Consider the following 57,093-nt stretch of genomic DNA (forward strand, 5'->3'; position numbering starts at 1 on the left):
CGCTCATTATAAGTCGCGCGACACGCGCTCCACGCCCAGTCAGCGAGTGCCGCGGCAATGATGTGATCATTGAAACCTCTGGACGCTCACCTATACTCAACCTTGCTGCGCCGACGGGGCGTGGACTGAAACGACCGGATCCCGCATGGAGTCGACGATGAACAAAGCCACATTTCTCGCCGTGCAACTCAATGTCGACGACGTGGCCGCGTCGCCTGGACTGGCCGAATTGTTGAACACGCATCTGGTTTTTGCCGCCGATGTGGCCGAGGCCGCCGACGCACTCGTGCAACTTGCGAGTATCGCGGGATTGTCGGGCGGCGTGGAGGCGCGCGTCGAAATTCCCGCGCTGGCCATCGAGCGTCTGCGTGAGGCGCTCGACATTCTGAGCGGCTACGACGAATCGTGGCTGCTTGCGCTTGAGCCGAGCCACGCGTTATTCGCGGACATAGGCCGGCATCGCACCCTGCATTAGGACTGCGCACGCGGACGACATCCGCAGGCATGTGCAGCCCCGGCGCAACCGTGGCATCCCCCCACTCGCGCCGCTGAGCCATTGCTTTTCGCTCACCGCCCAATCCGCCAGTTAGCCGGAACGCTTTATTGCCGGCGCCGTCTGGCCCTTCGGGCGAGTCAACTGGAGGAACCGCCGTGAAAAGTCTCCTTAACCGCCGTAGCGTGCTGGCAGGCCCATCGCATGTCGTCAGGGTCGCGCAGGACAATGCCAGCGCGCCCGTCCCGCCCGACGATGCCGACGAGGCGTCGCGGGAGATTGCGTCCGACGCGCCGTCCGCGCTTTCTTCTGCACTTTCGTCCGATGCTCCGTCCGGATTCGCATCCGATCCGTCGCAGGCGGCAGTGGCGCGCGGTGCCGCTCGTCCGGTGTTGACATTGCGGCCCGTCCAGACCGCGCCGTCGCAGGTGAGCGCGCGTGGCGTCCAGATTGCGAACACCGCCGAAGTCGAATGGCTCGCCGAAGAAGAGGCGCTCATGCCGTTTCGCGTGTTTCGCAGCTTCGCGTATTCGGTGAGCCTGCTGTTTCATGCGAAGGAGTTAACGTACTACGTCGCGCTCTATCAGGACGGCGCGCTCTGGCGCGCGTTGAAAGCCGCCGACCTCGAAGCCGCCGAAGCGGCCTTCCATCATTTCGAAGACCAGGCGACGCGGCTCTCGGACTGTGAAACTCGCCGCGCGCAACTGGAGGCGCAGAACGAACAGCTGGCCCGCGAGATCGCTCGCTCTGAAGCGCAAGCCGAACGGCTACGCAGCGATTTGCAGCGGCGTAGCGCACAAGAGCAGGCGGCGACGACCCGGCAGCATCAGGTGCGCAAGGAAGTGTCCCTGCTCGAAGCTCAACGCGTGGCCGCGCAGGCGCATCTGAACAAGGCACATCGGCAGATGCAGCAGCTCAATCTGACGAGCAACGAAGCGATTCCACATTTGCCGACTCGTTGAACCGCCTGGTTCCGTCACGAAGAGCACGAAGAAGGCGCGCGGTGCAGCACGCTTGCCACGCGCCACGCGTCCTCGAAGCGGTAAACAGAAAAACGCCGCCAAGGCAAAAACCTTGACGGCGTTTTTCTATCGGCGGCCACCTGACAGTCAGGCGGCGCCTCCGGTTGGCTTCTACGCGAACGGCTGCCCGATTCGGCGCCGCTCGACCGCCAGATTAGTTGCCGAAATAAACCGAGCTACGATCGGTCGTGACCGCACGGCCGGCTTGCGAGCTGCCTGCGATCGGTGCGCCATAACCGCTGTTGGCCACTTGAGCCGCGGCTTGCGCGGTGCCGTTCTGAGCGTCGACACGTGCTTGAGCAGCTTGCAGGTTTTCGGGGTAGTCAACATGGTCGCCGACCGGGTTGTAGCCAGCCTTCTCGAGTTGGACCAGTTCGGCGCGAACTTGAGCGCGCGTGACCGGCTGGTTCGATTGAGCGAACGAAGCGACAGGAGCGGCCAAAACAGCAGCGGCGACGACTACGGCAGAGATAAGAGTCTTCATGATGTATAACCTCCAGAACTTGTTGTGATTCGCTTCGGGCTTTGTTGTCCCTAGCGCTTAAATAGAAGTTTAGGAGCGAGAACATCTAGGGGAAACCCCTAAAACGACGAAACTCTATTCCGGAAATTGCAATAGTCGGTGTCCGAATCCTGTCAGTGTCGAAATGACCGACGCTCGCAGCAATAATGCCGCCCAGCCATTTCAATACCCTAGAACGGCGCGCCCCGGCCTGCGCCGGGCGCGCGCTGCTAGGGGCTACAGCGCTTCAGCTCCAGTTCGCGTGGAAGCTGCCCGGCTTGTCGATCCGCTCGAACGTATGGGCGCCGAAGAAGTCGCGCTGCGCCTGCACGAGGTTTGCGGGCAACCGCTCCGAGCGGTAAGCGTCGAAATATGCAACCGCCGACGCGAACGCCGGGACCGGCACGCCCGCATTGATTGCGGCGACCACCACTTCGCGCAACGCTGACTGATAGTTGCTCGCAACATCGCGGAAGTACGGGTCCAGCAGCAGGTTCGCGATAGTCTTTTCTTTCGTGTAGGCGTCGGTGATTTTCTGCAGGAAGCGAGCGCGGATGATGCAGCCGGCACGGAAGATCTTGGCAATCGTGCCGAAATCCAGATCCCACTTGTACTCTTCCGAAGCCGCGCGCAACTGCGCGAAACCTTGCGCGTACGAGATCACTTTGCTGAAGTACAGCGCGCGGCGCACCGACTCAATGAACGCTTCGCGCTCAGCTCCGAGCGGCTTCGCACTCGGCCCGTCGAGCACCTTGCTCGCGGCAACACGCTGATCTTTCAGCGACGAAAGCACGCGTGCGAACACGGCCTCTGTAATCAGCGGCAGCGGCGCGCCGAGGTCGAGCGCATTCTGGCTGGTCCACTTACCGGTACCTTTCTGCGCCGCGCGATCCAGGATCACGTCGACCAGATCCTTGCCGGTTTCCTCGTCCTTCTTGCTGAAGATCTTCGAGGTGATTTCGATCAGATAGCTGTCGAGCTCCCCCTGATTCCACTCGGTATAGACCTTGCCGAGTTCCTCGTTCGACAGGCCGACCACCTGCTTCAGGACCGCATAGCTTTCGGCGATGAGTTGCATGTCGCCGTATTCGATGCCGTTATGCACCATCTTCACGAAATGGCCTGCGCCGTCCGGGCCCATGTAGGCGACGCACGGCTCGCCGTCCGGCGCCTTTGCGGCGATCTCGGTCAGAATCGGCGCAACCAGGTCGTATGCGTCGCGTTGCCCGCCCGGCATGATCGACGGACCTTTCAGTGCGCCTTCCTCGCCGCCCGACACGCCGGTGCCGATAAAATGCAGGCCGGCCTTCGCCAGCTCCTGGTTGCGGCGGATCGTGTCGGTGAAATGCGTGTTGCCGCCGTCGATCAGAATGTCGCCCTTTTCCAGCAGCGGCTTGAGCGATGCGATGGTCGCGTCGGTCGGCTCGCCGGCCTTGACCATGAGCAGAATGCGGCGCGGTTTTTCCAACGACTCCACGAACTCTTCGAGCGTGAACGCCGGCACCAGCTTCCTGTCCGGATATTCGGCGATGAGTTCGTCGGTCTTTTCGCGGCTACGGTTGTAGACCGACACCGCGTGGCCGCGGCTTTCGATGTTGAGCGCCAGATTGCGGCCCATGACCGCCAGCCCCACCACGCCGATTGCCTGTTTGCCCATGTGAATTCTCCAGTGTCCAAAAGTGTCGTGACGCCGCGCCGGAAAGAACGTCGGCCGGACGTCGAGGGTGAAAGCATAAAAGAAATGCCGGTTTGCCGCTCGTTAACGGGCACGCAACACGGCTTTGCGCCCTTTCCGCGCGTTCAATGCGCCTGTGGTTCGCGCTTTCGGAACACGAGGCTGAAATTGTTGGCTGGCATCGCGACCGGCTCGTCGCACGTGAATCCCTCCGACGCCGCGAGCGCCACGACCGCTTCCATGTCGCGCACGCCCCACGCCGGATTGCGGCTTTGCAATTGCCGGTCGAAAGCCTCGTTGCTCGGCGCCGTGTGCGCGCCGCCGCGTTTGTAAGGGCCGTACAGATACAGTACACCGCCACGAGCGAGATGGCGGCTTGCGCCCGCGAACAGCGCTTGCGCAGCGCTCCACGGCGCGATGTGAATCATGTTGATGCAGACCACCGCATCGAGCACGCCTACGCCCCAGTCGGCCTGATGCACGTCGAGCGCAAGCGGCGCGCGCACGTTCGGCGGCGCGCCGTGCGCGATCCATGCGGCAATCGACTCGCGCGCTTGCGCGTCGGCGTCGGTCGGTTGCCAGTCCAGTCCGGGCATCGCGCCGGCAAAGTACATTGCGTGCTGACCCGTGCCGCTCGCAATTTCTAGTACGCGGCCCGTGGCCGGCAACGCCGTGCGCAAGACGGCGAGGATCGGTTCGCGATTGCGCTCGGCGGAGGGCGAATGTTGCCGCATCGACGGAACAGGTTCGGTCATGTGGATGTAGTGTGGATCGTTTGCGTTGGCTTGGGTTGCATAGCTTGCATTCGCTTGTATTGGTGCCGAGCCGCAGTTCAATCTACCGCGAGACGGCCGGCCAAAGCGGTCAGCGTATCGGCACATGGCGCCGCAATTTTCAGCGACAACAGCGGATCGGCGCGCGTGCGCCCGAGATTGATCGCGGCGACTGGTTTGCGCTGCTTTTGCGCCCACACGCAGAAGCGATAGCCGGAATAGACCATCAGCGACGAGCCGACCACCAGCACGGCGTCTGCGGCATCGAGCGCATGCGAAGCCGCCTCGACACGCTCGCGCGGCACACTTTCGCCGAAAAACACCACCGCCGGCTTCAGCAAGCCGCCGCAATTCGTGCACGCCGGAACGCGAAACGCTTCGAGCGCGTGCCATTCGAGATGCGCATCGCCGTCGGCGGCAGTTTCGGCGGTCACGCTCAGCAGCGCGGGATTTTCCGCCTCGAGCGTCTGCTGGATCGACGCACGCGAATGCTGCGTGCCGCAATCGAGACAAACGACACCGTCTATGCCGCCGTGCAATTCAATCACGTCGCGGCTACCCGCGCGCTGATGCAATCCGTCGACGTTCTGCGTGACGAGCGCCGGTACATGGCCGGCCGCCTGGAGCCGCGCAAGCGCGATATGCGCAGCGTTGGGCTGCGCCTGTGCAACGACCGGCCAGCCGACCATGCTGCGCGCCCAGTAACGCCGGCGCATTGCGTCGGTACCGAGAAATTCCTGCAGCGTGATGGGCGGCGAGCGCTTCCACTCGCCGTTGTCGTCGCGATAGCCGGGAATACCGGAATCGGTGCTGATGCCCGCGCCCGTCAGCACGAAGAGCCGCGGATAGCGCTGCACGAAGTCGTGCAGATCGTCGAGGGTGTGCGATTCGTTGAAGGGTTCGAGTGGCGCGGAAAAAAGGTCGGTCATGACGGGATCACTGATGACTGCGGCGGCGTAAAAGCGCGCGACGGTGCTTCACCGGCGCTTGCGCACGCCGCGCTTCGCCGCCGGGATTGGGACCGCCGCACGTTGCGCCTGCCGCGCTTCCCATTCGGCCAGCGCGACCCGGTAGCGCTCCAGCGCGTCGTCATAAAGATCGAACACGCACGGACTACAGCCGCTATGACAACAATCCTCGAGGTCGGGCTGTACCGGCGGTGCGGGCTTTGGATCGTCCACGGTGCTGGCTTGGGGCACGGCTGATGACTTCACGTGAACACGCTCGGAACGCACGCAATGCGAGGCAGCGAAGGCGAAGAAGGAAAGCGCTCAGTATATGTTGATCTCCCGCGCCGCGCTTGGCGCGGGTGGCCGTCAGCCGCGCCAAGCGCGGCGCGGGTGGCCGTCAGCCGCGCCCGACGAACGGCATCTTGCTCGCCATGATGGTCATGAACTGGACATTCGCCGACAGTGGCAATTGCGCCATGTGCAGCACGGCGTCCGCGACATGCTGCACGTCCATCAACGGCTCGACCGCGATCTCGCCGTTCGCCTGCGGCACGCCGCGCGCCATGCGCTCGGCCATTTCCGTGGCCGCGTTGCCGATATCGATCTGCCCGCACACGATGTCGTATTTCCGGCCGTCGAGCGACACGGCTTTCGTGAGGCCCGTGACCGCGTGCTTGGTCGCTGTGTAGGCAATGCTGTTCGGCCTCGGCGCGTGCGCCGAAATCGAGCCGTTGTTAATGATGCGCCCGCCGCGCGGATTCTGCGTTTTCATCAGACCGAATGCCGCGCGCGTGCACAGGAACACACCGGTGAGGTTGGTGTCGACCACCGAACGCCATTCGTTTATATCGAGTTCGTCGATGTCGACCGGCGAGCCGCTGCGCCCGGCGTTGTTGAACAGCAAGTCGAGCCGGCCATAACGTTCGCGGACCGTGTTGAACAGCGCGTCGACGCTGTCCGCGTCCGTCACGTCGCAAGGCACCGCGGCCGCTTCTCCGCCCACGGCGCGCGCCTGCTCGGCTACGGCGTCGAGCGCCGCCTGACGACGGCCCGCAAGCACCACGCTATACCCATGCTCCGCGAGACGCACCGCGCATGCACGGCCGATGCCGCTACCCGCACCCGTTACCAATGCCACCTTTCTGATTCCCGTCACCGTCACCGCTCGTCTCCCTGTTTCATGAATGAAGGGCCGCCCCGCACCAACGCTCCTGCACCATTGTTCGGCACCTGTTTCGAACCATACCGCAGCGGACGGTCGATCACAAATGCCGCCTGCGAGAGCTTCCATCATGCAACCGGCGCGCTTTCATTGCGGTTCCTGTCCGCGAGCTTGCCGGTCCGCGCATCAATGGTATCGTTCGACGTTGCGCGCGGTGCCCTGCTTGCCCGCGCAATTACCGGAAGCACGCTTTATGAACCAACTCTCCACGCCCCACGACGCTGGAGCGCCACCGCTGCGCCGGTGGCCTCAGACCGGCTACCCCGCGATGCTCACCGCCACCGCCGCATGGCACGTCTTGGTGCTGGCCGCATGGCTGCTGGTGCCCCGCGCATGGCCGTGGTGGCTCGCCGCGATCTTTGCGAATCACGCTGTATTTACCGTGGCCGGTCTGCTGCCGCGCACCTCGCTGCTGGGTCCGAACTGGACGCGCCTGCCCGCTGGCGCGCGCAACGCGGATGCAATCGCATTGACTATCGACGACGGTCCAGATCCCGTCGTCACGCCGCAAGTACTCGAGCTGCTCGATGCGCTGCACGTGCGCGCTACGTTCTTCTGCATAGGAGAAAAGGCGCGGCGTTATCCGCAACTCGCACGCGAGATCGTCGCGCGAGGTCATGCGCTCGAAAACCATTCGCAGGTTCACGTGCACACATTTTCTGTGACGTTTCCGGGCGCGCTTCTGCGCGAGATAGATGCCGCGCAACGCACACTCGAAGAACTCAGCGGCGAGCGGCCCATGTTCTTTCGCGCGCCGGCAGGCCTGCGCAATATTTTTCTGGAGCCGGTGCTGCGCAAGCTAGATTTGCGGCTAGCGGCATGGACGCGCCGCGGCTACGACACACGCGAACGCGATCCGCAAGTCGTCACCCGCAGGCTACTCGACGGTCTGGCGCCGCGCGACATACTGCTGCTGCACGACGGCAACGCCGCGCTGACCGCCGACGGTAAGCCGCTGATTCTCGCCGTGCTGCCACGTGTCATAGAAGCGGCTCGCAGCAGGAACTTGCGCTTCGTGACGTTGCGCGAGGCGAGGGTCGACGCTTGACAGTGTGGATTTACAGCGTGGATTCACAGCGTTGATTCACATGCGAAAATCCGCCGCCATGTCTTCGTCCGAGCGCGCCTCGATAACACCGCTGCGGCATGCCTTGACGAAGACATCGTAGTCGCGCTCCACCTGATCGGCGTAACTCGCCGCGTAAGCTGCCAGCGCCTCGGCGAATTGATCGCCGCGCCCGATATAAGCGCTCACTTCGACCGCCTGGCCGCCCGCCTTTGCATGGGCACGCGCCATCGCCCAGCCGCATAGCCTCGCGTAACCGTCCAGCAGATCGCTGTCGAACAACTCGATGCTCGCCGACAGCTTCATGTCGCGCAATTGACGGAAGTAGTAATGCCGGCCGAGCGAACTCGTCGCCCAGCCTAAAAAGATGTCGCTCGCGGCCTGCAACATGCGCTGCCCCTGCACCACGCGCTCGCCTTGATGCTTGACCGGTGGCGACTTGTAGTAGCGGGCGATCACCGAAGGCCTCGCTTCCTTGATCTGTACGAAGAGCGGCTTGCCCGTGGGATCGACGAGCAGCACCGCCATGCAGCTCCATGCCGCGGCGCACCGCGCGGCGGCGTTCCGGCGACAGCGCGGTCTCCGCCATGCGGTCGAAGGTAATGCGCTCATACCAGAGTTCCAGCGCGCCGCATTGTGCGTATTGCGCCATGCGATTGCGGTATTCGCTCACGGCGGTCATCACCAGATTCTCGGCTGTGCCGCGACTCAGGCGCATGTGACGCGCGGCCAGCACGAGGCTTGCGGCAAGGCGCTTGAGGTCCCATTCGAATGGGCCCACCGACACTTCGTCGAAATCGTTCAGGTCGAAAACCAGCTGGCGCTCGGGCGTCGCGAAGCCGCCGAAGTTCATCAGATGCCCGTCTCCGCAGATCGGCATGGTTAGGCCGCTGTCGTGAACCTGGCTTAGATCGTGAGCTTGCAGGTTTGCGGTGCCGCGAAAGAACGTGAACGGCGACACGGCCATGCGCCCATAGCGCAACGGCACGAGGTTCTGCACGCGGCCTTCGCTGCTTTGCTTAATAAGGTCGATTGGATCGCGGTCTAATGCGCCCACCGTTTTATGACTCGACCGCTTCGATTTTTCGCGGGCGGCACGGCCGCGGGCCTCGCGCTCCGCAATGGTGCTGGCTTTCATAGTCATCTTCGTTCGTCTTGAGAGTTCACCGTCGAGGAGCCCGGACGCGGGTCGCACTGCATGCTAGCAGAGCAACCGGTAAAAAGGTGCGGGCGCTTTTACCGATGCCGAATGAATGCGCGAGCGAGCCCCGCAATATTTGAATTCCGGTTGCTTCGCGCTCTTCAGCAATCACCCTTTCGAGCCGTTTACCAGTACATGCGGAAATTCAGTGACGCACGCAAATGCCCTTGACCAGGGGCTCATTCTCACAACGTGCGGCGCGCAAGATTATGGAGAATTTATGTTTGTCGCGATTGGCTGGCTGTTGGTGATCGGCTCCGTCCTTGGGAGCTTTCTTGGCGTGGGCGGCCATTTGCCGGCGCTCCTTCAACCGTTCGAATTGCTATGCATTTTCGGCGCGGCAATTGGCGCGTTCGTAGTGAGCAATCCGACTTCGACATTGAAGAAAACCCTCAAGGCGATTCCTAAATGTTTCAAGGGCGGCGGTTACACAAAGGAAAAATATCTGGAGCTGATCGCTCTACTTTATGAGCTGCTTCAGAAGGCACGCAAGGAAGGCATGATGTCGCTCGAAGCCGACGTCTTTGCGCCGGAAGAAAGCGTGATTTTCCAGAAGTATCCGCACGTCCTCGCCGACCATCATCTGCTGGATTTTATCGTCGACTATTTGCGCATGATGTCGGGCGGCAACGTCAACGTGCTCGAAGTACAGGACCTGATGGATGAAGAACTGGCCACGCATCACGCGGAAGCTACGGTGGCGGCCAATGCAATCCAGAAGATGGCCGACGGCCTTCCTGCATTCGGCATCGTTGCCGCCGTGATGGGCGTGGTTCACACCATGGGTTCGGTCGGCGCGCCGCCCGCCGTGCTCGGCGAGATGATCGCGGGTGCACTGGTCGGCACGTTCCTCGGCATTCTTCTCGCATATGGCTTCATCGGTCCGCTCGCCGATCTGCTCAACGCAAAGGGCCGTGCCGAAGCGAAGCCGTTCCAATGCGTGAAGGCGGTGCTGCTTGCCTCGCTGTCGGGCTATGCACCGCCCATCGCTGTGGAGTTTGGCCGCAAGGTGCTGTTCACCGCGGATCGCCCGAGCTTCCAGGAACTCGACGACGCCGTGCGCGCGACCAAATCGCCGAAGCCGGCCACCGAGGGAGCCGCGTCATGACGCAGAGAAGGTCACGCGGCTCCCAGGACGAGGCGCCGCCGCCAATCATCGTGCGCCGCTCGAAAAAGGGCGACGACCACGGTGGGCATCATGGCGGCGCGTGGAAGATCGCGTATGCCGACTTCGTCACTGCGATGATGGCGTTCTTCCTGCTGATGTGGCTGCTCGGCTCGACGTCGAAGTTCGACAAGCAAGGCATCGAGGATTACTTCAACACGCCGTTATCGAGCCTGCTCGGCGGCAACGAAGGCACGGCCGCAGCACGGCCGAGCATCGTGCAAGGCGGCGGCCGCGACATCTCGGACACGCGCCCCGGCGACGGCAAGAAAACCCAGATCGAACCCGCCACTCCTGTGAACGTGGCGCCGACCGTCGCGCCCGCTGACACGGCCCGCTTGCAGCAACTGAAAGAGAAGCTGGTCTCGTTGATCGAACAGAGTCCTGCGTTGAAGGCCTTCAAGGACCAGATCCGCATTTCGATTACGAACGAAGGACTGCGCATCGAGATCGTCGATTCGCAGAACCGCCCGATGTTCGCATCGGGTAGTCCAAAGCTGCAGAGCTACGCGGTTGCGATACTCACGCAGATCGGCGCAGCACTCAACGACGTCGAGAACCGCATCTCGATTGCGGGGCACACCGACGCCGTGGCGTACACGGGCGGACCTGTCGGCTATTCGAACTGGGAGCTTTCTTCCGAGCGCGCGAATGCCGCGCGGCGGGCGCTGGTGGCTGGCGGCATGCACGTCGAAAAGCTGTTGCAGGTACGCGGTCTTGCTGATGTACTGCCGCTCAACAGCAACGTCGTCGACGAACCGACCAATCGGCGCATCAGCATTCTCGTGATGAACAAGGCCGCGGAGCAGGCGTTCTTCCACGACGGCGGACGTACGTCGATCGATGAAAACGTGCCTGCCAGCTCGGCTATCCCGGCTGTCGCGGCGCGCATGCATCCGGCTCCGGGCGCAACGATAGTTCGCTAGCGTTACCCCGCGCATCGATGCGTCACCGCCAGTCGCAAGACGCGTGCTTCAGCTGCGTGTCTTGCGACGCGACGCGCCCATGTCCAACTCGACCCATGTCGGCGCATGGTCGCTCGCATGCGGCTCGCCGCGCACCCATCGGTCCACGCCCGCGTCGCGCAAGCGCGGCGCGAGGTCCGGGCTCAGCAGAATATGGTCGATGCGCAAGCCGGAGTTGGTGTCCCAGTGCCGGCGGAAATAATCCCAGAACGTATAGACCCGCTCCTCGCCGAAATGCGTGCGCAGCGAATCCGTCCATCCCTGTGCGACGAGACGCCGGTAGCGCTCGCGGCTTTCCGGCTGCAACAGCGCGTCTTTCAGCCATGAGCGCGGGTTGTAGATGTCTTCGTCCGTAGGCACGACGTTGAAGTCGCCGGCCAGCACGACCGGATGTCCGCTCTTGAGCAGCTTCGCCGCATGGTCGATCAGATGGTCGAACCACTTGAGCTTGTACTCGAACTTCGGACCGGGCTGCGGATTGCCGTTGGGCAGATAGAGGCAGCACACCAGCACGCCGTCGACGGCCGCTTCCAGATAGCGGCTATGCGTGTCCTCTTCGAAGCCCGGCAAGCCGCGGCGGCTTTCGAGCGGCGGCTCGCCCTTCGACAGAATCGCCACGCCGTTCCACGCGCTCTGGCCGTGCCAGATGGCGTGGTAGCCCGCTTCGCGCAATGCGTCGGCGGGAAACGCGCTATCGGCGGCCTTCAGTTCCTGCAAGCAGACAATGTCAGGCGCTTCGCGCTCCAGCCATTGCAGCAACGCGGCCTGGCGCGAACGGATTCCGTTGATGTTGAATGTCGCAATGCGCAGCCTCGCCACGACGGTTCCTCCTGCAACGCAAGTTATTTCGACGCCGGTCCCGACACGGCGTCGGCGGCCTCATCGCACCATTCGATTGCCCACGACCTTGCGCAGGCGATCGCATCGGCCTCGTTCGAGAAAGCGTCGATGTCGCCGGAATCGTGCGACCGGAAATGCTCGTTTTTCCGCGGTATGCGAGTGATTTTCGCGCGCGCGTAGTAGACGCCTTCTTCGGCGTGGCGTGCGCGGCAATCGATGTGGAAATGCTTGTAGTCGAACTGCATCGGCTGTCCTCTGAACGCGCTTGATTCCGAATACAGGTAGCATCGTTCATACCCGGCCTGGTATTCAACGTAGCGGCCACACGCGCGATCAGACACCGCGCGCGTGGTCCGCTATCGACACACAGCCGCCATCAGTTCGGCACGTTCACCACCCCGTTCGACACCGTGATGGCATTGCCGCCAGGGTTGGCCGCAATCGCCGGCAAGTTGGCGACGGTCAATACGGGCGCAGCGCCTGGTGAGCCGCCGCGCGGCACCGTATGAACCACTTGAGACGGCGGCAGCGGCGTGCCGCTCTTCAGATGGCTCCACATCAGATTGAGTGCCTGAATGTTGTAGTAATGCAGCGGTACGAAGCGGTTGTCGAAGCCCGCCACGCCGAGGAACGCGTCGAAGTGCTGGCCGTTCGTGATTTCATAGAACGAGAGCTTGCTCGCGCCGCCTTCGAGCAGCTGATTCGTTGCAACATAGGGCCGCGACGCATGATTGATCGGCACCAGCGCATCGGCCCGGCCTTGCACGATGATGGTGGGCTTGCCATGCAGGTTCGCATTCACCTTGATCGCTTCAACGCTCGTCGTCAGCGTGCCGTTGGTCCACAGCGTACGCAGGCAGGCTGCTCCCGCATAACTTGCGTCGACGGTTGCGAGCCGGTGGTCGAATGCGCCCGCCGTGCCCGCGTTATAGACGAGGTTGATACCGTTAGTGGGCGGCACGCCATTGCCATTGCCGAACACAGTGAGCATCGGCGACACAGCCGGCGTCACGCCCGCCGCGCCCGTCGAACTCGTCGTGCCGAAGCTGAAGTTGCACAGGTTCGCGCTCACGCTCGCCCTCGCATAAGCGTTCGCGTAAGTCACGGCGACGGCGGGCACCGCTTGCGAATCCCACATCGGCGCATGGAGCACGTCGGAGTCGGTCTCGTAGCCGTTCTGATGCAACAGCGCGAGCGCATTGGTTGCCTGGGTGACGGTGTCCGCCCCCGCGATCACACCGTTGGCCGCGAGCGCCGCGCATCGCGCGGTGCGAATCGCGGTGGTCGTGGCAAGCGGCAGCGCCGTCAGATACGGCGCGCCGACTGCGGCAGGCGCGAGCGCTGCGCAAGGCTCAAGCAGATTCGCGAGCGTCATGTAATCCGCAAGCGGCTTGCCGAATGCGCCGACGGGCACACCGCCCTGAGTCACCGACACCTGCGAGGGCACGCGCACGTTGATCTGCGGCTCGCCGACTACCACTGCGGTAATGAGGCCCGAGGTATCCTGCTCGGCGGCTGCGAGCGACGCGCCGCCGCCGTTGCTCACCGATGCCGCGATCGTCGTGATGCTGCCCGGGTTATAGCGTACCGTGCGCGTCGAGCCGTTCAACGTTCCATACGAATCGTTGAGTGCCCAATACGCGAACTTGATCGCCTGCAACGTGTTCTTGCCCCAGTCCTGCTCCGGGTTCTGCTGCGAGTGCGCGTGCTTGAACGCGTACCGGTTAGGAAACTGGCTGTTGTAGGTGGCGGCATCCGTGTCGCCCAGGTTGGCCGTGAAGAGGCTCGCATTGCCTGCGGCATTCGCGTCCTGCAACGTGCCGTCGATCAGCGTCACGCGATTCGTCGACAGTTCGTGCGCGCCGTTGCCCGAGCCTTTGTCTGTGTAGGCGACCGCGCAGCCGCGCTTGAGACCCCACTCGCCGGCTGCGGAGATCGCGCCATACACGCCGCGAGAACCCGATGACGTTGCCGTGACGATGCACGGTTGATCCGCATTGAAGCTCGCCGGAATTTGCACGAGCACGCTGACATTCTGCTTACCGCTGCCGTCGTCTGCGAAAGCGAGGTATTCCTTGCCCGCTATCTTTCCTTCGCCCAACGTGTCGTTGCCGTTCACATCGACATTGGGACCCCAGAAGCGCCCATAGCCGCCATTGCTACTCATGTCGACGAGCGCGCGATAGTTCGACCAGATCGCGAGTCGGCGCAGTTCCGCCGCTGTCGGTTGCGCGGCGTTTGCAATCGCGGGAACACTGGCTGAAGCGAGGCCAGTTTTACCGAGTCCGGCCGTGAGCAGGTCGTCACTATTGCCGTCATATGACTGTGTCCTGACGGTGCCCGCGATGAAGCTGGGCAGGACGTTGGCTTGCGGCTGGGGCGTGCTGTCGTCGTGGTCGCCGTGGCAGGCGCTCACACCGAGAGCGACAACGATTGCAAGGGGAAGCGCGTGCCCGACTCCAATGGGTGATCTCATATGTGCTGTCTCCGTTATTTTCACAATACCGTTTTGTGTCAGCGTTGTTCACGCAACTGCGCCGGATTTGTTACCCTCGGTTGTTGGACGCGAAGCTTCGGATACCGACGCATCGTCAGCCTGCATTGACCTTTCAGCGGAGTCAATAGAACGTTATGGCAACAGATAACGAATGTCATGATCCGGGTGACGAAGCCGCCGCCTTGCACCAACCTTCTCGTCGCCGTTTTCTACAATCGGCTGCAGCAGCCGCGACTGTCGGTGCGGCACCGCACCTTCGCGCACAAGCGCAAACATCTGTAGCGCCACCCGCGCAGGCTCCTGCTCCCGTGCCGCCACGCCCCGTCGAATTGAACGTCAACGGCCGTGCGTATACGTTGCAACTCGAGCCGCGCGTGACCTTGCTCGATGCATTGCGCGAGTACGCGGGTCTCATGGGCACCAAGAAAGGCTGTGACCGCGGACAATGCGGCGCTTGTACGGTGATCGCCAACGGACGCCGCATCAATTCATGTCTAACGCTCGCCGTCATGCATGAAGGCGAGACCATCACCACGGTCGAAGGGCTCGCGAGCAATGGTGCATTGAGCCCGCTGCAACGCGCGTTCATCGAACACGATGCGTTTCAGTGCGGCTACTGCACGCCGGGGCAGCTATGCTCGGCGACCGCTCTGCTCCAGGAGTTTCGCAACGGCACGGCGAGTGTTGTGACCGCCGATGTGCGCCAACGTCCCGCCAAACTTTCCGACGAAGAGATTCGCGAACGCATGAGCGGCAACATTTGCCGCTGCGGTGCCTATTCAAATATCGTTGCCGCGATACGCGCGGCGCATGAAGGCAGTGGTCAGAATGCGGGCACGGCTGGCGCCGACCATCGTGACCATCGCGATAACCACGATAACCGCGACAACGCGTAACGGAGCGACGGCATGGATGCGATTACCTACGAACGCGCCGCCGATGTCGCCGGCGCAGTGCGCGCCGTGCAGCAACCGGGCGCGGTGTTCATCGGCGGCGGCACGAATCTGCTCGATCTGATGAAGGGAGGTGTCGAGCGGCCGGTGCGGCTTATCGACATTACGCATATAGGCGGACTCGACGGCGTGACGACACTGCCCGACGGCGGCATTCGCATCGGCGCACTCGTGCGCAATAGCGACGCCGCGAACCACGCGTTGGTGCGCGAACAGTATCCGTTGTTATCGCAAGCATTCTTGTCGGGCGCGTCGTCGCAATTGCGCAATATGGCGACGGTCGGCGGGAATCTGCTGCAACGTACCCGCTGCGCATACTTCTACGACACCGCATTCTCCCAGTGCAACAAGCGCGTACTGGGCAGCGGCTGCGCGGCGCTCGAAGGGCATAACCGCATGCACGCGATTCTCGGCGCGAGTCCGCAGTGCGTCGCGGTCAACCCGTCGGACATGAGCGTGGCGCTCGCCGCGCTCGATGCGGTGGTCCGCGTGAGCGGCCCGGCCGGGGAGCGAAGCATTCCGTTCGCCGAATTTCATCGGCTACCGGGCGACAGACCCGATGTCGACACCACGTTGCGGCTCGGCGAGCTGATCACCGCGGTGGATCTGCCGCCACCGCTTTTCAGCGCGCATTCGCATTACCTCAAAGTGCGTGACCGCGCCAGTTACGCATTCGCACTGGTCTCGGTGGCCGCTGCCTTGCAGATGGACGGCGAGCGCGTGCAGACCGCGCGCATTGCATTGGGCGGCGTCGCGCACAAACCGTGGCGCGCGAGTGCAGCGGAACAGATGCTGAACGGACAGCCGCTGACACAAGCCGCGCTCACCAACGCCGCTGCCGCTGCATTGCGCGATGCCCGGCCGCTCGCCGACAACCGCTTCAAGGTGCAGCTCGCGCAACGCGCGATCGTGCGTGCAGTGAATCAGGCCGCCGGCCGCGCAGGAGGTGTCGCATGACGCTGATCGGTCAACCGTTCGACCGCATCGACGGTCTACTCAAAGTAACCGGCGAAGCACGCTATGCCGCGGAATTTCCGGAAGCGCGTCTCGCCCATGCGGTGCTCGTGACGAGCACGATTGCACGCGGCACGATTGCGTCGATCGATGCAAGCCGCGCGCAGGCCGTGCCCGGCGTGCTGCTCGTCATGACGCATCAGAACGCGCCGCGTCTGCCGAACGGCGGCAAGGCGCAACTGGCCCCGCCTGCGGGGCGTCGACTGTCGCTCCTGCAGGACAACCAGGTGCATTACAACAACGAGCCGGTGGCCGTAGTCGTCGCCGATACGCTCGAACATGCGACCGATGCCGCGCGCCGGTTGCGCATCACGTATCAGAGCACGCCGGCCACGCTCGACTTCGCACAGGCGAAGGCAAATGCACATGCGCCGGACAAACCGCAAGGGCGTCAAACGGATACGCAGCGTGGCAGCTTCGAAGACGGCATGCAGAACAGCGCAGTGCATATCGACGCAACGTACACGACGCCCATCGAGCATCACAATCCGATGGAGCCGCACGCGACCATGGCGCGTTGGGACGGCCCGCAGCTTACGCTCTACGATTCGACCCAGGGCGTGAGCGGCGAAGCGCAGGCGGTGGCCCGAACGCTCGGCATTTCACCTAGCGACATACGCGTGATCTCGCCGTTCGTCGGCGGCGGATTTGGCTGCAAGGGCTCTTCCTGGTCGCATGTTTCGTTGTGCGCAATGGCCGCGAAACAGACCGGGCGTCCGGTGCGGCTCGTGCTCGAGCGGCCGCAAATGTTCGGTCCGGTCGGCGCACGTCCGCGCACCGAACAGCGCCTCGTGCTGGCCGCGCGGCGCGACGGCACGCTGAGCGCCATGCGTCACGACAGCATTTCGAACACGTCCATGATCGAAGACTGGACCGAGACGTGCTGCATGGTCACGCGTATGTTGTATGCGGTGCCGAACCAGGTGACCACACACCGGCTCGTGCCGCTCAACGTCGGCACGCCGACCTTCATGCGCGCGCCGGGCGAGACGACCGGCTCGTTTGCGCTGGAATCCGCAATGGACGAACTGGCGGTCGCGCTCAAAATGGACCCGCTAGCGCTGCGCCTGAAGAACTATGCAGAAGCCGATCCGCAGGAAAACAAGCCCTGGTCGGGCAAGTCGTTACGTGAGTGCTATCAGATCGGCGCGGAGAAATTCGGCTGGTCGCGGCGCAGCCCCGCGCCGCGCTCCATGCGTGACGGTAATACGCTGATTGGCATGGGCATGGCGACCGCGACCTACCCGGCTAATCGCAGCGAAGCGAGCGCCATCGCGCGGATCTTGCCCGACGGCACTGCGATGGTGGCCTCGGGCACGCAGGACATCGGCACTGGAACGTACACGGTGATGACCCAGGTCGCCGCGGACGCGCTTGGCTTCGCGCCGGAAAACATCCACTTTGCGCTCGGCGATTCGTCGCTGCCGAAGGCGCCGGTGTCGGGCGGCTCGCAATCGGCGGCGAGCGTTTCGCCGGCTGTGCGCGACGCAGCAACCGAGGCGCGCGCGCGGCTAATCGCGCTGGCATTGGCGGACCCTGCGTCGCCCGTGCACGGCATGGCGCTCGACGACATCACCGTGGAGAACGGCTGGGTAACGAGCCGCTCGCAACCGTCGAAGCGCGATCCCGCGGCGGCGATCGTCGCGCGCTCCGGCGGCAAGCCGATCGAAGCGACGTCCACCGTCAAGCCGGGCGGCGAGAAGCAGAAGTACTCGTTTCACTCGTTCGGCGCGGTGTTCGTCGAAGTGCATGTGGACGCGGACCTCGGCACGATTCGCGTGCCGCGCGTGGTCGGCGTGTACGACGTGGGCCGCGTGCTCAATGAGAAAACCGCGCGCAGCCAGATGCTCGGCGGCATTGTATGGGGCGTGGGCGCAGCGTTGCAGGAGGAAACCTCGCTGGATACGCGCTATGGGCGTTTCACGAACGCAAATCTCGCCGAGTACCACGTGCCAGTGAATGCCGACATCGGCGCGCTGGATATCACGTTCCTCGACCGGCCCGACCCGTACATCAATTCCCTTGGCGTGCGGGGCATCGGCGAAATCGGCATTACGGGCGTGTGCGCCGCGCTTGCCAACGCGGTGTACCACGCAACCGGTGTGCGTGTGCGCGATCTTCCGATAACGCTCGACAAGGTGATGACGACGACGCAGGTCTGAGCGCGCTGCGCGGGTCGCTTGCCTCGCGGTGCGTTGCGCCGCACAATCGGTGGCATCTTACTCAACGGTGCCCATCCATGGCTTACGCGTCGCTCGCCACTGGCATATTGCTCGCGGCTGGGATCGGCTCCCGCTTCGATCCGCACGGCCTGCAAAACAAGCTGTTTGCGCGGCTGTCCGACGGCACGCCGGTCGCGCAGGAAGCGGCGCACCGGCTACTGAGGGTCGTGCCGCACGTGCTGGCCGTGGTGCGGCCGGGCGCTGAAGCGCTTGCGCGGCTTTTGAACGATGCGGGCTGCGACGTGGCGTTCGCGCCCGGCGCCGAACGCGGCATGGGCGCAAGCCTCGCTGCAGGTATTCAGGCGAGTGAGGACGCCGAGGGCTGGATCGTCGCGCTCGCCGACATGCCGCGCATCGAGATCACCACGATCGAAGCGGTGGCCCGCGCGCTCGACGGCGGCGCGCCGATCGTGGCGCCGTTTTACGACGGGCAGCGCGGCCATCCCGTAGGGTTTGGCGTGGACTACCGCGACGCGCTGCTGTGCCTCGACGGCGACAGCGGCGCGCGCTCGTTGCTCGGCTCCGAACGCGTCATGAGGCTAGATGTCGACGACGCCGGAATCTTGCGCGATATAGACACGCAAGACGATTTGCGCGCCTTGCGCTGACCGCCCGCTGAAAGCGAAAGGGCCTCAGGCATGAGGCTTGCGCGGAATATGATTAATGCTCGATGCAATCGGAACTGTTCATTGACTGCGAATCAGCCGCGCAACTCGCTCCAATTCCGCCTAAGCTGATGTGACGCCGCGATTGTCACGCAACGCTACGCCGCTCGCACGGCGCACGTTTCGAAACCACCCGACTTCCCATGAGCGAAACCAGTCCGCGCCTTTTCATCGTGTCACCTCATTTCGACGACGCCGTCTTCAGTTGCGGCGCATTGCTCGCCGCGCATCCCGACGCTGCGGTTTGTACGGTCTTCGCCGCGCCGCCCGAGCATACGATGCGTACGGAATGGGATGAAAAGTCGGGCTTCAGCGACGCCCATGAGGCAATACACGAGCGCACGCTTGAAGACAATCGCGCGCTTGAATTGCTCGATGCAATTCCGCTGCGAATGCCGTTTCGCGACAGTCAGTATTCCGACTCGCCGTCGATCAGCAAAATGGCAGCGGCGTTAGAGGAAACCATTTACCGAACCACGGCGAACACGTTGCTGATGCCGCTCGGCCTGTTTCACGACGACCATGTGCGCGTATTCGAAGCATGCTGCGAGATCCTGCCGCGCCTGTCGCATCTCGAATGGTTCGGCTACGAGGAAGCCATTCACCGGCGCACGCCGGGTGTCGTGCAGGCACGGCTTGCCGATCTCGCGCAGCGCGGCATCGTGGCGACGCCGGCCAATCCGAGCGCCGGACACACGATCGACGCACAGCGCCGCGGACAGATCAAGCGCGAAGCGGTCAATGCGTATCAGAGCCAGTTGCGCGCGTTCGGCGCCGGCAACTATGAGGATGTTTTTGCCGCCGAGCGCTATTGGCACCTTACCGTCGGCCGTCGCGTGAAGAAGTAACAGGACGATCAGCGCAGCAACTCTGGCGGTCGAGCCTGACAGGAAGCGTCTAGGCTTGAAGAGAACGCCGGACGCCGTCCCGCTATCGCAGAGTTCTCAACCACAGGTGATGCAATGAGCTACGACATGCATACAAGCCCGATCCCCGACCCTAACGCCGATCCGACCCGCGATCCGGAAGGCGATCCGCTGACGCCGCCATCGCCCGGTCATCACACCGAGGAGCCGCAGCGCCCCGAAGGGCCGCCGGACAAAGACCCTGTGTGAGCCTGCTGCGCAGCGCTCAGCGCGTCAGTTCGGTAAAGCCCTGCAACAGCCGGTCGATGTCGGCGGCGTGGATATTGCCCATCGTCGAAATACGGAACAGCTCGGCTGACAGCCCGCCCTGTCCCGCATAGATGACGAATCCGCGCGCCTTCAGCGCATCGTGCAATTGCGGATACGTGACGCCGTTCGGCAGCCGGTATGCACGCAACACCACCGACGATTCCGCCGGCGCCAGCACGCTGCCGATGCCGCGCTCGGCCAGTCCCGCGCGCGCCTGTTCCGCGAGCGCTGCGTAACGCGCATGACGGGCGCGCCAGCCGCCTTCGTCGGCGATCTCGCGCAGTGCTTCGACGAGCGCGTAGTACGCATGAACCGACGGCGTGAACGGCGTGTTGCGCTGATCCTGCAAGCGCGCGAGCCGCCCGAGGTCGAGGTAGTACGTGCGGCTCGCCGCCTGCGCGAGCGCGGCGCGGCGCACCAGCACGAACGAGGCACCCGGCACGCCGTGCAAACATTTGTTGGCCGTCGCGGCGACCGCGTCGAGGCTCGCGTCGGCGAAATCGATCGCTTCGGCGCCGAAGCTGCTCACGCCGTCCACCAGCAAACGCAAGCCGCGAGCACGGCACAGCGTGCCCAACGCCGCAAGGTCGTTCAGACGCCCCGTCGTCGTCTCGTGATGAATCACGGCAACATGTGTGAACGCTTTGTCCGCGTCGAGACGTTCGGCGATTTTCGCGAGGTCGGGCGCCTGCATCCAGTCGTGCTTGAGCGACTCGTGCGCGATGCCGTACTGCGCGGCGATCTGCGAAATGCGCTCACCGTACACGCCGTTTTCCACCACCAGCAGCTTGCCGTTTTGCGGCACCAGCGCGGCGGTCATGCTTTCGACAGCGGCCGTGCCGGAGCCCGTCATGAGCACCGCTTGCCATTCGCTCGCGTCGAGACCGTACAGGTCGACGAGACGCGTGCGCGCCTCTTCCTGCAAGTCGAAAAATTCGCTTTCGCGATGGCACAGGTCCGTCTGCAACAGGCTGTTGCGAACACGTTCGGTGAGCGTCACCGGACCGGGATTGAGCAGCAGCATGGGCGCTCCTTTACTTTGACTTCACGCGGCGCCGATGTGGCGCATGAGGCGCGTTTTCACATCGGGCGGAGTGATGGTGGGACGCGGCAAGCCGTCAGGCGTGCCGCGGCGAATCACGAGGCGCGCAAAACGCGGGCCGTCGAGCGGGGCCGATTCGAACAACTGGTCGAGCACGGCCGGATCGTCGCTTTCGACCGCCGACGCATACCCGCACGCCGCCGCGACACCCGCGAACGAGACTTGCGACGACACCGTCGCCTGTCCCCCGGTCGAGTCGTGCGCGCCGTTGTCGAGCAGCACGTGCGTGAGATTGGACGGGCCGTATGCGCCGAGCGTTGCGAAGGCGCCCATGCGCATCAGCGCGGCGCCGTCGCCGTCGAGCGCGACGACATGCAGATCCGGCCGCGCGAGCGCCAGACCCAGCGCGAAAGGCGTCACGCAGCCCATCGAGCCGACCATGTACAACTGATTCGGACGATCGTCGATTGCGTAAAGCTCGCGCCCGCAAAAACCGGTCGACGCCAGCACCACCGTCGACTCGATCGGCGTATGCGCGATTACCTTCTTCAGCGCGTCATGGCGCGACGCGAGTTCGCTCGCGGCCACGTTGGCGAACTGCGAACGCGCCGCCACCGGCACGCGACGCTCGCTGGCGGCGCCGGCCTTCAACTCGTACGGCGCGACGCTGCCCTTTTGCATGACGAGCGCGTACGGGCGGCCCGTTTCGTCCATGTGGGCGATGGCGCGATCCAGCGCCGGGCCGATTGCGTCGGCTTCCGTGGGGAAGGTCTCCCAGGGAATTTCCATCGTGTCGAGCATCGCGGGCGTGACGGGACCCATTAACGCGTGCTGCGGTTCATCGGCGACGCCGGGCTGGCCGCGCCACGTCACGATCAGCAACTGCGGCAAACGGAAGGTCCACGTGAGCGACGTCAGCGGGCTCACCGCGTTGCCGAGCCCGGAGTTCTGCATCATCGTGATGCCGCGGCGGCGTGTGCCTCCACCACGCTCATCGCGCGCGCCGAGCGCGACGCCGGCGATCAGCGCGACAGCGTCGCCTTCATTCGCCGCCGACACGTAATGCAGCGACTCGTCCTGCAACACGTAGTTGATGAACGGCGTCAGATACGAGCACGGCACGCCCGCGTACCAGTCGAAACCGCGATCGCGCGCCGCCTCGACGAACTGTGCCGCCTCGATCATTGCGCGGCTCCGTTCGCGGAATCCGTTGCCTGCGTGCCGACCGACGCCGCGAGCGGCGTCTGGCCATGCGCGAAGTCGCCGGCGCGGCGGAAGTCTTCGAGATCGTTCACACCGCGCCAGTGGCCGTGCACGTATTGCACCTCGATCGATTCACCGGCCTCGATCAGCGCGTTCAGCAAAGCGGGCATGTCGAGCGACGCGAAATCGGCACGCGCCTGCAACTGCTGCATGACCGCCCGAAGACGCTCGCAGCCTTCGCCACGCACGTTCAGAAGACCGACCCAACGGCCATGCGGCGTTTGCGCGGCAATCTCCGACGACGCCTGCTGCCCGCTCGAAACGTGACGCAACAGCACCTTGTTGCCGAAGAGACCGCGGTCGTCGGCCGACGAGCACCATGCGAAGTCGCGCACGCTCGCGTTTTCCGCATCGGTCAACGACGAATCCACCACGACGCTGAACGCCGCCTCGCTCTCCACCAGATCGCGCAGGATATAGCTGCGGAACAGCAGATCGCCGTACGAGATCAGCGTGTCGCCCGCGAGCTTGTCGAGTGCGCACGCAAGCGATGCGAGTTCGCCGGTTTCCGCATGCTTCTCATTGACCACGAGCTTGATACCGGCCGTATCGATTGCATCGGCGCGATAACCGCCGACCACGGTGATGTCGTTGACGCCCTGCTTCTTGAACGCGTCGACCAGCCAGCGCAACAGCGGCTTACCGGCGATCGGCAACATGACCTTCGGTCGGTCCTGAGTGACCGCTTCGAGGCCCTTGCCGCGGCTCGCCGCAAGCACGACAGCGGCGCTCGCCGCGCGGCCGCTCGACAGATAGCGGTCTTCCGCTTCCGAGTATTCGTCGGCGTCCTGCAAGCGGAAAATTTCGTTGACGCCGGCAATGCGGTCTTCGACATTGACGAGCGTTTCGCTCGTATGGATCTCTCGTGCAACCGCCTGCATGGCCGAGGTCGCCGCGCGAATCAGATGGTTCGCCCAGATCACCGTGCTGATGCCGGCTTCGCGGAACACTTCGGTCGGCGTGCTGTAGTACTTGGTCGGCACGATGACGAGCGGCCCACGGCCCGCCCACTCACGCGCGAACTCGAGAATTTCGTCCGGACGCGAGAGCTTGCTGTGAATCAGAATCGCGTCGGCGCCGGCGCGACGATAAGCTTCCGCGCGGCGCAGCGCTTCGTCCATGCCCCAGCCTGCGATCAGCGCTTCCACGCGCGCCACGATCGAAAAATTTTCGTCCGACTGCGAGTCCTTACCGGCTTTGATCTTGCCGCAGAATTCGTCCATATCGGCGAGCGGCTGAGCTTCGCCGTTAATGAAGCTATTCGTTTTCGGGAACTGCTTGTCTTCGATACACACGCCGGCAATGCCGCGTTGTTCCAGCTTGCGGACGAGGCGGCGCACGTTGTTGAAGTTGCCGTAGCCGGTATCGCCGTCGAGCAGGATGGGCAGATCGCTTGCGTCGGCCATGAATTCGAGGTTGTCGACTACCTGCGTCCAGCTTGCTTCATTGTTGTCGCGCACACCGAATTGCGCGGAAATCGCGAGGCCCGAGCCCCAGATCGCCTTGAAACCTGCTTCGCGCACGATGCGGGCGGACAGGCCGTTATGGGCCTCCATCATGAATTCGAGTTCGTTGCTGACAAGCATCTGACGCAGACGTGCGCTGCGGGAAGCGGAGACGAAGGCGGGTTCGCGGGCATTCATTTTCGGTACTCCTTGTGGCGGGCTTATTGGGGCTCTTTTTGCCCGGCTGGCGACTGGAAAATGGCGACTATAGCGGAATTTTCATTTATTGGTCATTTAGACGGCTCTGCTTTTTCGGCCTTGCTGTTAAGTGGAAAAATGTGTCGATTTTTGCAGAGATCCACAGCCACGTGGCCTTTGGAGTTAATTGGCGTTTTGTGGAAACTTGACAGGACACCATGTCCCCGCGCGCTGGCAGCCGAATCGGCGTGCTCCAGCGACGCAAATTGCAACAAGCGTATTCCAATGAAAATCGTGTTAATCGCGAAATACAGTTGAATAACGCTTCACGATTAATTGATTACCGCGTTTCAAACTTCATTGCATTTTTAATAAACAGGCGACTCGTCGCCTTACAAAGCCGCAGAGGACATTTAGTCAGACAAAACCCCTGCTAAAACAGCGGGTTTCCCCTGCCTCAGGAGACTCCTTGCGACTGCCGTAAACACAGTCAGCGAAAAGCAAACAGCCAATCCGATCGACCCTTTGTGAAAGCACGACCCATTGCTATGACTTTGAACAAAAAACTGGCCTCAATGATCGCCGTCCTCTGGTTCGGCCTGATCCTGATCGGCGGCTTCGGTGCATGGCAAAACCGTGCGTCGATGATTGCCGACCGGCGCGATCAGCTCACGTCGCTGATCGATCAGGCGAACCACGTGGTGAGCCGCTATTACACGCTGGCGCAGCAGCACATCATCACCGAGGACGAAGCGAAGAAGCAGGCGCTCGCAACGATTGAGGCGATGCGCTACGGCAAGGACGGCTACATCTCGGTCAACGATTCCCAGCCGGTCATGCTGATGCATCCGTTCAAGAAAGAGATGGTCGGCAAAAACCTGGCGCAATTCACCGATCCAGCGGGCAACCATCTGTTCGTGGATATCGTCAACGCAGGCAATCGCGAAGGCGGCGGCTTTGTCGACTATCTGTGGGCTAAGCCCGGCAGCGACAAGCCCGTGGCCAAGACGAGCTATGCGATGCACTTCCAGCCGTGGGACTGGTATGTCGTCACCGGCATGTATATGGACGACGTGCAGCGCGCGTTTTATTCAAGTCTCCTGCGCTGGCTCGCCATCACCGTCGCGCTCGGCGCCGTTGCTACGGCCATCATGCTGCTCGTGTTGCGCAGCATCCGCCGCTCGCTGGGCGGCGATCTGGAAGTGGCCGTCGAACATGCGCAGCTGATGGCGCGCGGCAACCTTGCGACGCGCGTGCCGGTCAAGGACAACGACGCCGGCAGCCTGCTGCATGCGTTGCAGACCATGCAGGCGGGTCTCGTGGACACCGTTTCGCGCGTTCGTACCGGCACCGAAAACATCAACATCGGCGCGAGCGAAATTGCCGCGGGTAATACCGATCTGTCACAGCGCACCGAGGAGCAGGCGGCCGCACTGGTGCAGACGGCGTCGAGCATGGATCAGATGACGGTCAATGTGAAGCAGAACGCCGATAGCGCGCTGCAAGCGGCACAACTCGCGGGTCAGGCCGCGGACGTCGCCACGCGCGGCAGCCGCGTCGTCGACGACGTGGTCCGTACGATGGGCGAGATCACGACGAGCTCGCGGCAGATCGGCGACATCATTGGGGTGATCGACGGCATCGCGTTCCAGACCAACATTCTCGCGCTGAACGCGGCGGTCGAGGCGGCCCGCGCGGGCGAACAGGGACGCGGCTTCGCGGTGGTCGCCGCCGAAGTGCGCAGCCTCGCGCAACGCTCGGCCACGGCCGCCAAGGAGATCAAGGCGCTGATCGAAACGTCGACGAATACCGTGGAAGCAGGCGCATCGCTCGTGTCCAACGCGGGTTCGACGATGGGCGAGATCGTGCAATCGGTGCGTCGCGTGAACGAGATCCTCGAGGAAATCAGCAACGCGTCGCGCGAGCAGAGCGCGGGGATCGAGCAGGTGAATCGCGCGGTCGGGGAAATGGATCAGGTCACGCAGCAGAACGCCGCGCTCGTGGAACAGGCCGCGGCCGCCGCGCATTCGCTGAAAGACCAGGTGGGCGTTCTGCGCGAAGCGATTTCCAGCTTTGCGCTGCCGGCCTGACGCTGACTAGCGTGACAAGCGCGTAACAAGCGCATAACAAGCGCGAGAGAACGCAACGGGAAACGACGGAAACAACGGACAACTAGACAACGCGACGGACAGAAGCGCTTGAACACGAGCCGCACGGATTTTCGGATCCGCGCGGCTTTTTTTCGCCCGTCGCGCGAGTTGACTTGCAGTAATCTCTCATACAGATTACGTTCTCATTACAATGAGCAGCACCGCCTTTGAGCGATGCAAGTCAATCCGCTGTTTATCCGCCTCTATGATCCAGAAGAAAAAGTCTCAACCACGCGACCCGTACGCTCCGGTCGCAAAGAACCAGTTGCTCGTTGCGCGTCTTCCAATGTGGCGCTCGAAGTTCATCGTCGTGCTGGTGTTCGGCGCGTTTGCCGCGCTCGCCGGCCGCGCGCTCTGGGTTCAGGTGGTGAATCGCGACTTCTACATCGATCAAGGGCAAAAGCGCTACCAACGCACGATCGAACTGGATGCAACGCGCGGCCGCATTGTCGACCGCAACGGCTCGATGCTCGCCGTCAGTCTGGCGACTTATGAGATCTGGGCGTCCCCGAAACTACTCGACGAAGCCGCGTTGCCGCCGCTTTCGAAGCTGCTCGATCTGCCGCTCGCGGAACTGCGTCGTCGTCTGAGCGGCGACAAGACGTTCGTGCTGCTGAAGCGCCAGGTCGACGCCGATACCGCCGGTCATCTTTCGAAGCTCGGACTCGCGGGCATCACGCAGATTGCGGATTCCAAGCGCTTTTATCCGGAAGGCGAGTCGGCGGCGCACGTGGTCGGCTTCACGGACATCGAGGACAACGGTCAGGAAGGCGTCGAGCTGGCGGCCAACGAACAACTGCTCGGCGTGCCCGGCCATCGCGAAGTCATCCGCGACCGGCTCGGCCGCGTCGTGTCCGAGACGCGCCCGCTCGTACCCGCGCAGAACGGCGAGACGATCCATCTGACCATCGACCGGCGCATTCAGCAACTCGCATACGGACAGTTGAAGGACGCGATTGCGAAACATCGCGCGGAAGCAGGCAGCGTAGTCGTGCTCGACGCGCGCAACGGCGAGATCCTCGCGCTCGCCAATTATCCGAGCTTCGATCCGAACGACCGCGCGCGTCTGACCGGGCGGCAATTGCGCAATCGCGCGGTGGTCGACACGTTCGAGCCGGGTTCGACGATCAAGCCAGTGGTCGTCGCGCTTTCCATCGACGAAGGCAAAGTGCGGCCGCAAAGCGTGATCGACACGGCGCCGGGCTGGTACAAGATCGGTCCGGCAGTGATTCACGACACGTCGAATCACGGCGCGATGACCGTTGCGGAAGCAGTGCAGAAGTCGAGCAATATTGCGCTCGCCAAGCTCGCGCTCAATTTGCCGGCCGAGAAAATCTGGACGAAGTACCAGGAATACGGGCTCGGCTTGCGGCCCGATCTGACGTTCCCAGGCGTGGCATCCGGCAAGGTGCGCCCGTACAAACGCTGGCGCCCGATCGAGCAGGCAACCATGGCATATGGCTACGGACTCTCCGCTTCGCTATTGCAGATCGCGCAGATCTACACCGCCTACGCCGGCGACGGAACGATGCACCGCGTGCGGTTGCTACGCGAGAGCACCGAGGCGGGCGGCAATGACGCGGGCGCTTCCGATCAAACGCGCCACGCGGTCACCACGCCCGGCACCGCACGCGCGATCCGCTCGATGCTGGAAATGGCCACGGGCGACGGCGGCACGGGGCGCGCCGCGACGGTGGAAGGTTACCGCGTGGGCGGCAAGACCGGGACTGCGCGCAAGCAGGTCGGCGCGACGTACGCGAAGAATCGCTACCGTGCACTCTTCGTCGGAATGGCGCCTATGAGCGACCCGAGACTGATCGTCGCCGTGATGATCGACGACCCGGCCGGCAAGGCGTTTTATGGCGGCACTGTCGCCGGCCCGGTGTTCAGCGCCGTAACGGGCGGCGCGTTGCAACTGCTCGGCGTGCCGCCGGATGCGTGACACTACGCGTGGCGCTCGACCCGAGCGCTACGCGTATGCGTGCGGATCTGCGCGATCTTAAGTCTCGCTTAATTCTTTGCTGCAACCATGTGACTCAACATCCCCTGTTGAGCCGCCAGATCACCGGCGGCGTTTTTTTCAGCGATGTTTGCCGACGCGCCAAGAGACAGGTTGCATGCCTGCAAAAAAGAAAGAGGTCACACCATGGTTGAGAACAAGGTATTCGAGCATCTGCGCGCCATGCCTGACAACGAATGGGTCCGGCAGATTCACTCATGCAAGGTCTCTGACCCGCTGCAACCGCCTTGGGGACGTTCGTACCGGCTCGTCGAATGGACCATGAAGCACACGCCCGAAGCAAGTCGCCGCGTGGTGCCCGCCGAAAGTACACCGCTCGAAATTGCGCAGGCCGTCGTATCGCATGTGCCTGGCAGGCGCTTCTGTCAGCGCGGCGACGAATAGCAGAAGTCCAACGCGTCTTCCAGCCGGTCGTTGCCCCAGAACATTTCGTCGCCGACAAAGAAAGTAGGCGCGCCGAAAATGCCCTTCGACGCGGCAGCTTCGGTCTGTTCACGCAGACGCAGCTTGTTCGCGTCGCTCTGCGCTTCGGCGACGATCTGTTGTGCGGGCAAACCGAGTTTCGCGAGCGCTTCGCTCACTACTTCGATCGAACCGATATCGCGGTCATGCACGAAATTCTGCTGCATGATCTCGCGACAGTAAGCAGCAATCCATTCGCGCTCTGCACCGAGCAGCGCCACACGCAGCGCGAGTAACGCGGCGCGCGGAAAAACGCTCGGACGTGTCAACGCAATGCCGTATTTGCGGCACTGGCGTTCCATGTCCTTCCACACGTAGGCGCCCTTCTCCTTCTGTAGAACGAACGGAGAATTGTCGAAACCAAGCGCGCGAAAGATCGGCCCTAGCAGAAACGGCCGCCAATCGACGCTCACACCTCGCGCCGCGGCCTCAGCCTCGATGCGCATGACGCTCAGGTAGCTATAGTTGCTGCCGAAGTCGAACCAGAACTCGATCCGGCGCGCCGGCGTGGCTGCGGAAGCGGCGATGTGGTCCATCTCTATTCTCGTGCAATGCAGGACAGTTGAACGGGAAAGCGCTCAGCGCGTTTGCGTCGCCACGCGCACTCCAAGCGAAATAAACAGCACACCGATGATCTTGTTCTGCCACCGCCGTAGCCACGTCAGGCGCTTGATAAGCCTGCCGAGCGGGCGAATCGTCAAGACGATCAGCGTGGTGTAAAGCGCGCTCATGCCGACGAAAATCAGGCCCAACGTCGTGAACTGCAAAAACGTGGAGCCGTGTTCGGGATGAACGAATTGCGGAAGAAACGCGAGAAAGAAAAGCGCGGTCTTAGGATTCAGCACCTCGGCGGGAATGGCTTGAAAGAACGCTCTCGATCCGGACACGGGCGCACTCGCGGGCACATTCGCGTTGGTCTGCTTTTCACGCAATGCGCGAATGCCCAGATAAACCAGATACGCGGCGCCGATCCATTTGACTGCGTTGAACGCGAGTGCCGACGTCATCAGCAAGGCAGAGAGGCCAACCGCCGCGCCCAGCGTGTGAATGAAGTCGCCCACTGCAATGCCGAGGCCGGTGAAGATGCCGGCCTTGCGTCCTCCGTGCACCGTGCGTGTTAAAACCAGCAGCACGGCGGGCCCGGGAATCAGAAAGAGGCCGAATACAACGGCAATGAAAGTGCCTAACGCGGATAGCTCGAGCATGTCGTCTCCAGATTGTTTGCGCCCGTCCGATGCAAGCGGACAGTTCGAACAGTGTACTTGCGACGCACGCAGCGCGCTTGCCGGCGCCGCAAACTGGCTATCATTCGAGTCTCGGGCTTCAACGGGCTCGCGAGTTGTGTCGATTATCGCTATTGACTGGAATTCCCAAGGTGACTTACACGCTGTCCACGCGGCACATCCACGAACTCGAGATTCGCAAGAGCCGGTTCATTGCGTACGCCGTGCCGGTCGAGGATCGCGACGCCGCGATGGACGAATTGCGCCGTCTGCGCGACGAGCATTCCACCGCAACGCACGTGTGCTGGGCGCTGCTGGCGGGCGGTCAGTCCGGCATGTCCGACGACGGCGAGCCGTCCGGTACCGCGGGCCGGCCAATTCTCGAAGTGCTGCGGCATCACGATCTGGACGGCGTGCTGGGCGCGGTAGTCCGCTATTATGGCGGCGTCAAACTCGGCGCGGGCGGCCTCGTGCGTGCATATACGGACGCAATTGCTTCGGCGCTGCTGGACGCGCCGCGAATCGAACGGATTGCACAAGGGTCGCTGACTGTCGAAGTCGGTTACGCCGACGAAGCCAAAGTGCGGCGATGGATCGAAGCTCAAGGCTACGCGCTCGCCGATACCGCGCACGCAATGCTCGTGAAGATGACCATCCGCTTGCCGGTCAACGCGGTCGAAGACGCACGGCGCACGCTAGTCGATATGACACAGGGCAAAGCCGGCTTCTTCTAATGGCAACGCCCCGGCGCTTTTTATTTCGAAGATGGCGCGCAGGTGCCCGCTGTTACCATGCTGTTCTTCAACGGCATGTATCACCATTTAAAGGGCCACTCTTCTGATCTCGACCGCCGCTTGTTCCAGCACAGCGCCCGAATCGGCGCGGCATGGTTCGCTTTCGCGTCATCCGGCGCGCCCGGCAGCGGGCACGCCGGCGACTCTGGGAAATATCGTGCTCAAGGGCTGCGGCGTGATCGCGCTGCCCCTGATGCTGTCCGCCTGCTCGTGGTCGTGGTTCGGGCTGAATAGCCCGCCCCGCGCGGCGGCCCACTCCACGGGCTGGCTCAGCGTCGCGCCCGCCCGCGATTTCGCGTACATGCCGGCCATTGAAGGACGCATGTCGCCGAATCGCATCGAAAACACGGCGATGACCGCCTTGGTGCTGAAAAACGATATCAACCAGACGGTGCGCGAGAGCGTCGCGAATCGTCTCAAGGTTGCTGGCTTCCATCTCAACGATGGCAGGAAAGTGCTGAGCGGCAACATCGAAAAATTCACTGTCGACGACGTCCGTTCGCCCGCGCTGTGGACACTGAAGATGCGCTACGTGGTGACGGATTCCGCCACGCAAAAGGTCGTGTTCTCGACCACCAAGACCGTCAAACGAAAATCGCCGAAGTTCACCAGCAGTTCCATTGCGATCGAAGACACGGTGAGGCTTAGCGTCGACGCATTGGTGGGCGATAGCGGATTCATCAATGCAGTGAACTGAGAACTGAGGGGCCTGCAGGAGGCTTCCGCCAGAGGCGTCTTCCAACGACACCTGCAAACGCCCGTCAGCGCAGACACGAGCAGAAGCGAGCAGAAGCGCCACCGGTTTTCGCTACAATCGGAAGCAGCGCAGCGCGTTTTCAGGTTGCGCGTTTGCGTGTTCGCGCGCTCGCGCATTTGCGGGTTTTCACCTGGCCCGCGCCCGCGCGTTCATTCCCTGCGAGGCTCCATGTCCACCACCGCCTGGCTGTTCTTCCTCCCCGCCTGTTTCGCGATCAATCTCGCGCCGGGGCCGAACAATCTGCTCTCGATCAACGTGGCCGCGCGGCATGGCTTCATGACTGCGTTTCTCGGCGGTACCGGGCGGCTGGTCGCGTTTGCGACCATGATTGCGCTCGCCGCCACCGGTCTCGCGGTCGTGCTGCACGCTTCGGAGTGGTTCTTTCTCGCTATCAAACTCGCGGGCGCCGCTTACCTGATCTGGCTCGCCATTCAACTATGGCGCAGCGACGCGCCTGCGGTGGACACTACGCAAGAGCAGCCCGCATCGCTCGCGAGGATCGCACGCCAGGAATTTCTCGTGGCGGCGGGCAATCCCAAGGCGATACTCGTCTTTACCGCGTTTCTACCGCAATTCGTCGACATCGGGAAACCGATGCTTCCGCAGTTCGCTGCGCTCGGCATGAGCTTCCTTGTGCTGGAATGCGTGGCTATCGCACTGTACTCGTGGGCGGGGATGCATCTGGGCAAGTGGCTTGTGCGCGCTCGCGTCAGGCGCTGGTTCAATCGCTGCTGCGGCGCATTCCTCGCCGCCATCGGACTCAGTTTCCTGCTCGTCCGCCGTGCCTGACCTTGGTGGAGCGCGAGCAGAAGCGCGCCGTCCATAAGCAATGCCTAATGCTTGCGCCGAGAAAGTTTAACTATCTGTATTGACCGCACGCCCCTATGCTCATTAAGTGACCCGCCGCCGTGCTCGGCGAGAGGCGGCATGGGCAAGCGACTTCTCATAGTCACAGGAGCGGCATCATGAAGATCTGCATCTTCGGAGCGGGAGCGATAGGCGGCTTGATGGGCGTGCAGTTGGCACGCGCCGGCGCCGACGTCAGTTTCATCGCGCGCGGCGCGCATCTCGCGGCAATGCGCGAGCACGGCGCGCGTCTGATTATCGACGGCGAGACGGTCAGCGCGCCGGTTCGCTGCACGTCCGACCCGAGCGAGCTCGGCGTGCAGGACTTCGTGATTATCACGTTGAAAGCGCACTCGTTGCCTGGCGTGGTCGACGCGATGCAGCCGCTGCTCGGCAAGCACACTGCCGTCGTGACCGGTGTCAACGGCATTCCGTATTGGTACTTCTATCAGCACGGCGGCAAGTTCGCCGGCACGCGGCTCGCGAGCGTCGATCCGGACGGCAGTCAGTGGACGAAGCTCGGCCCCGAACGGGCGATCGGATGTGTGCTCTATCCGGCCGCGGAAATCGTGGAACCAGGCCTCATCAAGCATGTGTACGGCAAGAAGTTTCCAATCGGCGAGCCGAGCGGCGAGCGCACGCCGCGCATCCAGCAGTTGCACGAGATCATGCAGGCAGCGGGTTTCGAGGCGCCGATCCGCGACAACATCCGCGACGAAATCTGGCTGAAGCTGTGGGGCAATCTGTGCTTCAACCCGATCAGCGCGTTGACGCATGCAACACTCGACGTGCTAACGAGCGACCCGGGCACGCGCGCAGTGTCGCGCACCATGATGCTCGAAGCAAAGCGCATTGCCGATCAGTTCGGCGTGCACTTTCGGGTCGACGTGGAAAAGCGCATTGACGGCGCAGGCGCGGTCGGCGCACATAAAACGTCGACGCTCGTGGATCTGGAGAACCGGCGGCCGATGGAAATCGATCCGCTTCTGACCGTGGTGCAGGAAATGGGACGCCTCGTCAACGAGCCGACGCCTACCATCGACGTCGTGCTTGCGCTCGTCAAACTGCGCGAACGCATGGCATTGCAGGGCGCGTGATCCGATAGGGTCTGTCTGCGCTTCTCGCGCTTCTCACCTTCATCGCGGTACGTTGAAAATGGATCGGACGCCGCGAGGCGTCCGATCCATTTTCATTTGCGCGGCAAAATACAGTTGCTATTGATCGATGGCCAGCCAGACCGCTTTCGGCTCGGTGAAGTTTTCAATCGCCACGTCGCCGTGCTCGCGGCCGAAGCCCGAATCGCCGGAACCGCCCCAAGGCAGGCGCACATCGGTATAGCCGTAGGTATTGATCCAGACGGTCCCCGCTCTCAGGTCGCGTGCCACGCGATGCACGCGACCAATGTCCGCGCTCCACACACCCGCCGCGAGGCTGTACAACGTCCCGTTGGCGATACGTATAGCGTCCGCTTCGTCGCTGAAACGAATCACGCTCGCCACGGGCCCGAAAATCTCCTCCTGCGAAATGCGCATTTCGTGCTCGACGTTGGCAAACACCGTCGGCTCCACGAAGAAGCCGCGCTCGCCGATGCGCGCGCCGCCTGTCACGAGCGATGCGCCTTCGGAGCGCCCAGCATCGACATAGCCGAGCACGGTCTTCATTTGCGCGGCGGAGATAAGCGGACCCATCGACGTTTCGCGTAACGACGGATCGCCGACCTTGATCGACTTTGCGCGCGCGGCGAGGCGCTCCACCACTTCGTCGTAGACATCGCGATGCGCGAGAATGCGCGAGCCCGCCGAGCACACTTGCCCCGTGTTGAAGAAGATGCCCGACGCCGCGGCCCGCACTGCGTTGTCGAGATTTGCATCGGGGAAAATCAGATTGGCCGACTTGCCGCCGAGTTCGAGCGTCACGCGTTTGAAGTTGCCGGCCGCGCCCTGCAGAATGCCGCGCCCCACCGACGGCGATCCGGTGAACGTCACCTTGTCCACGCCTGGATGCGCGACGAGCGCGTCGCCGACCACACGTCCCTTGCCCGTGACGATATTCAGCACTCCCGGCGGCACGCCTGCTTCGAGCGCGAGTTCGCCGATGCGCAACGCGCTGAGCGGCGTGATCTCCGCGGGCTTCACGATCAGCGTGCAACCGCACGCGAGCGCCGGCGCGATTTTCCACATGCCGATCATCAGCGGGAAGTTCCACGGCACGATCGCAGCGACCACGCCGACCGGTTCACGCAACGTATAGGTCAAAGCGTCCGGGCGAACGGGGACCACCTGGCCGTTGATCTTGTCGCACCAGCCTGCGTAGTACTCGAGCGTATCGATCGCGGCCGGAACGTCCTGGCGCATGACGGCGGCAATCGGCTTGCCCGCGTCGAGACTTTCGAGCGCGGCCAGTTCGTCGAGATTGGCGCGCATCAGACCGGCAAGGCGGGACAGAATGCGGCCGCGCTCTGCCGCCTTGATTCCGTTCCACACCTTCAATGCGGCGCGCGCTGCGCGCACTGCCGTGTCGACGTCGGCGGCGCTGCCTTGTGCAACGTGCGCGATCGGCTCCTCGGTAGCCGGATTGATATTGACGGAATATTCGCCCGTGCCCGGCGGCAACCGTTTGCCGTCGATCAACAGGTCATGGCGCCTGAGGCCGGTATCAGTGTCCATCATGAAGCTCCTTGCATTGAAATGTTGCTTGGGCTGATTGCTGCTAGCCGGCCTCGGGGCGAAGGCCGGTGTCGGCAAGTCGATCGAGCGCTACGGCTCGTGAAGCGCCGCGCCGCTGCGCGCGGCCGCAGGCCGGGAAGGGTCGCGAGGTGTCGCGTGCGGGGATGCGGCCGACGTCGTGTGTGCGGTCGGGTTGGAGATTTCGTCCGGACCGTCGTCCGGACTCGCGTTCCTGGAGGGCGCTCTGCCATGCGCCGCGAACTCCGCCCAGGCGGCCGCGGCATTCGGCCTTAGCGAGCGATTGCGGCGATGCACGAGTAGCGTCGTCAATGCTATTTCAGGAACGAGCGGCCGGCTCACCAGCGAGTCGCCGACTGCGGGCCAATGCGCGTCGACGGGCAGAACGCCGACGCCCAACCCAAGTTCCACCATGCGCAACACCGCCGCCACATGACCGAATTCCTGCACCGGGCGCCGCTTAAGTCCGTTCGCGCTGAAGGCCGGATCGAGCGCCGCACGCACGCCCGCGTCCGCATTCAATGTGACGAGCGCCCAGTCATGCAGCGCCGCCCACGCGACGCTGGCGTGGCGGGCCAGCGGATGCGTCGACGGCATCACCGCGTGCAGCGGCGTCGTGAACATGACCTGCGCGTGCAACTGGTCGTTGGCGAGCGGCGCGGCCAGCGAGACCACGCCGAAATCGACTTCGCCATGCTCGACGCTCGCAAGTACGCCGCTTTGGGGCTGATCCTCGACGGTGACCGTCAGTTCTGGATAGGCGGTCGCACAACGCGCGAGCCCCTGCGCGACCCATCCCGACGACAACACCGGATTGCTCGCCACTGCGACGACGCCGCGGTGTCCTTCGTAAGCCGCCCGCTCTTCGCGCAACGTCAGATCGATTTCATCGAGCAGGCGGCCAATCCTTCGTTCGAGACTGGCGCCCGCGTGCGTCAGTTGAACCTGGCGCGTCGTGCGATCGAACAATTTGAGTTCGACCGCATCTTCCAGCTCCCGCACACACCGGCTCACCGCCGACTGTGTCAGATCGAACTCGCGCGCCGCGCGTGTGAAACTCCGTTCACGCGCGACGGCGACAAACACCTTGAGTTGCTGCAACGAAACATTCATGAGGTCATGGCCGGCCGCGAACGGCTCGGCAGCCTATTCGCCGGTTTGCTCGGGCCAGTGGCTCAGCCGCGAGGCTTTGCCGTTACCCGCGACGGCGAGCACGCCCGGCTGGGGCTCGTCCTGCGAGTGGATCCAGCGCGAGCGCATCGGCGCCAGAATGAATTTCGCGGACACGCCGGCGGCAATCGTAATCACAGCCGAAACAGTGAACACGAGGCTCCATCCACCCGTTGCCGACAACACCGACGCGACCGGCACCAGCAGCGAAGCCGTGCCCTTCGCCGTGTAAAGCGTGCCGGCATTCGCCGCCGCGTACTTGCTGCCGAACGTGTCCGCGCAGATTGCCGGGAAGATCGAGAAAATTTCGCCCCAAAAGAGGAAGATCAGCGCGGCAAACGTCATGAACGCATACGGGTTCGTGCCGTACTCCATCATGCCGAGCAACGCGAGCCCTTCGCCGATAAAGATCGCGAACATCGTGTTTTCACGGCCGATCTTGTCGGAGATGAAACCGCACAGCGGACGCGTGAAGCCGTTGCAGATATTGTCGATGGAAAGCGTGGCTGTCAGCAGCGGCAGCGTAACGCCGAAGATCGTCATGGGAATGCGCGCAAGACCCCAGTCTTTTGCGATCGGGCCGATCTGCGCGGTTGCCATCAGGCCGCCGGCAGCCACCGCCACGAACGAAACGTAGATCACCCAGAACACTGGCGTCTTGATCATCTGGCCGGGCGTGAGGTCCACCTTCGACACCGCGAATTTCTTCTTTGCGGGCACATGCTTGCGCAACACAGGCTTCACCAGCAGCATGGCGAGCAGCAGAATCGCGACGCCCTGCAAGATACCGAAGAAAAAGAACGTGTGCTCGTAGCCGGAGCGGGTGATCATGTTCGCAATCGGAATCACCGTCACTGCTGCGCCCGCGCCGAAGCCGGCCGCGGTCAGGCCCGCAGCAAGGCCGCGGCGGTCGGGAAACCATTTCAAAGCGTTGCCCACGCAGGTGCCGTACACGCCGCCCGCGCCAATCCCGGCGATAACCGCGGAGACGTAAAGCATCGGCAAGGTCGTCGCGTACGAATTCATGACCCATGCAATGCCCGCGCACACCGCGCCGCCTGCCACCACTGGCCGTGGACCGAACTTGTCGACGAGCCAGCCTTCCAGTGGAACGAGCCAGGTTTCCGTAAGGATGAAGATCGCGAACGCCATCTGAATCGAGGCCTGGCCCCAGTGATGCCGCGCGTCCATCGGCGCGACGAACAGCGTCCACGCGTACTGCAGGTTCGCCACCAACGCCATGCACACCATGCCGATGACGAGCTGCCACCAACGGTTCGCCCAGAATACGCGGGCCGTGGTCTGTTGAGTGATATCGTCCATGTGCCTTGTCTCCGCAATTATTTAGTGCAGCCGGCCAATGCGCCGTGCTGTATGTGTCCCGCCTTATCGTTATGACCCGAAAAGCCTTGCAATTCGGGAATTTTTAATCTCTGCGTCTTTAAATCGCTTCCTTTTAATTAGCGAATTAATCATCGCCTTTTGGGAAGTTCTTAATTCCGACCAATCCTTTCTGCTGCTTTCCGCCGATCCCCTATCGGTCCCGCCACGCCTGAATCCAAGCGTTAACCCGAGTGTGAGGCCGGCAGCTTCGTTTTTCTTTACAAACTCATGCTAGGGTCATTGCTGAATTACTAATAATTAAAGTTTGTTATTATGTTGATTCACGTTTGCTTATACATCGGCCATGACGATGCGCAATGCCACGCTCCGGCAGTTGAAGGTATTCGAGACCGTGGCGCGCCACCTGAGCTTTTCGCGCGCCGCCGAGGAGTTGCACCTCACGCAACCCGCCGTTTCCACACAGGTTCGTCAGCTCGAAGAGCACGCCGGCTTGCCGCTCTTCGAACAGCTGGGCAAGAAGATTTACCTCACGCCAGCCGGCACCGAAATGCTGCACTACAGCCGCGCGATCATTCAGCAGTTTCACGAAGTCGACGAAGCCATGAGCCAGTTGAAAGGCGTCTCCGGCGGCAAGCTGAATGTGGCGGTCATCAGCGCCGGCGACTACTTTTTTCCGCGACTGCTCGCGGAGTTCACGCGGCGCTACGCGGGCGTCGTGCTGAATCTTGCGGTGCACAATCGCGAGGAGTTGCTGCATCAGCTCGCGACCAATCAGACCGATCTCGCGGTGATGGTGCGCCCGCCGCATGAAATGGACGCCACGAACGAGCCGTTCGCGCCGCACCCGTACGTGATCGTGGCCGCGCCTACGCACCCGCTCGCGCAAAAGCGCAACATCAGGATGAGCCAGTTGGCGAACGAGGCATTTATCGTACGTGAGCGCGGCTCGGACACCTGGAACTCCATGGAGGAGGGCTTCGCCGGTCGCCTCTCCAATCTGAAAATCGCGATGGAGATCAAGAGCACCGAGACAATCAAGCAGGCGGTCATTGCCGGCATGGGCATCGCATTTCTGTCCGCGCATACGATCAGTCTCGAGTTGCAGTTGGGCCACCTGGTCGTGCTCGATGTCGAAAGCTTCCCGGTCATGCTCAACTGGTATGTCGTTCATCGGAAGAACAAGCGTCTGCCGCCCGTTGCCGTGGCGTTCAAGCGCTTCCTGATGGAAGAAGGCGCGAGCCTCATCGAGAAGATCACTCGGGTGAAGGAACTGAGCGTGTATAAGCAATAGCCTATGGAAATCCAATAAAACTTTAACTATTGCAAATCGATCAGTACTTCTATGCTGCAAGCGAGTTCCATCACTTGTCAGCCCAGGAGGCCGATCATGAACCACGCTTCGGTTGCGACTCATGCCAGCGCACGTACAACCCGCGCTACCGCCGATCATCCCAACGACCCGCATCTGAGCGCCTACAACGCCGCGTTCAGCGATCTGGGTCTGCGCTTTCGCTGGGACCACGCCACGCTCGACATTCTTAGCGAGTTCAACAGCGAAGCCGCTCGCATCACCGCTTTCATCGAGCGCTTTCACGCGCATCTTCACCGCGCTTATGACGCCGATTTCCTCGCTCAACTGATCCTCCAGAAGAAAGCGCAGTACTACAGCGAATTTGCCGCCACTGGCGAATGAGCGGCACGGCGGGAACATGTTCCCGCCGCGTAGAGACTCTGTGGTTCTCGTTCCCTCTGCTGACAGATAGGCCGTCGAGGTCTGTGCTTTCATCGTGGCGGGCTTCATGGCTGTCGGCTTACCGGGAATCGGTTGGGCAGGCGGCGCGCCGCAGATGCGCGAGTGTGCGGTTGCCCGTTGCCGCTGTTATGCCAGCCTCGACGGTGACGGTATGCTGCCGCGCGCACCATGCCGGCGTCCCACGCTTCACGAATCTCTTCCGGCTGTGCGTCATGTCGCCAGTCCATCGCGACAGCCATGCTGCGAACGCCGCGCGCGGCATGGGCATGCGCGTGGACGTTCGGACACTCGCAAAACTCCGAATACCCGGAACGCTCGGAATACCCGGAACGCTCGGAATACTCGCGACTGAGCATCGCATGCACGCCTATTGACGATGCAAGCGCGCTGATTGCGAGCAGCGCGGCGAGTCCGAACGGCTGTACCGCTTCAGTCGCGAACCCGTAGCCGAGCCATCCACATAACAGAAACGCAGCGACGTTGACGATGTCGTGGCCCCGACGCGCCGCCACACGAAGCGGCAACACACCGCGCAATTTGCAGAATGCAATCGCCGATGTGGCGAAGATCAACGCGCCGGCGAACACGGCCATGCAAAGCTCGATCCGCTCCAAGACCGCCTCGATCGACGACGGTAACGACAATGGCGGCGATAAATAACGGACAACGCCGACGACCACGATCGCCAAGCCCATGCCGCTCGCCACCAGCGCGACGAGCGCGGGCTGCCGTGCTGCTAGATTGCGCCGACGCGCGAGCTGCGCACCGGCAAGGGCGCCTGCAACTGCCGCGCAAATATGGGCGACACCAGCACCCAAGCCCGCGGCGAATACGCCGGAAACGGTGGCGGCCAACGCGGCGGCACGCCAGCAAGGCTGACTTCCGGACGCCACATTCGAGCACGACCGCGAGCGCGAGTGATGAATCGGCATCCGCGGCAAGGGCCGCAGCATCTCAGGCAGTCCGTGTAACGGCAATTGCCCGAGCGCCGCAAGCACCGAGCCGAGCGCACAAGCCAACAGCCCGGCGAGCGTCGCCGTCAACGGTACGAACATCCCCAGCCACACGGTACTGTCTGACGCTTGCGACACGCGTGCTCCTTCGTGTTCTCGATGCAACTCCGCGCGCTCGTGGCCCGCGGACCGACCCACCGTTCAAACGAGTCCCGCTACGACGCCTGGTTTCGGCGTCTCTGAACCGGCCGCGCGTGCCGCGTTCAGTGTGTTGCGCAACGTGCCGATCCCGTCGATGGAAACCGACACCGTCGCCCCGTCCTTGATCGAGCCCACGCCTATCGACGTACCGCATGCGATGACGTCGCCGGGTTCAAGCGTGAGGTCTCGCGAAATGAGGCTCACCTGCTCGGCCGGCGAAAACACCATGTCGGCGAGCGGATAGTTCTGCCGCTCGACGCCGTCGAGCATCGTCACCAGATTCGCGCTTTGCCAATCAAAGCCCGAGACGATCGCCGGGCCAATGCAGCAGAAAGTATCGAAGCCCTTGGCGCGGCACCATTGCGGAAAATGCGGATTCTCGTTGAGCAGATCCGCAGCGGTTACGTCGTTGACGAGCGTGTAGCCGAAGATCGCCTGAGCGGCCTCTTCGACGTCGGCATCCCGGCAACGCCGGCCGATCACGATGCCCAGCTCACCTTCATAGACGATCTTGCCCGCGTAGCTGGCTGGGCGGCGGATCGGCTCATCGGAGCCGATCACTGAGCCCGCCGGTTTCAACAGAAACAGCGGGTGCGTCGGCACCGGCTTCTCGAGCTTTGCGGCAAGCGCGTGATAGTTATTCCACAGCGCGACGATCTTGCCGGGCGCACAAGGTGCGAGCGGCGTCAGTGCGCGCGTGGACAACACCACGCCGGTCGGCACCGGCTGATCGAGACTTTCGTACTCGTGCAGGTAGGCACCTTCGACGCGGCCGAACACTACACCGCCGTCGTTCGACATGAAACGCATCCACGTATCCATATGCCGCTCCTTGAGCGCTTCGGCACGATCTTCGTCGCTCATCGCGACGAAAACCGTGCCGCCTCCTGTTTTACGCGTCAGGTCAGATCAACCCGGCACCGCGCGCCCACTGATACTTCGCACCCAGCACCGCGACAGGAATTTCCGTCGAATACGCGTACGCGGGAACACCATGCGCATACAGGTACTCGGCCGCCTCTTCCACCTGCACGTCGCCCGCGAGCGATGCGACGATCGGTTTCTCGATGCCGCGCGCTTTCATCTCTTCCTTCACCTCGACAACGAGTCGCGCGAACACCATCGGCGGCGTGATGATCGTGTGCCAGTAGCCGAGAATGATGGAGTGAATGCGCGGATCTTCGAGGCCGAGGCGTATCGTGTTCTGATACGTCGACGGCGGCTCACCGCCTGTGATGTCGACAGGATTCCCTGCGGCACCGAACGGAGGAATGAACTTGCGGAACGCGGCGTCGAGATCGGCCGGCATGGTCATCAGCGACAGGCGGTTGTCCACGCAAGCATCGGACAACAGCACGCCCGAGCCGCCCGCCCCGGTGATGATCACCACGTTCTCGCCCTTCGGCGTGGGTAGTTTCGGAATGCCTCGCGCAAATTCCAGCAGGTCGCGTAGAGAGCGGGCGCGTATCACGCCGCACTGCTTGAACACGTCTTCGTAGATGCGGTCGTTGCCTGCAAGCGCGCCCGTGTGCGAACTCGCAGCGCGCGCACCGAGACTCGTGCGGCCGGCTTTCAACACCACCACTGGCTTCTTCTTCGAGACGCGCGCCGCCGTCTCCGCGAATGCGCGACCGTCTTTCAGGTCTTCGCAATGCTGCGCAATGATGTCGGTGTTTTCGTCCTGTTCGAAGAAGGTCAGCAGGTCGTCTTCGTCGATATCGGACTTGTTGCCGAGACCTACGATTGCCGACACGCCCATCTTCGCCGAACGGGAGAAGCCGATGATCGCCATGCCGATGCCACCGGACTGCGAAGACAACGCCGCCTTGCCCTGCACATCGTACGGTGTGCAAAACGTTGCGCACAGATTCTTCGGCGTGTAGTAGAAGCCGTAAATGTTCGGGCCCATCAGGCGAATGTCGTACTCGCGCGCAATCGCAACGATTTCCTGCTGGCCCTCCACGTTGCCCGTTTCCGCAAAACCTGAGGGAATCAGCACCGCGCCGGGAATGCCTTTCTTACCGACTTCCGTCAGAGCGCCGGCGACAAATTTTGCCGGAATCGCGAATACGGCAACGTCGATATCGCCCGGCACGTCCAGCACGCTCTTATAAGCCTTGCGTCCCATGATCTCGTCGGCCTTGGGATGGATCGGATAGATCTCTCCCTGATAGCCGCCGTTGATCAGGTTCTTCATGACCGAGTTGCCGATCTTGCCGTCTTCCGCCGACGCGCCAATGACAGCGACGCGATCCGGCTTCATGATGCGGTTCATCTGCCGCACGATGTCTTCCTGACTCGGCCGGTAGCGCTCGACTGGCGGCTCGAAGTCGAGCACGATCCGTACGTCGGCGGCAATCGCGCCACGCTTGCTCGCGAACACCGGGTTCAGATCCAGCTCCGATATCTCCGGGAAGTCGGATACGAGCCGCGACACGTTTTCAATCAAGCCCGCGAGCGCCTCACGATCGACCGGCTCGCCGCCGCGCACGCCTTTGAGCATCTCGGCTGCCGCAATGCCGTCGAGCATCGAACGCGCGTCGTCGCGTGTAGCCGGGGCGAGGCGGAACGTAATGTCCTTCAGCACTTCGACGAGTACGCCGCCAAGGCCGAACGCCACCAGCTTGCCGAATGACGGATCGGTGACCGCGCCGACAATCACCTCCTGGCCGCCGCCGATCATCTGCTGCACCTGCACGCCGAGCAGGTTCGCCTGCGCGTTATAGCGCTTTGCGTTCTCCATGATCGTCGCGAAGCCCTGCACCACGTCGGCAGCATTCTTTACGCCGACGAGCACGCCGCCCGCCTCCGTCTTGTGGAGAATTTCGGGCGAAACGATCTTCAGCACGACCGGGAAGCCGATCTCGGTCGCAAATTGCGCGGCTTCGGCCGCGGTCGTGGCGAGCGCTTCTTTCGGCACCGAAATGCCGTAGACGTCGCACACGAGCTTGCCTTCCGGCGCGGTGAGCGAGGTGCGGCCTTCCGCTTTGGCGTGATCGAGAATATGCCGCACGACGTCCTTGTTGGCGACCTGCGCGTGGCCGTCGGGCGTGTGGGCGGTGCCGCGTTCTTTCAGTGAGAGCGTGTCTTCGTATGCCATGTCCTGCCGTCTCCAATGCGGGTTCGAAAGGCGCCGCCCGGCACCGCGCTCGCCTGAATGGCGAGCGGCGGGCGGCTTGCACTACGGTTTTTCTAATGCGCCTAGATGGCGCCGGCGGTACGCAATGCGCTGATCTGTTCGGGTGAATAACCCAGTTCAGCCATGACTTCGTCGGTATGTTCGCCAAGCAGCGGCGAGCGCTTGACTTCGGTGGGACTGTCGGACAGTTTGATAGGATTGCCGACTGTCAGATATTTACCGCGCGTCGGATGATCGACTTCGACGATCGTGCCGGTTTGACGCAGCGAGGGCTCTTCCGCGATCTCCTTCATCGAAAGAATCGGCCCGCACGGAATGTCGTACTTGTTGAGGATCTGCATGGCCTCGAACTTGGTCTTGGTCATGGTCCAGCGCTCGATCTCCGCGAAGATATCTTTCAAGCGCGGCAGACGCGCGGCGGGCGTCGCGTAGTCGGGGTCGGTGGCCCACTCTTCCTTGCCGATCACGTTGCAGATCTTCGCCCACACCGGTGCCTGCGTGATGAAGTAGATGTATGCGTTCGGATCGGTCTCCCAGCCTTTGCACTTCAGAATCCAGCCGGGTTGACCGCCGCCGGACGCATTGCCCGCGCGCGGCACCGCTTCGCCGAACTTGCCGTTCGGATACTGCGGATACTCTTTCATTACGCCGGTGCGTTCGAGCCGTTGCTGATCGCGCAGTTTCACACGGCACAGATTGAGCACGCCGTCCTGCATGGCGGCAAGTACGCGCTGCCCCCGGCCGGTTTGGGTGCGCTGATAAAGCGCGGTGACAATGCCGAGCGCGAGATGCAACCCCGTGCCGCTGTCGCCGATCTGCGCGCCGGTCACGACAGGCGGGCCGTCGTCGAAGCCCGTGGTGGATGCCGCACCGCCCGCGCATTGGGCGACGTTCTCGTACACCTTGCAGTCCTCATATGGACCAGGGCCAAAGCCTTTCACCGACGCAACGATCATGCGCGGGTTCAATTCCTGAATGCGCTCCCAGGTAAAACCCATGCGATCGAGCGCGCCCGGCGCAAAGTTCTCCACCAGCACGTCGCATTTCTGGATCAGTGCTTCAAGAACCTGCTTGCCTTCGGGGTTCTTCGTATCGATCGTGACCGAACGCTTGTTATGGTTGAGCATCGTGAAGTACAAGCTGTCCACGTCCGGAATGTCACGCAGTTGTTCACGCGTGATGTCGCCTGCTCCGGCTCGCTCCACCTTGATCACGTCCGCGCCGAACCACGCCAGCAATTGCGTGCATGTCGGGCCCGATTGCACATGCGTGAAATCGAGAATGCGCACGCCGTCGAGTGCTTTGCCCATGTCGTGTCTCCTAAGGTATCCGTATTACTTGTACATGGTCTGGTTCTTCGTGCCCGGCGCGTACTCGCGCGGGTCGACCCAGATGTTGACGACAGCCGAGCGCCCCGTGCGATGAATTGCTTCGCGTGCACGCTGCAATGCGCCTGCGATCTGCGCTGGGTCGCGCACTTCCTCGCCGTGGCCGCCGAGCATTTCGGCAAACTTGCTGAAGGGCACGTCGCTCAGCAGGTTGCCTACATTGCCGCGCTCGTCGCCGTATTTCGCGAGCTGGCCGTAGCGGATCTGGTTCATCGCCGAGTTGTTGCCGATCACCGCGAGGTACGGTGCGCCGAAGCGGTTCGCCGTTTCCATGTCGAACGCGGTCATGCCGAACGAACCGTCGCCGTAGTAGCAGAGCACTTCCTTCTGCGGGTGCGCGATCTTGGCTGCGAGCGCGAATCCGGTACCGACACCGAGCGAGCCGAGCGCGCCCGGGTCCATCCATTGGCCAGGACGGCGCGGACGAACGGCTTGCGCGGAGATCGTCACGACGTCGCCGCCGTCGCCGATATAAACGGTGTCGTCGGCGAGAAACTCGTTGAGCTCGTAAGCCACGCGATACGGATGAATCGGCGTGCTGTTCGACTTGAAGAGCGGCATGAGTTTTTCAGTTGCCGTCGCTTCGGCGTCCTGCAACTGCGCCATCCACTTACGGCGTGCCTGGCGCTTGTCATCCTTCAGGCGGCCGCTTGCGGCTTGCAATACAGCGGCGAGGATCGCTCCCGGATCGCCGACCAGCCCGAGGTCGATATCGCGGTTCTTGCCGACGGTCCGGTAGTCCATGTCGATCTGCACAAGCGTCAGTTCTTTACTGATGCGCTTGCCATACCCCATGCGAAAATCGAACGGCGTGCCGACGACAATGAGTACGTCCGCATTGGCAAACGCCTGTGAACGCGTGCGGTCGAAATGATGCGGATCGCCCGGCGGCAGCAGCCCGCGGCTCGCGCCGTTGAAATAGCCGGGAATGTCGAGGCCGCGTAGCAGCGCGATCGCTTCCTCATGACCGCGCGCGGTCCACACCTGCTGTCCGTACAGAATCGCGGGGCGCTCGGAATTGACGAGAATATCCGCGAGTTTCTCGATGTCGCGCGGGTCGCCAATCGATTTGGTCGACGCGCGATAGTGACCCGGCTGCGGCACGACCGCGCGCGAGAGGTCGACTTCGCGGTCGAGTACGTCACGCGGAATTTCAAGGTATGCCGGACCGGGCGCGCCGTTGAAGCACTCGCGCGCGGCCATCGAGATCATGTCGGCGACCCGCTCCGTGCTCGACACGCTGGCGGCAAACTTCGTGATAGGCGCCATGATGTCGACGTGCGGCAGGTCTTGCAGCGACCCCATCTTGTGTTGCGTCAGCGCTCCCTGTCCACCGATATGCAGAATCGGGCTCTCCGAGCGGAACGCGGTCGCGATGCCTGTCACCGCGTTCGTGCAGCCGGGCCCCGCGGTGGTGACCACGCAGCCGAGTTTGCCGGTCTGCCGTGCATAGCCGTCTGCCGCGTGCGCGGCGACCTGCTCATGACGCACGTCGATGATGCGAATCCCTTCGTCCACACAACCGTCGTAAATGTCGATGATGTGGCCGCCGCACAGCGTGAAGATCGTATCGACCCCTTCGTTTTTTAGCGCCTTCGCGACCAGATGGCCGCCCGAGACGACGCCCGCGTTGCGCGTCTTCTGCTTGAGCGTGTCTTCGGCTGTGGTGCTGGCTGTGCTTGGGTTCAGGGATGAAACAACTGCAGACATGGTCGTCTCCTGTGTGTCGACCGGAGCCTGCGCTCTTGCGCTCGGTCCGGTCCCATGCTTTGGCATCGATGGAGGTCTACGCGTGAGCGCTTACTCCGGTCCCATGAAAGACTGCTGCTTGGTGGTTCTGTAACGGTTATCGACTGATGCCCCGTTCCGGGACTCGCCTTCGCGTTTTATCCCGACCTCTCCACATACGGTATGTGATATATCAACGAGAGGCAAGAGTTATCCAACGGCCTTTTCAACATCTGCATTTCCCTGCAGAGCCTTACGAGACAAGCGATTGCCGCTTATTGCGGCTCGTCCCGAACACCGGTTCGAGGGAAAACACTGAGCGGACTTCATAAACGCTCACTGTTGATATATCACATACCACATTTCACAAGCCGTCAAGCGCGGTGTTTCCCTACGCGCCACGCGCCAAATGAAAAAAGCCCGCGGCGTGCGAACACCGCGGGCTTTTCGCTACTGATGCAAGGCCGCTGGCAGCGGCCTCGTCTAACTTAAGTTGTCAGTCGAGAAAATCGCAATTCTTTTCCACGAACGCCGCCAGGTCGAGCGAATGCTGACGCGTGAGACGTTCGGCCAGTTCCGTGTCCCGCTTTTCCAGCGCCTCGATGATGCGTAAATGGTCGACGATCGACCGCGAAGCGCGATCGCTCTGCGAGATCGTCATGCGCCGGATCGCACGCACGTGGATAAAAATATTCTTGATGGTGTCGAGAATGATCTGCGACTTCGACAACTCGACGATCGCCTGGTGAAAGGCGATGTTCGCGTCCGAATACTCGGCAATGTGCTCGGCCGGCGTCGCGTCGCGGAAATTGTCGAACATGTGCCGCAGGCGGGCGATTTCCTCGTCTGTAGCGCGCTGTGTCGCGAGACGGGCAGCCATGCTTTCGAGCGCGGCCCACATGTGGATCATTTCGACGATCTCGCGCTTGCTCTTGCGCACGATGTAAATGCCGCGACGTGGGACCATGCGCAGAAAGCCTTCCTGCTCGAGCAGCGTCATTGCCTCGCGCACCGGCGTCCGGCTTACTCCGAGCGTTTCGCTCAGCACGCGCTCGTCCAGACGGATTTCATCCCGAGTCTGGTAGATGTCCGCGTCGGCAATAGCCTGACGCAACATTGCGTAAGCCTGATCGCGCAAGCTCGCGCTTGCGCCGATAGGCTGTAAAGACAATGTCAAAGGTGTTGCCACTGCTTCAGTTTGAAGTTCCGACGACATTCATCGCCTCTTGTTGAACATGCATACGATAAGGCACCGCCGCTTCCGCGCGCTGCTCATCAAGGCCGATGAAGCGGCCATGTTGCGCTGCGAGTTGTGCGACCGGCTGCGGAATCCAGCGGGCCAGCAGAACGGTGGCGGCAGAGCCCAAGCCAACAACAGCGGCAGCCAGCAGCGAGAGAGGAACAAATTCCATTTATAGCTCCAAATGATTGAGTGAACGAATGACTCAATCATATGCTGCATCGCCGCAAAAATCAATATTCGGTATGTAGTATATCAGTGACTGTTGTTTTCACATCACCTCTTACGGTAGCACGCACCGCTCCGTCCCGCCTGCCCTTCAATTGAACTCGCGCCGCTCCGTGTATACGCGGAAAACGCGCGCTATGCGCGCAGCAGCGTCCGATGATCGCGCAATATCGCCGAAGTGCGGATCGTTTGGCGCCTGCCTCGTATTAATCTTCCGCACATCGTGCAACCGATCAGCCTCGCCCGCATACGCCGCGACGGCGCCGGTCGGCAGTCGTTTCGAGAATCCAAGGAGACCGTATGAGCACCACCCTCTCGCCGGCCGCAGTGGCCGACAATCGCGCGGCGCGCAACCGGGCACGCAAAGCGGCGCTCGGCAGCTTTGTCGGCGCCGTCGTCGACTGGTACGACTTCCTGCTGTACGGGATTGTTGCAGCACTGGTCTTCAACGCCGAGTTCTTTCCGAAGGTAAGCCCGGCAATGGGCACGCTGGCCGCCTTCGCCACATTCGGCGTCGGCTTTCTGTTCCGCCCGCTCGGCGGCTTTGTATTCGGCCACTTTGGCGATAGGCTCGGTCGCAAGCGCATGTTAGTGCTCACTGTCATGATGATGGGCCTTTCTACCGCTGCAATCGGCCTATTACCGTCGTTTTCGACGATCGGCTGGCTCGCGCCGGTGCTGCTCGTCACGCTGCGCGCGATTCAGGGCTTTGCGGTCGGCGGCGAATGGGGCGGCGCAGCGTTGATGGCCGTCGAAAGCGCGCCGGAAAAGAAAAAGGCGTTTTACAGCAGCGGCGTGCAGGTCGGCTACGGCGTGGGCCTCGTGCTGGCGACGGGCCTCGTCGCGCTGATCAGCCGCTCCATGGATAACGCGTCGTTCATGAGCTGGGGCTGGCGCTTGCCGTTCCTGTTCAGCGTGGTGCTGGTGCTGATCGCGATGTGGATTCGCTCCAGCATGGAAGAGTCGCAGGAGTTCGTCGAAAAAGTCGGCGCGCGCGGCGAGCGCAGTGTGCGGCTGCCGATTGTCGAAGCTTTGCTGCGTCATCCGAAGGCGTTCCTGCTGATCATTGCGCTGCGTCTTGCCGAGCTGTTTACGATGTACATCGTGACCGCGTTCGCACTCAACTACTCGACGGCGAATCTTCACATGCCGCGCGAATTTTTCCTCACGATCGGCCTGCTCGTCGGCGCCGTGAGCTGCGTGACGATTCCGCTCTTTGCAATGCTCGCCGACCGTTTCGGCCGCCGCCGCGTCTATATTGTCGGCGCGCTCGTCGGCATGTTCAGCGCGGTGCCGTTCTTCCTTGCTCTCGAAGCCCGCTCCACCGTATGGATCGTCGTGTTCGCCGTGATGCTCGCGAACATCGCGCACGACATGGTGGTAAGCGTTCAGCAGCCGATGTTCACCGAACTCTTCGGCACCGAATATCGCTACAGCGGCGCGGGTGTCGGCTACCAGGTAGCGAGTGTGGTCGGCGGCGGCTTCACGCCGTTCATCGCGGTCGCGCTGGTCAGTTTTGCCGGCGGTTCGTGGCATCCGGTGGCGGGCTATCTCGCGATCGGCTGCCTGATTTCCGTGATAGTCGCTGCGAAGATGAAAACCGGGCGCACTGTCTGAACGACCGACCGCAGTTAAAAAAGCCGGCGTGGCGCGATGGCCACCGCCGGCTTTTTTTACTTTATCCACGTGGTTGAACGGCTTTCTTCGGTAGGCCGTACCTCAAGTTGACTCGTTGGCTGCCGCGATGTGACAGATCTCCGTCGCATTTCCTCGGGCAATGCCTTATGCAGTTCTATCTCATATTGCCAACCCGGGCCTGCCGCCCTATCGTTCGACCAAGCAAGTTTCCAGCGAAATTTGCGCGCGTTCATATGAAGCCCAGCCGCATATATGAACCAGCATCCCGTAGCAATTTTTACGCCGCCAACACTAAAGCATTCGGTCTGATGCGCCGATAACAAAGACTTCGCTTTCCGGGAGACCGACCATGAGCAGTATCACCGAGCCGCAGCACAATTCAGGCTCCGCGCCATTCTTTTCCAAGGAAGCCACCATCGCAAAACCCGGGTTTTCGCGCTGGATGGTTCCGCCCGCGGCACTTGCCGTTCATCTCTGTATCGGCCAGGCCTATGCGTTCTCCGTGTTCAACGGCCCGCTGACCAAGGTTATCGGCATCACGCAATCCACTGCGGACGACTGGTCGCTGACCTCTCTCGGCTGGATTTTCTCGCTGGCGATCGTATTCCTCGGTCTGTCGGCGGCGTTCGCCGGCAAATGGCTCGAACACGTCGGCCCGCGTCGCACGATGTTCACGGCTGCCTGCTGCTTCGGCGGCGGCTTCCTTATTTCCGCGCTGGGCGTGTACTTGCACCAGATCGTGCTGCTGTATCTCGGCTATGGCGTGATCGGCGGGATCGGGCTCGGCTTGGGCTACGTATCGCCGGTGTCGACGCTGATCCGCTGGTTTCCGGACCGCCGCGGCATGGCGACCGGCATGGCGATCATGGGCTTCGGCGGCGGCGCGATGATCGCGGCGCCGCTGTCCGTCGCGCTGATGAATCACTTCCGCAGCGCAACGAGCATCGGCGTAGCTGAAACGTTTATCGTGCTCGGCATTGTGTACTTCATCTCGATGTCGATCGGCGCGTTGGCCATTCGCGTGCCGCCGGCAGACTGGAAACCGGCAGGCTGGACCCCGCCGCAAACCTCGCAGCAGAAGATGATCACGCGCAACCACGTGCACATCGACGAGGCCCTGAAGACGCCGCAGTTCTATCTGATCTGGCTCGTGCTGTTCCTGAACGTCACTGCAGGCATCGGCATTCTCGGCCAGGCTTCGGTCATGATCCAGGAAAGCTTCAAGGGCACCGTGACGGCGGCCGCCGCAGCCGGCTTTGTCGGCCTGTTGTCGCTGTTCAACATGGGTGGCCGCTTCGTGTGGGCATCGGCTTCGGACTGGATCGGTCGCAAGAACACCTACTTCATCTTTTTCGTGCTTGGCGCGGTGCTGTACTTCCTGGTGCCGAGCTTCGCCGCGTCCGGTCAGATGGCGCTCTTCGTGCTGGCCTACTGCATCATCCTCACGATGTACGGCGGCGGCTTCGCGACGGTGCCCGCCTATCTCGCCGACATGTTCGGCACGGCATTCGTCGGCGGCATTCATGGACGTTTGCTGACCGCGTGGGCCGCGGCTGGCGTTGCGGGCCCGGTGCTGGTCAACTACATCCGCGCCTATGAAGTCGCGCACGGCGTGGCAAAAGCCGACGCCTACACGATGACGGTTCACATCATGGCCGTGCTGCTGGTGATCGGCTTCATCTGCAATCTGTTGGTCAAGCGTGTGGACGACAAGCATCACATGACCGACGCACAAGTCGCCAAGGGCGCATAAGGAGACTCGCATGTCGACCGTTCAACCCGTACACCCGACCAACAAGGTCAAGCTCGCCGTATTCTGGCTGTATGTGATGGTTCCCCTTGCGTGGGGCGTGTACAACACGCTCGCGCAAGCGATGAAACTGTTCCAGTAAGCCGCACCCGCACCCCGCCGTTTGCACGGTGGGGTGCCCGCCACCGGCACCTCTCGCCGCCTGGCTTCACCTTCTCACCACTGATACGCGGCGCCGGCGCCCACCGAGGTCGTCACCGAGCTAATGCCCGCGCTCAGCTTCACCTTGAAATTCTGCGCGACGCGCGCCGACAGGCCTACCGCCACCGCCTGATACCCCATGTAGCCCGCTGTGCCCACGCCGATTGCGAGGTTCTTCGTCGCATCGACTTCGGGAACCATGTTCATCGCCATTGCCGAAGCCGTTCCGGCATAGGCGCGCCGGGCGAGATTCCCCATGCCGCTTTGGAACTGCTGCATGTTGACGGCGTCGCCCGCCGCCTGTCCCGGCGCGAGGTTGGTGATACGTCGCTCGTTGCCCGACGAGCCTACGGAGACTGTATCCGGCTGATCCGCGACCGCCCCTTCGCCAAGCGCGACCGTGTTTGCAGCCGATGCTTTCGCGCCGCCGCCCAACGCCAGCGAACCGTTTCCGGTCGCCTGCGGAGCTTCCGCGGAACTGTTAACGGCCATGTAGGCGTTGCCAGTGGCCGCATAGTTCTTGACGCTCTTGTCGATGCTGCTGATCTGCTGGTTGGTTTGCCACAGCTGCGAGCCGGTGACCGCGTCGCTGCTGGTTGCCGAGACCTCGCCGTTCTTCAGGTTGGTCAACTGCACCGTTGGCGCACTAGCCGATATGCCGCCGAGCGTCACCTTGTCATGGGCCGAACTGTCGTACTGAAGTGCGTTTGCGACCGTTCCGCCGATGCGGCCGACCGCGCTTTGCAAGCCGGCGATATCACCGCTGTTCTGCGTGACGCGGCCATCGAGATTGCTGAGCGCGCCGCCGACAGTGTTCACCACCTGGCCGCCCACCCTGTACGACGGCGCGCTAATCGAGCCGTCGGCATTCACCGTGGAGCCGCCGCCTAGCGCCGTGGCCGTACTCGCCGCCTGCGCGAAGAGTTGCGAGCCGTTGACCGCCTCAGTACTCGCCGCATTTAGCGAGCCCCGCGCGACGCCGGTCACCACGCGATTGCCCAGCGTGCCCGCCACGCTGATTGCCCGGCCGTCCGCCAACGCGCCGATCTGAATGACGCGCGAGGCCGGATCTTGCGTTACGAGGCCAATGCCGCCCACCTCGACTTTCTGCTGCAAGGTGGTCAACCCGTTGTCGAGCGAGCCGAGCGCATCGCCGACGTTGCTCTGCGTCCTGCCTTGCACGTGATACGACGGAGCAATCACCGAACCGTCGATACCGATCTGTGCGCCGCCGCCAAGTCCGGCCACGACCGGACTGAACTGCGCGAAGTTGATCGCCGACGTGTCCGTGCGGCCCGCCGCGACGCCCGTCAATTGGCGTGCGCCGCCGGTGCCCGCAAAATCGACGCGTGCGCCATTCGTATTCTGTCCAACGCTGATGATGCGCGACACCAGGTCTTGCTGGACGACCCCGATCTCGCCGTTCGTGATCTGGTTCGCAACGTTTGTGAGGTTGCCCTCGAGCGTGGTGGTGCGCGTGTCGAGCCCGGCGATCTTCGTTGTGTTCACGTTCACGCGCTGATCGAGATTGGCGATGTTCGTTGTGTTGGCGCCGACGCGCCCGTCGAGGGTCGCGATGTTGTCGCTGTTCAACGCGATCGCCCGATTGGCTGCAAACAGTTGCCCGCCGTTCACTGCGTCCAAGCTGTCGCTCGTGAGCTGCCCAGCGCTGACGTTGGTCACGCGAACCGGCGCGCCGGCGTTGCCGAGCGTCATGCTGTCGTGCACGGAAGAGTCGTATTGGACCGAATTGGCGGTGGCCGCCGCGATCGCGCTCGCACCTGCCGCCGTACTCGTCGCGGTACTGGTTGCAACGCTCGTCGTGACTGCTGCCGCCAGGGCCGATCCGACGTCGCCATATGTAACTCCGCCGATGTTGTAGGCAGGGGCCTTTGCGGTGCCATCTACATTGACCGCCGACCCGCCGCCCAGCGCCGCGGCCACACTCGCCGCGTTGCCGTACAGCTGCGCACCGTTCACGGCGTCGGTGCTCGACGCGCCGATCGCGCCGCGCGCCAGACCGGTGACCGTGCGGTTGCCGTTCAAGCCCGCTACGTTGACCCGAATACCTGTAGACGACGGCCCAACCAGGATGTCGCGCGTACCGAGATCCTGTTTGACGAGGCCGATGCTGCCGGACACGATTTGCGACTGCAGCGACGTGATGCCCGCGTCCAACGAAGTAAGCGCGTTGCCCACGGTGGTTTGCGTGGCAGACTGCACGTAGTACCTCGGGCCGACTGTCGAGCCGCTCGCACTGACCGATGCGCCGCCGCCCAGTGTCGACACGACCTGCTTGAGCTGCGTCACATTGACCGCCGACTGCGCTCCGGTGCCCGCGGCAACGCCGACCAGCTCACGCGCCCCGCCGAGTCCGCTGAAGTCCACGGAACGGCCGTCAATGCCTGCGCCAACGGTGAGATTGCCTGTACCGAGGTCCTGCCGAACCAGCCCGATCTGGCCGTTGTCGAGGTTGCTGGCAAGGCTGGAAAGGCTTGCCGAATTCTGCGCTACCGCGTCATTCGTTGCGTGGAGTTGCGCGCCTGTTACCGCGTCGGAACTGTTCGCGTTCAGCGCAGCTTGCGCGAGGTTGGTCAGCTTGACGGGAGTGCCCGAGTTGCCGAGCGTCACCATGTCATGCGCTCCGCTATCGTAGAACAACGCGTCGGCCACATTCGCGCAGCCGGCTGGCGCGCATTCCTGAGCGCCAGCCGGCTGCGCAAACACCAGCGCGCCGACCAGACCAGCGCTCGCAGCGGCCACGGCCCGGCATACCGAAGCGCATCTCGCGCCGCCGCTTTTCGCTGCTTCAGACGCCGCCACATACACGCGCCTCGCTTCGTTCCATACAGTTTTATAGGTCTTGTTCAACATTCCTCCCACTCGGAATCGATTAATCTTTGCCAATATTTTCTTATGTCATCCTAAGTATTATTTGCAATAAAGAGACTCAGGACGCCCCGGATTAACCGGCAAACAAGGCTTAAACCGCGAGTGTGCAGTCGCCTCCAGGATTCGCGAATACGATTAATCCTAAAAGCTAATTTTTAGCTTTAATTAGCTAAAAGGCATAATGCGATTCAGACGAAAACTGCCAAATTTCTTAATCCCGAATCTGCGTAATTAAGCGGCTTTAAGTGGAATGCTGAGAGTGGCCGAGAACCGGCCTGGAAGAAATACGAGCCAGTCAATGCTGGCTCATAAGTAGAGAACTGTGGCGCTGCGAATGTCGCGGCGCGGTGCCAAATGTTGGGAGCGCTCAGATCTTTTCGAAGAGTACGTCTTGCGCGCCTTCCCACAGCACTTTGACGCCGACTTCGCGCAAGTTCTCCTTGCCTTCGACGATGGTCAGGAAATGGTTGCCCGCAAGCTGCCCCATCTTGCTCGCGAAGCAGCACGAGCCATAGGCGATGAGGAGTTCCGTTTCGCTGTAGCCGCCCGGATAAAACAGAATGTCGCCGACCGACGGATGGCTCGTGTGATTCTCGAAACCGACCACCGCGCCGTCGTTCTCGAGCTTGAACTCGCCGAGCGGCACCCAGCAGCCTTCGCCACTCCAGCGCACATGGATGATCTTCTGCCGGTACGGCAACAGCTTCAGGAAGGCGGCCACGGTTTGCGGCGCGTCGGGATTCGTTTCGGCGATAAAGACGTGGCCGCAGGAGGTGATTCGAAGTCGGGTCATCGCTAGGTATCCGGTAAGTCGGTGAGGTGAGGATGAGGATGGTCGGTCGGATGCGGCTCGGGCCAAGCCGTGGGCCGGTCATTCTGTCGTCCCGTGCAAGGCTTAGACAGATACAGTTCGCAACCCGCCTGTCAGGCCAGTTCGACCCGCAACGCCCGGCGCCAATCGCAGCGTGCGCGGGTGGAGGCGGCACCCCCGTGCCAGATTCGCTCTCCGTGGCGCCACGAATGTTCGTAGTTTGCAAGCCGCGCAATGCACAGCACACTTCGAAAGGTGCGTGATTCCTACAGACGGCATTCCGGCTAAGCCTTCCCTTGCACGGCGCAGTCGACTGGCCGCCAACCCAAAGCGCGAACGAAAGGCGCAGCGCCGCCAGGCTTCGGAGGGCGTCGCTTGCACCTGCGAGTGCAGCGGTCCCCGTTTCTCACCGGCCGTTGCCGGAACCCCGCCTACGGCTACACTGTCCACTTGCCCGCCGTTGCTGGCGCGCCATCCGCCTGTCAGCCGCGCAGCCGGTAGCCAAGCGGTGTGACGCCGTAATCGCGCTTGAACTGTACGGAGAAGTGACTGGCATTCTCGTAACCAACCGCAATTGCAATCTGCAGCACCGTCTGATCGGTCGAACGCAGCAGCTTCGCCGCTTGTTCGAGCCGCAAGCGCGTCACGTACTGGTGCGGGGTTTCGCCAGTTTCACGGCGAAACACGCGGGCAAAGTGGAAGCTGCTTAAACCAGCCTGCGCGGCGAGATCGCCAATGGCCAGATCCGCGCCAAGATTCGCGCGTATGTAGTCGGTCACGCGGCGGATCCGGCGCGGTACCAGCCGTTCGGGCTGCGCGAGGCGCGCCGTCCCCGCTTGCCGGCCGCCTGAATAATGTTGAAGAAGATGCGCGGCAAGCGCGTGGATCAGCGCATCGACATAAAGCCGCGAGTCGGCCGGATCGCTGGCGGCGCGGTGCAATGCGTTCAGCATGGCTGCGACCAGCGGGTCGCGGAACCGCATTGCGTCGCTGAGCGATAGCTCGCGGCGCGATCCGTCGAGCTCCATCTGATCGGCCACGCTGTCGATCAGGCTGCGCTCAATATGTAAATGGACGGTCGACAGCGGCTTATCGCTGATCGAACGCCACCGCCAGGAGACCGGCGCGGGCGGCACGTACCAGACGTCGCCCACTCGAAGGTCGGCGCTTTCCCAGCGCCCGTTCAGATTGCGCTCGAGATGCTCGGCGCCGCTCGCGAGCGTCATCAGCGTGAGGTCTTGCAGACCGGGTGCTTCCAGCAGTTCCTGCTCGTCCGGTTCGAGATAGGAGCGCAACACCAGGTGCCGCCACGGGCGATCCACGCTCGACACCAGTTTTTGGCCCGCCATGTAGCGGTCGTAGGCAAGCGTCGT

51 protein-coding genes and 1 pseudogene (1 of these 52 only partly in view) are annotated in these 57,093 nt (G+C 62.6%); 23 read left to right on the top strand and 29 right to left on the bottom strand.

The window, feature by feature from the left end; translation table 11 throughout:
- The first annotated feature begins 157 nt into the window (after positions 1–157).
- Together J2W46_RS11870 and J2W46_RS11875 are read left to right on the top strand one after the other, a co-directional pair.
- Positions 158–475 carry a hypothetical protein gene (locus J2W46_RS11870; protein ID WP_020068086.1) on the top strand — a complete coding sequence of 106 codons (318 nt, stop codon included), beginning with the start codon at positions 158–160 and terminating at the stop codon, positions 473–475.
- A gap of 176 nt (positions 476–651) precedes the next feature.
- The gene (locus J2W46_RS11875; protein ID WP_310353895.1) at positions 652–1,455 is read left to right on the top strand and encodes a DUF2968 domain-containing protein; all 804 of its coding nucleotides are present in this window, start codon (positions 652–654) and stop codon (positions 1,453–1,455) included.
- 214 nt (positions 1,456–1,669) lie between these two features.
- On the opposite strand, the gene J2W46_RS11880 is transcribed toward J2W46_RS11875, so the two are convergent.
- The 6 genes from J2W46_RS11880 to J2W46_RS11905 all read right to left on the bottom strand — a co-directional run bounded on the left by J2W46_RS11880 (position 1,670) and on the right by J2W46_RS11905 (position 6,577).
- Positions 1,670–1,999, bottom strand: a complete 330-nt coding sequence (locus J2W46_RS11880; RefSeq protein ID WP_310353897.1) for a DUF4148 domain-containing protein — start codon at positions 1,997–1,999, stop codon at positions 1,670–1,672.
- A gap of 265 nt (positions 2,000–2,264) precedes the next feature.
- Positions 2,265–3,674 (bottom strand): NADP-dependent phosphogluconate dehydrogenase, encoded by a 1,410-nt coding sequence (gndA, locus tag J2W46_RS11885; RefSeq protein WP_310353900.1) that lies wholly within the window; start codon positions 3,672–3,674, stop codon positions 2,265–2,267.
- Between the two features lie 143 nt (positions 3,675–3,817).
- Complete coding sequence (locus J2W46_RS11890) at positions 3,818–4,447, bottom strand: DUF938 domain-containing protein (protein WP_310353903.1); 630 nt, start codon at positions 4,445–4,447, stop codon at positions 3,818–3,820.
- A gap of 77 nt (positions 4,448–4,524) precedes the next feature.
- On the bottom strand, positions 4,525–5,394 hold the full coding sequence (locus J2W46_RS11895) for an NAD-dependent protein deacetylase (protein WP_310353906.1): 870 nt from the start codon (positions 5,392–5,394) through the stop codon (positions 4,525–4,527).
- Between the two features lie 48 nt (positions 5,395–5,442).
- Complete coding sequence (locus tag J2W46_RS11900) at positions 5,443–5,700, bottom strand: oxidoreductase-like domain-containing protein (RefSeq protein WP_306299399.1); 258 nt, start codon at positions 5,698–5,700, stop codon at positions 5,443–5,445.
- Positions 5,701–5,812: 112 nt separating this feature from the next.
- A complete protein-coding gene (locus J2W46_RS11905) occupies positions 5,813–6,577 on the bottom strand; it encodes an SDR family oxidoreductase (protein ID WP_088175822.1) in 765 nt (254 codons plus the stop codon).
- Between the two features lie 253 nt (positions 6,578–6,830).
- Here J2W46_RS11905 and J2W46_RS11910 point away from each other — a divergent pair, with 253 nt between their 5' ends.
- A complete protein-coding gene (locus J2W46_RS11910; protein WP_310353919.1) occupies positions 6,831–7,685 on the top strand; it encodes a polysaccharide deacetylase family protein in 855 nt (284 codons plus the stop codon).
- 36 nt (positions 7,686–7,721) lie between these two features.
- Here J2W46_RS11910 and J2W46_RS34340 read toward each other — a convergent pair whose 3' ends face one another.
- Together J2W46_RS34340 and J2W46_RS34345 are read right to left on the bottom strand one after the other, a co-directional pair.
- Positions 7,722–8,315, bottom strand: coding sequence for a DUF2252 family protein (locus J2W46_RS34340; protein ID WP_374726821.1), 594 nt, complete (start codon positions 8,313–8,315; stop codon positions 7,722–7,724).
- Positions 8,197–8,847, bottom strand: a pseudogene (locus tag J2W46_RS34345) (DUF2252 family protein); the annotation flags it as partial. The pseudogene J2W46_RS34345 and the gene J2W46_RS34340, both read right to left, overlap by 119 nt.
- Before the next feature lie 277 nt (positions 8,848–9,124).
- Here J2W46_RS34345 and motA point away from each other — a divergent pair.
- Positions 9,125–10,012: a flagellar motor stator protein MotA gene (gene motA / locus J2W46_RS11920; RefSeq protein ID WP_310353922.1), complete on the top strand. Its 888-nt coding sequence runs from the start codon at positions 9,125–9,127 to the stop codon at positions 10,010–10,012.
- Entirely contained in the window at positions 10,009–10,995 is a 987-nt protein-coding gene (gene motB, locus J2W46_RS11925) for a flagellar motor protein MotB (protein WP_020068076.1), read from the top strand. The genes motA and motB overlap by 4 nt, the downstream gene beginning before the upstream one ends.
- A gap of 48 nt (positions 10,996–11,043) precedes the next feature.
- Here the strand turns inward: motB and J2W46_RS11930 are convergent, their stop codons facing one another.
- The 3 genes from J2W46_RS11930 to J2W46_RS11940 all read right to left on the bottom strand — a co-directional run bounded on the left by J2W46_RS11930 (position 11,044) and on the right by J2W46_RS11940 (position 14,350).
- Entirely contained in the window at positions 11,044–11,853 is an 810-nt protein-coding gene (locus tag J2W46_RS11930) for an exodeoxyribonuclease III (protein WP_087752129.1), read from the bottom strand.
- Positions 11,854–11,876: 23 nt separating this feature from the next.
- A complete protein-coding gene (locus J2W46_RS11935; RefSeq protein ID WP_310353925.1) occupies positions 11,877–12,119 on the bottom strand; it encodes a hypothetical protein in 243 nt (80 codons plus the stop codon).
- A 131-nt stretch (positions 12,120–12,250) separates the two neighbouring features.
- Positions 12,251–14,350 carry a D-(-)-3-hydroxybutyrate oligomer hydrolase gene (locus tag J2W46_RS11940; protein ID WP_310353928.1) on the bottom strand — a complete coding sequence of 700 codons (2,100 nt, stop codon included), beginning with the start codon at positions 14,348–14,350 and terminating at the stop codon, positions 12,251–12,253.
- Between the two features lie 155 nt (positions 14,351–14,505).
- Here J2W46_RS11940 and J2W46_RS11945 point away from each other — a divergent pair, with 155 nt between their 5' ends.
- From J2W46_RS11945 to J2W46_RS11970, 6 genes are all read left to right on the top strand, one after another.
- Positions 14,506–15,267 carry a (2Fe-2S)-binding protein gene (locus J2W46_RS11945; RefSeq protein WP_088175827.1) on the top strand — a complete coding sequence of 254 codons (762 nt, stop codon included), beginning with the start codon at positions 14,506–14,508 and terminating at the stop codon, positions 15,265–15,267.
- A gap of 12 nt (positions 15,268–15,279) precedes the next feature.
- The gene (locus J2W46_RS11950) at positions 15,280–16,281 is read left to right on the top strand and encodes an FAD binding domain-containing protein (RefSeq protein WP_310353932.1); all 1,002 of its coding nucleotides are present in this window, start codon (positions 15,280–15,282) and stop codon (positions 16,279–16,281) included.
- A complete protein-coding gene (locus J2W46_RS11955) occupies positions 16,278–18,500 on the top strand; it encodes a xanthine dehydrogenase family protein molybdopterin-binding subunit (RefSeq protein WP_310353934.1) in 2,223 nt (740 codons plus the stop codon). Before J2W46_RS11950 ends, J2W46_RS11955 begins: the two co-directional genes overlap by 4 nt.
- A gap of 77 nt (positions 18,501–18,577) precedes the next feature.
- A complete protein-coding gene (locus J2W46_RS11960) occupies positions 18,578–19,168 on the top strand; it encodes a nucleotidyltransferase family protein (protein WP_310353937.1) in 591 nt (196 codons plus the stop codon).
- A 200-nt stretch (positions 19,169–19,368) separates the two neighbouring features.
- The gene (locus J2W46_RS11965; protein WP_020068067.1) at positions 19,369–20,073 is read left to right on the top strand and encodes a PIG-L family deacetylase; all 705 of its coding nucleotides are present in this window, start codon (positions 19,369–19,371) and stop codon (positions 20,071–20,073) included.
- Between the two features lie 114 nt (positions 20,074–20,187).
- Positions 20,188–20,340, top strand: coding sequence for a hypothetical protein (locus J2W46_RS11970; protein WP_164701897.1), 153 nt, complete (start codon positions 20,188–20,190; stop codon positions 20,338–20,340).
- A gap of 16 nt (positions 20,341–20,356) precedes the next feature.
- On the opposite strand, the gene J2W46_RS11975 is transcribed toward J2W46_RS11970, so the two are convergent.
- From J2W46_RS11975 to aepX, 3 genes are read right to left on the bottom strand one after another with little or no spacing between them, the layout of a single operon-like run.
- A complete protein-coding gene (locus J2W46_RS11975) occupies positions 20,357–21,424 on the bottom strand; it encodes a 2-aminoethylphosphonate aminotransferase (protein WP_020068065.1) in 1,068 nt (355 codons plus the stop codon).
- A 21-nt stretch (positions 21,425–21,445) separates the two neighbouring features.
- The gene (gene aepY / locus J2W46_RS11980) at positions 21,446–22,627 is read right to left on the bottom strand and encodes a phosphonopyruvate decarboxylase (RefSeq protein ID WP_087752135.1); all 1,182 of its coding nucleotides are present in this window, start codon (positions 22,625–22,627) and stop codon (positions 21,446–21,448) included.
- Positions 22,624–24,348 carry a phosphoenolpyruvate mutase gene (aepX, locus tag J2W46_RS11985; protein WP_310068852.1) on the bottom strand — a complete coding sequence of 575 codons (1,725 nt, stop codon included), beginning with the start codon at positions 24,346–24,348 and terminating at the stop codon, positions 22,624–22,626. Before aepX ends, aepY begins: the two co-directional genes overlap by 4 nt.
- Positions 24,349–24,896: 548 nt before the next feature.
- Here aepX and J2W46_RS11990 point away from each other — a divergent pair.
- The 3 genes from J2W46_RS11990 to J2W46_RS12000 all read left to right on the top strand — a co-directional run bounded on the left by J2W46_RS11990 (position 24,897) and on the right by J2W46_RS12000 (position 28,902).
- Positions 24,897–26,438, top strand: a complete 1,542-nt coding sequence (locus J2W46_RS11990) for a methyl-accepting chemotaxis protein (RefSeq protein ID WP_310353942.1) — start codon at positions 24,897–24,899, stop codon at positions 26,436–26,438.
- A gap of 265 nt (positions 26,439–26,703) precedes the next feature.
- Positions 26,704–28,440 carry a peptidoglycan D,D-transpeptidase FtsI family protein gene (locus J2W46_RS11995; RefSeq protein WP_204523071.1) on the top strand — a complete coding sequence of 579 codons (1,737 nt, stop codon included), beginning with the start codon at positions 26,704–26,706 and terminating at the stop codon, positions 28,438–28,440.
- Positions 28,441–28,644: 204 nt separating this feature from the next.
- A complete protein-coding gene (locus tag J2W46_RS12000) occupies positions 28,645–28,902 on the top strand; it encodes a DUF2866 domain-containing protein (RefSeq protein WP_020068060.1) in 258 nt (85 codons plus the stop codon).
- Here J2W46_RS12000 and J2W46_RS12005 read toward each other — a convergent pair.
- Together J2W46_RS12005 and J2W46_RS12010 are read right to left on the bottom strand one after the other, a co-directional pair.
- Positions 28,884–29,516, bottom strand: coding sequence for a 2-hydroxychromene-2-carboxylate isomerase (locus J2W46_RS12005; RefSeq protein ID WP_020068059.1), 633 nt, complete (start codon positions 29,514–29,516; stop codon positions 28,884–28,886). The two genes, J2W46_RS12000 and J2W46_RS12005, sit on opposite strands and share 19 nt — an antisense overlap.
- A gap of 42 nt (positions 29,517–29,558) precedes the next feature.
- Positions 29,559–30,185 (bottom strand): LysE family translocator, encoded by a 627-nt coding sequence (locus J2W46_RS12010; RefSeq protein ID WP_087752138.1) that lies wholly within the window; start codon positions 30,183–30,185, stop codon positions 29,559–29,561.
- A gap of 170 nt (positions 30,186–30,355) precedes the next feature.
- Between J2W46_RS12010 and J2W46_RS12015 the strand changes: the two genes are divergently transcribed.
- From J2W46_RS12015 to J2W46_RS12030, 4 genes are all read left to right on the top strand, one after another.
- Complete coding sequence (locus J2W46_RS12015; RefSeq protein WP_204523073.1) at positions 30,356–30,937, top strand: IMPACT family protein; 582 nt, start codon at positions 30,356–30,358, stop codon at positions 30,935–30,937.
- 217 nt (positions 30,938–31,154) lie between these two features.
- Positions 31,155–31,694, top strand: coding sequence for a hypothetical protein (locus tag J2W46_RS12020; protein WP_027804634.1), 540 nt, complete (start codon positions 31,155–31,157; stop codon positions 31,692–31,694).
- A gap of 228 nt (positions 31,695–31,922) precedes the next feature.
- Positions 31,923–32,543 carry a LysE family translocator gene (locus J2W46_RS12025; RefSeq protein ID WP_088175835.1) on the top strand — a complete coding sequence of 207 codons (621 nt, stop codon included), beginning with the start codon at positions 31,923–31,925 and terminating at the stop codon, positions 32,541–32,543.
- Between the two features lie 176 nt (positions 32,544–32,719).
- Positions 32,720–33,697: a 2-dehydropantoate 2-reductase gene (locus tag J2W46_RS12030; RefSeq protein WP_020068054.1), complete on the top strand. Its 978-nt coding sequence runs from the start codon at positions 32,720–32,722 to the stop codon at positions 33,695–33,697.
- Between the two features lie 117 nt (positions 33,698–33,814).
- Here J2W46_RS12030 and J2W46_RS12035 read toward each other — a convergent pair whose 3' ends face one another.
- The 3 genes from J2W46_RS12035 to oxlT form a co-directional block, all read right to left on the bottom strand.
- Positions 33,815–35,266 carry an aldehyde dehydrogenase family protein gene (locus J2W46_RS12035; protein WP_310354151.1) on the bottom strand — a complete coding sequence of 484 codons (1,452 nt, stop codon included), beginning with the start codon at positions 35,264–35,266 and terminating at the stop codon, positions 33,815–33,817.
- A gap of 90 nt (positions 35,267–35,356) precedes the next feature.
- Positions 35,357–36,397, bottom strand: coding sequence for a LysR family transcriptional regulator (locus J2W46_RS12040; RefSeq protein WP_310353954.1), 1,041 nt, complete (start codon positions 36,395–36,397; stop codon positions 35,357–35,359).
- A 33-nt stretch (positions 36,398–36,430) separates the two neighbouring features.
- Positions 36,431–37,777 (bottom strand): oxalate/formate MFS antiporter, encoded by a 1,347-nt coding sequence (oxlT, locus tag J2W46_RS12045; RefSeq protein ID WP_020068051.1) that lies wholly within the window; start codon positions 37,775–37,777, stop codon positions 36,431–36,433.
- Between the two features lie 364 nt (positions 37,778–38,141).
- Between oxlT and J2W46_RS12050 the strand changes: the two genes are divergently transcribed.
- Both J2W46_RS12050 and J2W46_RS12055 read left to right on the top strand, forming a co-directional pair.
- A complete protein-coding gene (locus tag J2W46_RS12050; RefSeq protein ID WP_027777430.1) occupies positions 38,142–39,089 on the top strand; it encodes a LysR family transcriptional regulator in 948 nt (315 codons plus the stop codon).
- 96 nt (positions 39,090–39,185) lie between these two features.
- Positions 39,186–39,491 carry a hypothetical protein gene (locus tag J2W46_RS12055; RefSeq protein ID WP_131320457.1) on the top strand — a complete coding sequence of 102 codons (306 nt, stop codon included), beginning with the start codon at positions 39,186–39,188 and terminating at the stop codon, positions 39,489–39,491.
- A 104-nt stretch (positions 39,492–39,595) separates the two neighbouring features.
- On the opposite strand, the gene J2W46_RS12060 is transcribed toward J2W46_RS12055, so the two are convergent.
- The 7 genes from J2W46_RS12060 to J2W46_RS12090 all read right to left on the bottom strand — a co-directional run bounded on the left by J2W46_RS12060 (position 39,596) and on the right by J2W46_RS12090 (position 48,372).
- A complete protein-coding gene (locus J2W46_RS12060) occupies positions 39,596–40,642 on the bottom strand; it encodes an NAD(P)(+) transhydrogenase (Re/Si-specific) subunit beta (RefSeq protein ID WP_310353957.1) in 1,047 nt (348 codons plus the stop codon).
- A 63-nt stretch (positions 40,643–40,705) separates the two neighbouring features.
- Positions 40,706–41,527 carry a fumarylacetoacetate hydrolase family protein gene (locus tag J2W46_RS12065; protein ID WP_310354153.1) on the bottom strand — a complete coding sequence of 274 codons (822 nt, stop codon included), beginning with the start codon at positions 41,525–41,527 and terminating at the stop codon, positions 40,706–40,708.
- Between the two features lie 82 nt (positions 41,528–41,609).
- Positions 41,610–43,805: an acetate--CoA ligase family protein gene (locus J2W46_RS12070; protein WP_020068046.1), complete on the bottom strand. Its 2,196-nt coding sequence runs from the start codon at positions 43,803–43,805 to the stop codon at positions 41,610–41,612.
- A gap of 101 nt (positions 43,806–43,906) precedes the next feature.
- Positions 43,907–45,154, bottom strand: a complete 1,248-nt coding sequence (gene frc / locus J2W46_RS12075) for a formyl-CoA transferase (RefSeq protein ID WP_020068045.1) — start codon at positions 45,152–45,154, stop codon at positions 43,907–43,909.
- 24 nt (positions 45,155–45,178) lie between these two features.
- Entirely contained in the window at positions 45,179–46,942 is a 1,764-nt protein-coding gene (locus J2W46_RS12080) for a thiamine pyrophosphate-binding protein (RefSeq protein WP_020068044.1), read from the bottom strand.
- Between the two features lie 514 nt (positions 46,943–47,456).
- A complete protein-coding gene (locus J2W46_RS12085) occupies positions 47,457–48,176 on the bottom strand; it encodes a GntR family transcriptional regulator (protein WP_027777423.1) in 720 nt (239 codons plus the stop codon).
- Positions 48,154–48,372, bottom strand: coding sequence for a hypothetical protein (locus J2W46_RS12090; protein ID WP_020068042.1), 219 nt, complete (start codon positions 48,370–48,372; stop codon positions 48,154–48,156). The genes J2W46_RS12085 and J2W46_RS12090 overlap by 23 nt, the downstream gene beginning before the upstream one ends.
- A gap of 356 nt (positions 48,373–48,728) precedes the next feature.
- Between J2W46_RS12090 and shiA the strand changes: the two genes are divergently transcribed.
- From shiA to J2W46_RS12105, 3 genes are all read left to right on the top strand, one after another.
- Positions 48,729–50,045: a shikimate transporter gene (gene shiA / locus J2W46_RS12095; protein ID WP_310353962.1), complete on the top strand. Its 1,317-nt coding sequence runs from the start codon at positions 48,729–48,731 to the stop codon at positions 50,043–50,045.
- Positions 50,046–50,415: 370 nt separating this feature from the next.
- Positions 50,416–51,819, top strand: a complete 1,404-nt coding sequence (locus J2W46_RS12100) for an L-lactate MFS transporter (protein ID WP_310068820.1) — start codon at positions 50,416–50,418, stop codon at positions 51,817–51,819.
- Between the two features lie 10 nt (positions 51,820–51,829).
- The gene (locus J2W46_RS12105; protein ID WP_020068039.1) at positions 51,830–51,958 is read left to right on the top strand and encodes an MFS transporter small subunit; all 129 of its coding nucleotides are present in this window, start codon (positions 51,830–51,832) and stop codon (positions 51,956–51,958) included.
- A gap of 74 nt (positions 51,959–52,032) precedes the next feature.
- On the opposite strand, the gene J2W46_RS12110 is transcribed toward J2W46_RS12105, so the two are convergent.
- The 3 genes from J2W46_RS12110 to J2W46_RS12120 form a co-directional block, all read right to left on the bottom strand.
- Positions 52,033–54,891 carry a YadA-like family protein gene (locus J2W46_RS12110; RefSeq protein WP_310353966.1) on the bottom strand — a complete coding sequence of 953 codons (2,859 nt, stop codon included), beginning with the start codon at positions 54,889–54,891 and terminating at the stop codon, positions 52,033–52,035.
- A 385-nt stretch (positions 54,892–55,276) separates the two neighbouring features.
- Positions 55,277–55,702: a DUF3830 family protein gene (locus J2W46_RS12115; RefSeq protein ID WP_027777418.1), complete on the bottom strand. Its 426-nt coding sequence runs from the start codon at positions 55,700–55,702 to the stop codon at positions 55,277–55,279.
- A 500-nt stretch (positions 55,703–56,202) separates the two neighbouring features.
- Positions 56,203–57,093: the 3' portion of an AraC family transcriptional regulator gene (locus tag J2W46_RS12120; protein WP_193610991.1), read on the bottom strand. Its footprint extends 33 nt past the window's final position; only the last 891 of its 924 coding nucleotides appear in the window; its start codon lies off the right edge, out of view; its stop codon occupies positions 56,203–56,205.

Origin of the sequence: Paraburkholderia strydomiana (assembly GCF_031456815.1) — a bacterium.
Lineage (GTDB): Bacteria > Pseudomonadota > Gammaproteobacteria > Burkholderiales > Burkholderiaceae > Paraburkholderia > Paraburkholderia caledonica.

What these genes read in the sequence shown, in the direction of transcription:
- J2W46_RS12105 (WP_020068039.1), top strand. Translation starts at nt 51,830, where the DNA reads ATGTCGACCGTTCAACCCGTACACCCGACCAACAAGGTCAAGCTCGCC.
- J2W46_RS34340 (WP_374726821.1), bottom strand. Translation starts at nt 8,315, where the DNA reads ATGAGCGCATTACCTTCGACCGCATGGCGGAGACCGCGCTGTCGCCGG.
- J2W46_RS11995 (WP_204523071.1), top strand. Translation starts at nt 26,704, where the DNA reads ATGATCCAGAAGAAAAAGTCTCAACCACGCGACCCGTACGCTCCGGTC.
- J2W46_RS12070 (WP_020068046.1), bottom strand. Translation starts at nt 43,805, where the DNA reads ATGGCATACGAAGACACGCTCTCACTGAAAGAACGCGGCACCGCCCAC.
- J2W46_RS12055 (WP_131320457.1), top strand. Translation starts at nt 39,186, where the DNA reads ATGAACCACGCTTCGGTTGCGACTCATGCCAGCGCACGTACAACCCGC.
- J2W46_RS12065 (WP_310354153.1), bottom strand. Translation starts at nt 41,527, where the DNA reads ATGGATACGTGGATGCGTTTCATGTCGAACGACGGCGGTGTAGTGTTC.
- J2W46_RS11965 (WP_020068067.1), top strand. Translation starts at nt 19,369, where the DNA reads ATGAGCGAAACCAGTCCGCGCCTTTTCATCGTGTCACCTCATTTCGAC.
- J2W46_RS11950 (WP_310353932.1), top strand. Translation starts at nt 15,280, where the DNA reads ATGGATGCGATTACCTACGAACGCGCCGCCGATGTCGCCGGCGCAGTG.
- J2W46_RS11990 (WP_310353942.1), top strand. Translation starts at nt 24,897, where the DNA reads ATGACTTTGAACAAAAAACTGGCCTCAATGATCGCCGTCCTCTGGTTC.
- J2W46_RS11945 (WP_088175827.1), top strand. Translation starts at nt 14,506, where the DNA reads ATGGCAACAGATAACGAATGTCATGATCCGGGTGACGAAGCCGCCGCC.
- oxlT (WP_020068051.1), bottom strand. Translation starts at nt 37,777, where the DNA reads ATGGACGATATCACTCAACAGACCACGGCCCGCGTATTCTGGGCGAAC.
- J2W46_RS11975 (WP_020068065.1), bottom strand. Translation starts at nt 21,424, where the DNA reads ATGCTGCTGCTCAATCCCGGTCCGGTGACGCTCACCGAACGTGTTCGC.
- J2W46_RS12030 (WP_020068054.1), top strand. Translation starts at nt 32,720, where the DNA reads ATGAAGATCTGCATCTTCGGAGCGGGAGCGATAGGCGGCTTGATGGGC.
- gndA (WP_310353900.1), bottom strand. Translation starts at nt 3,674, where the DNA reads ATGGGCAAACAGGCAATCGGCGTGGTGGGGCTGGCGGTCATGGGCCGC.
- J2W46_RS12000 (WP_020068060.1), top strand. Translation starts at nt 28,645, where the DNA reads ATGGTTGAGAACAAGGTATTCGAGCATCTGCGCGCCATGCCTGACAAC.
- motB (WP_020068076.1), top strand. Translation starts at nt 10,009, where the DNA reads ATGACGCAGAGAAGGTCACGCGGCTCCCAGGACGAGGCGCCGCCGCCA.
- J2W46_RS11910 (WP_310353919.1), top strand. Translation starts at nt 6,831, where the DNA reads ATGAACCAACTCTCCACGCCCCACGACGCTGGAGCGCCACCGCTGCGC.
- frc (WP_020068045.1), bottom strand. Translation starts at nt 45,154, where the DNA reads ATGGGCAAAGCACTCGACGGCGTGCGCATTCTCGATTTCACGCATGTG.
- J2W46_RS11880 (WP_310353897.1), bottom strand. Translation starts at nt 1,999, where the DNA reads ATGAAGACTCTTATCTCTGCCGTAGTCGTCGCCGCTGCTGTTTTGGCC.
- aepY (WP_087752135.1), bottom strand. Translation starts at nt 22,627, where the DNA reads ATGATCGAGGCGGCACAGTTCGTCGAGGCGGCGCGCGATCGCGGTTTC.
- motA (WP_310353922.1), top strand. Translation starts at nt 9,125, where the DNA reads ATGTTTGTCGCGATTGGCTGGCTGTTGGTGATCGGCTCCGTCCTTGGG.
- J2W46_RS12100 (WP_310068820.1), top strand. Translation starts at nt 50,416, where the DNA reads ATGAGCAGTATCACCGAGCCGCAGCACAATTCAGGCTCCGCGCCATTC.
- J2W46_RS11970 (WP_164701897.1), top strand. Translation starts at nt 20,188, where the DNA reads ATGAGCTACGACATGCATACAAGCCCGATCCCCGACCCTAACGCCGAT.
- J2W46_RS11935 (WP_310353925.1), bottom strand. Translation starts at nt 12,119, where the DNA reads ATGCAGTTCGACTACAAGCATTTCCACATCGATTGCCGCGCACGCCAC.
- J2W46_RS12050 (WP_027777430.1), top strand. Translation starts at nt 38,142, where the DNA reads ATGACGATGCGCAATGCCACGCTCCGGCAGTTGAAGGTATTCGAGACC.
- J2W46_RS12110 (WP_310353966.1), bottom strand. Translation starts at nt 54,891, where the DNA reads ATGTTGAACAAGACCTATAAAACTGTATGGAACGAAGCGAGGCGCGTG.
- J2W46_RS12080 (WP_020068044.1), bottom strand. Translation starts at nt 46,942, where the DNA reads ATGTCTGCAGTTGTTTCATCCCTGAACCCAAGCACAGCCAGCACCACA.
- aepX (WP_310068852.1), bottom strand. Translation starts at nt 24,348, where the DNA reads ATGAATGCCCGCGAACCCGCCTTCGTCTCCGCTTCCCGCAGCGCACGT.
- J2W46_RS11890 (WP_310353903.1), bottom strand. Translation starts at nt 4,447, where the DNA reads ATGACCGAACCTGTTCCGTCGATGCGGCAACATTCGCCCTCCGCCGAG.
- J2W46_RS12005 (WP_020068059.1), bottom strand. Translation starts at nt 29,516, where the DNA reads ATGGACCACATCGCCGCTTCCGCAGCCACGCCGGCGCGCCGGATCGAG.
- J2W46_RS11960 (WP_310353937.1), top strand. Translation starts at nt 18,578, where the DNA reads ATGGCTTACGCGTCGCTCGCCACTGGCATATTGCTCGCGGCTGGGATC.
- J2W46_RS12085 (WP_027777423.1), bottom strand. Translation starts at nt 48,176, where the DNA reads ATGTCGTCGGAACTTCAAACTGAAGCAGTGGCAACACCTTTGACATTG.
- J2W46_RS12115 (WP_027777418.1), bottom strand. Translation starts at nt 55,702, where the DNA reads ATGACCCGACTTCGAATCACCTCCTGCGGCCACGTCTTTATCGCCGAA.
- J2W46_RS11955 (WP_310353934.1), top strand. Translation starts at nt 16,278, where the DNA reads ATGACGCTGATCGGTCAACCGTTCGACCGCATCGACGGTCTACTCAAA.
- J2W46_RS12010 (WP_087752138.1), bottom strand. Translation starts at nt 30,185, where the DNA reads ATGCTCGAGCTATCCGCGTTAGGCACTTTCATTGCCGTTGTATTCGGC.
- J2W46_RS12040 (WP_310353954.1), bottom strand. Translation starts at nt 36,397, where the DNA reads ATGAATGTTTCGTTGCAGCAACTCAAGGTGTTTGTCGCCGTCGCGCGT.
- J2W46_RS12035 (WP_310354151.1), bottom strand. Translation starts at nt 35,266, where the DNA reads ATGGACACTGATACCGGCCTCAGGCGCCATGACCTGTTGATCGACGGC.
- shiA (WP_310353962.1), top strand. Translation starts at nt 48,729, where the DNA reads ATGAGCACCACCCTCTCGCCGGCCGCAGTGGCCGACAATCGCGCGGCG.
- J2W46_RS11895 (WP_310353906.1), bottom strand. Translation starts at nt 5,394, where the DNA reads ATGACCGACCTTTTTTCCGCGCCACTCGAACCCTTCAACGAATCGCAC.
- J2W46_RS11940 (WP_310353928.1), bottom strand. Translation starts at nt 14,350, where the DNA reads ATGAGATCACCCATTGGAGTCGGGCACGCGCTTCCCCTTGCAATCGTT.
- J2W46_RS11870 (WP_020068086.1), top strand. Translation starts at nt 158, where the DNA reads ATGAACAAAGCCACATTTCTCGCCGTGCAACTCAATGTCGACGACGTG.
- J2W46_RS12090 (WP_020068042.1), bottom strand. Translation starts at nt 48,372, where the DNA reads ATGGAATTTGTTCCTCTCTCGCTGCTGGCTGCCGCTGTTGTTGGCTTG.
- J2W46_RS12025 (WP_088175835.1), top strand. Translation starts at nt 31,923, where the DNA reads ATGTCCACCACCGCCTGGCTGTTCTTCCTCCCCGCCTGTTTCGCGATC.